Source organism: Pseudomonas sp. CFSAN084952, assembly GCF_009648855.1.
Taxonomy (GTDB): Bacteria; Pseudomonadota; Gammaproteobacteria; order Pseudomonadales; family Pseudomonadaceae; genus Aquipseudomonas; species Aquipseudomonas paracarnis.
In genome coordinates this window covers 5,675,343-5,729,769 of sequence record NZ_CP045767.1, presented here as the reverse complement: position 1 = coordinate 5,729,769, position 54,427 = coordinate 5,675,343, and the positions used below count along the sequence as shown (strand labels likewise).

Genomic DNA, 54,427 nt, shown 5'->3' with positions numbered 1-54,427 from the left:
CACCGACCATGATGGTGCTGAACGAGCCGGAGACCAGCTTGCATCCCGACCTGTTGCCGGCACTGGCCCGCTTGATTATCCAGGCGTCGAAGCAGTGCCAGGTATGGGTGGTGAGCCATGCCAGCCGCTTGATTGCGGCGTTGCAGCAGGATGAGGGGTGTAACTCGATTGTGTTGGAGAAGGTGTTGGGGGAAACGCGAATTGTGGGGCAAGGGATGCTGGATGGGCCGGCCTGGCATTGGCCGGAGTAGGCGGTGACTGCACTGGCCTCACCGGGGGCAAGCCCCCTCCCACATTTTGATGTGTGAATACATTCAAAGGTGGGAGCTGGCTTGCCTGCGATAGCTATCTCAGCCCTGCCACTTACCGCCTTCAACAATCACACTCTCAGGCTTGGTGTCATCGCTCAGCTCTTTACGCACATATTGGTCATAGAGCTTGAGCAGGAATTTCTCCTCCCCCAACTTCGCCAGCTCAGCGTTCACCCAGTCACGCAGCTCGATATTGCCCTTCTTCACCGCCGGGGCAATGGGTGCTTCATCACCGAGCTTCTCTTCCAGCACGCGGTAGCCAGGGTTCTGCTTGGCCCAACTGAACAGCACCAGGTTGTCTTGCGCATAGGCATCCCCACGGCCAGCCGACAGCGCCTGCAGCGACTCGGAGTTCTTCTCGAACTTGAGCAGCTTCCAGTCCGGATGGTTCTTGGTCAGCCAGATATCCGCCGTGGTGCCGGTGGTGACGATGGTCGTGCGGGTTGCCAGGTCATCCAGGCTTTTGACGGCGCTGTCATTCGGCACCAGAGCCTGCACCGCCACTTTCAGGTTGGGGTTGGTGAAGTCCACCGCGTCCTTGCGTTCAGGCGTCACGGTCATGTTGGCGAGAATCAGGTCGACCTTGTCGCTTTGCAGGAAGGGAATGCGGCTGGCCGGTTCCACGGCGACAAACTCCACCTTGTTTTCATCGCCCAGCAGGTCCTTGGCGAATTGCCGGCCGATGTCGGTATCGAAGCCGACATAACGACCCGCTTCGTCCACAAAGCCGAATGGCGGTTTATCGGTAAACACGCCGACAATCAGCTTGTCCCGCGCTTTGATTTTGTCGATGTAGCTCACAGCCGCAGGTTTTACCGGCTCTTCGGCCTTTTTATCGCAGCCGGCCAGCAAGGCGACGGCAAACAGTGGCAGCAGTAACTTTTTCATATCAGCTCCAGTTCCTTGATCTTTTTGGGCAGTGTTGAAACAAAGGAGAACTTCTCCAGGAACTGCTGCGCGCGTGCGGTCTGCGGGTTCGTAAAGAATGCCTCGGGGGTGTTGTGTTCGAGGATGCGACCGGCCTCCATGAACACCACGCGGTCGGCGACGGCGCGGGCGAAGGCCATTTCGTGGGTGACGATCAGCAGGGTCATGCCATCGCGGGCCAAGTCCTGGATCACTTCCAGCACTTCCTTGACCATCTCCGGGTCGAGGGCCGCGGTGACTTCGTCAAACAGCATGACCTGAGGGTTCATGCACAACGAGCGGACGATGGCGATGCGTTGTTGCTGGCCACCGGAAAGCTGGCGTGGGAAGGCGTCGCGCTTGTCGGCAAGGCCCACGCGCTCCAGCAATTTTTCCGCCTGCTCACGGGCTTCACGCGGGTCGCGCTTTTGCACTTTCAGCGGGCCGAGCAGGATGTTGTCGAGCACGCTCATGTGCGGGAACAGGTGGTAGCTCTGGAACACCATGCCAATGTCCTGGCGTACCTGGCGCCAGTCGGTGGTTTTATCCAGCAGCTCTTTGCCGGCAAAGCGCAGGCTGCCGCTGTGCGCGATTTCCAGCCCATTGAGGCAGCGCAACAAGGTGCTTTTGCCACAGCCGCTGGGGCCTAAGATCACCACCACTTCGCCGCGCTGCACGCTCAGGTCGATGCCCTTGAGCACCTGCGCCTCGCCGAAGAATTTGTTGAAACCCTGGAACTCGATCAATGCGCTCATGCTTGGGCCCAGCGCCGTTCCAGCAGCTTGGAGGCGGCCGACAACGGGTAGCAGATAAAGAAGAAAAACAGGAACAGCGCACCGTAGATCAATACCGACTCGTAGGTGCGCTCGATGATTTGCTGGCCGACCTTGATCACATCCACCACGCCGATCAGCACCGCCAGGGAGCTGGTCTTGATGATGCGCGTGTACACGTTGATGGTCGGCGGCGTCATGCGCCTGAGGGCCTGGGGCAGCAGTACGTAGCCGTACAACTGCGGGTCGGACAGGCCAATCGACAAGCCTGCTTCGCGTTGGCCACGGGGCAGCGAATGCAGCGCGCCACGCACCACTTCGCCCACCTCGCTGGCGCCCCACAACGACAGCACCAGCACCGCGCACCAGAAACTCGGGATGCTCAGGCCGAAGAAGATCGGCACGCCAAAAAACAGCAGGTACAACCACACCAGCACCGGAATGGCGCGGAACAGTTCCAGGTAGACCCGCAACACGCCGTTGATCGCCTTGTTATTCAAAGTGCGCAGCACGCCGTAGAGCACGCCGCCAACCGTGCTGAAGCCGATGCTCAAAAACGAAATTGACAGGGTTTGCGCAGCGCCCTTGCCCAGTTGCGGCAACGACACCCAGAGCAACTCAAGACCCGAACTGGCCATGCTGGAGCCTCCTTTCCAGGCGGCTGAGCAACAGCGACAACGGCAAGAACAACAGCACGCAAATCAGCGTCAGCACGGCGAGCATTTCGTAGGTTTTATAGTAGAGGGCGATATAGCTCTTGGTGGTATAGAGAATCTCCGGCACCGCCACCGCCGACACCACGGTGGTTTCCTTGAGTAGAAAAATGAAGTTGGCGAACAGCGCCGGCAGGCTGAGGATGCCGGCCTGGGGCAGGATCACATGGCGCAACAGTTGCCAGTCGGACAGGCCAATGGACTTGCCCGACTCGATTTGCGCTTGCGGCACCGCTTCCACGCCGGCGCGCAGCACCTCGGTGAGGTAGGCGCCGCCCAGAAAGGTCATGGTGATGATCGCCGCCCAGAACCCGGAAATATTGAAACCCAGGGCCGGCAGCGCGAAGTAGACGAAGAACAGTTGGATCAACAGCGGCGTGTTACGCGCCAGCTCCACATAGAGCGCCACCAGGCGCGACAGGTAAGGCGTACGAAACACCAGCAGCGCAGCGTTGATCAGCGCCACCAGCAAGGACGTGGCAATGGCGATCAGGCCGACTTGCAGCGTCACACCCACGGCCTTGAGAAACGCCGGCAGGGTGCTGAGGATAAAAGCGAAATCGAAGGTCATGTGCAGTCCATATCGCCGCATGGGTAATGCCGCGAGCGCAGTCCGTGCCGACGTGGATAACGTCAGCTAGCGCGAACTTTAAAGGTATAAAAATCAAAGTTTAAATACCGAAATAGCATATTGATATCACCCAAAAACCTAACCTCTGTGGGAACGAGCAAGCCAGCTCCCACAGTTTTGACTGTATTTCAGATAAAAAAACGCCGACGCTGTAGGAGCCGTCGCCGTTGAAACCTTGAAGGGGGTTTTGGCTTACATCAGAACGCTGGCACCACCGCGCCGTTGTACTTCTTCTCGATGAAAGCTTTGACTTCCGGGCTGGTCAGGGCCTTGGCCAACTTCTGGATAGCATCGCTGTCCTTGTTGTCCGGGCGCGCCACCAGGAAGTTCACGTACGGCGACTTGGCGTCTTCGATGATCAGCGCGTCTTTGGCCGGGTTCAGGCCAGCTTCCAGGGCGTAGTTGGTGTTGATCAGGTCGAGGTCAACCTGGTCCAGCACCCGTGGCAGCAGGGCCGATTCCAGCTCTTTGAACTTCAGGTTCTTCGGGTTGCTGGCGATGTCTTTCGGCGTGGCCAGGGCGTTTGTCGGGTCTTTGAGGGTGATCACACCAGCCTTTTGCAGCAACAACAAAGCGCGGCCGCTGTTGGAGCCTTCGTTCGGGATAGCCACGGTGGCGCCGTCTTTCAGATCTTCGATTTTCTTGATCTTTTTCGAATAGCCGCCGAAGGGTTCAACGTGCACGCCCACCACGGTAATCAGGTTGGTGCCCTTGCCCTTGTTGAAGTTTTCCAGGTACGGCAGGGTCTGGAAATAGTTGGCGTCCAAGCGTTTCTCAGCGACCTGCACGTTCGGCTGTACGTAGTCGGTAAAGACTTTGATCTGCAGGTCCACACCTTCCTTGGCCAGGGTCGGCTTGATCAGCTCGAGGATTTCGGCGTGCGGGATCGGCGTAGCGGCCACCACCAGTTTCTCGTTGGCCTGGGCAAAGCCAGCAGTCAGGGCAGCCGCCAGAGCGGTAAACAACAGAACCTTTTTCATGCAATGTCCTTCTAACGACCGTTTTTATGTGAGGTGCCAGCGAAGTGCTATCGCGGCGTGGAAGGGACAATACCTAGATTTTTTATTCCCGAACAATATCTTTTATTCACGTTGATATTCCATTTTATTCATACAGGAATTTACGCACCGATTCCGCCTCGGCCGGGCTGGCGCTGGCCAAAATTCGTCGTACTTGCTCCAGCGGTGAGCCTGCCGTCGGTAGGTTCAAATGTTCGGGCAAGATTTCATCGCCGCTGCTCACCAGCAAGGCAAAGTGAATAACGTTTTCCAATTCTCGCGTATTGCCCGGCCACGTGTGGTGTTCCAGCACCTGCTGGGCGGCGTCGCTGATCAGTGGCACCGGAAGGTCCAGGCGCTGGCTGTAGATGCCGAGGAAATATTCGGCCAGAGACAAGATATCCCCCACCCGCTCGCGCAACGCCGGCAGGTCCAACCGGCCCTCACTCAAATAATGGAACAGACGCTCATGAAACTTGCCCACGGCCACGGCCTGGGCCAGGTCGATGCTGGTCGCGGCCACTAGGCGCACATCCACCGGGCTGGGCTGGTGGGCACCGACGCGGGTGACTTCGTGGTTTTCCAGGGCCGCGAGCAATTTCACCTGGATCGGCAGCGGCAAGTCACCAATTTCATCCAGGTACAAGGTGCCGCCATTGGCCGAGCCAAACCAGCCCGCGCGGCTGCTCGCCGCGCCACTGTGACTGCCGGCGGCATAGCCAAACAACTCGGCATCCGCATAGGTGGGGCTGATGGCGCCACAGTTGACCGAGACAAACAGGCCTGTACGGTCACTGCCACGGTGGATGTGCCGCGCCAGCAACTCTTTACCGCTGCCGGTTTCTCCTCGAATCAATACGGGTAAGGCGCGCGGCGCAAGGCTTTCCAACTCTTCACGCAGTTGGCGTGAGCGTGGGTCGACGAACACCAGCGCCTTGGCGCGGATGCTCAACGGGCTTTTTTCAGCATCTGGAAAGGTCAGCAGCGGCTGGCCGAAGGTTTCATGCAGACTCATGGCAGGCTCCCGCCCCAATCCACACAGGGACGGGGCGTTGAAAAAATATTAGGCGCTGCGCCGAGCATGGTGCTCGAGGCGATGTTGCAGGCGATAGAGGTAAGCAAACCCTTGCTCCCAGCGGCGGTGGCCGGACTTCACATTGATATGCCCGGCGCCCGCCAATATGCCGGCTTCGGCGCCCCACTGACGCGCCAGTTCCAGAGCCCTGGGGGCGCTCACGGCGCTGTCGTTGTCGGAGCTGACCACCTGACTGGGAAATGGCAGCAGGTCAGTTGGAATAGGTGCGAAATTGCGCAGTGCAGGGGCACACGCAGGGCGCTCGACATCCGCCGGTGCCACCAGCAACGCGCCGCGTACCTGCCGCAAGAAGTGCACGGGGGCAGTGGCGGCCCAGTGGGCCACGGTGATGCAACCCAAGCTATGAGCGATCAGGATGACCGGCGTGCTGTCGGCAGCGATGGCCTCGGCCAGTGCGGCGACCCAATCCTCGCGACGCGGTGTCAGCCAATCGGCCTGTTCCACGCGGGCGCTGTTGGGCAGGCTGTTCTGCCAATGGGTTTGCCAATGATCTTCTGGCGATCCTTGCCAGCCCGGCACGATCAGATAACGAATCGACTCGCTGTGCATGGGTGTGCCCTCCTGCAGCGTTTAACGTTGCTGACCAGTATAGGGGCGACCCAACAATCAAATAAGGAATAAAAAGGAATTTATTAATAACCAAATTGCATTTTCGACATCAGGTCACGTTATCCTCATCCGAGGCGATCGCCGTCACTGAAGCCAGTCGCTGAGGCGGATAAACCCGCTCCTCAGCGACTGCAATCGACACCAGGTTTGTTTTACCAATCAGCGGGAATGATGCATAGACTGCTCTGAGCCAATGGAGACCCCGAACTTATGATTCATCGGCATGTAATAATCTCGCGCGCTCATATAGTTGGCGCCATAGTCCTTGGGAAGTAAAAGACAAGCGTTCAACAGTTCTGTCACCTCTTCAACTACCGCGAAAAACCCATACTCCTTTTTTGCCAATACATCCCCAAACATTTTCGGCCCGGTGATTTCAAAAATTTTCTTCTCGTATTCTTTATAAGCGTGCTGTTCGGCGGCTGTCGAACTGTCACTCAGGAAAGCACGATTACTTTTCAACCACTCCTCATTGGCCTTATAGCGCTCATAGGCCTCTTCCAGGATCTCATCCAGCAAAGGATTATCGGCATGACTGGCGAAATTACTGGTATTGAAACCACTGAAGTCTGCTGGTTCATAAGTCACTGGCGAATTCATCAGGATATCGTTCGGTGTGGCTTTCAACGTGACGTTTCCCACATTGAAAGTAAGTGTATCGTCCGCATCCAGATATATTCCACCGTACTTCTTAAGCAATGCAACGCGCATCACATCCGATGAGGCCGCTAGATTTTGCCCTTGGCCGGCACGAAAGTACTGATACATTTCCCCATACTTGCCAGCCTTCAGCTCCCTGAAAGCCTCATCTGCCTGCAAATCATGCACTTCCAGACCGCCTACTTTGTGATCCAATGCAGACTTTATCTTTTGAAAAACACTCGCATTATTGGCATCTACATGAACGATCGACTTATAGCCCGGACTTTTCCTGGAGTTCTCAACAATATTGTTGAGCAAGTTCTCTGGCATCTCATTGCCAGCCCAAAAATAGTGGATAACCTTGGGCACCTCAGTGGCGCCGGAGGGTAACGATGGCAGTCTCGGTAACTTCAATGTCTTATTTATCATTGAAGCCGGTGCATTTTTATTCCCTTCGATCGCTTCAGCTTTTGTACCACTCATCCAGTTTTCTTGGCCTTTACGCCAATAAAACACGTCATTCACTCGACCGTTTTCGCTGACCCCACGCCATAGGCGGGCCTCTACGTCATACGTCACTTTAGTGCCGTATCGATCGACGAAAATCATGTAGTCTTTCGAGACCATTTGATGGACATCGTCCATGGGGACTGTGAACGCCTCATGGAGTTTCGGGGGCGAAACAGGGCTCATCGGATAACCAATCTGCCCATTGATTCGCCGTGGCGGATTGAAGAATGGGCGCCCTTGTTCAGTCACTTGAGTAGAGGCCTGGGCTGCAGCATCCGCTCCGGCTGCGACGCCCCCGCTGGCAAACCTTTCTGTTATCACTTTCGCCAGCGGCGCCCCCGCATGAGTGGCTAACGGCGGAGCAGCGTTCAATACCCCAAAAACAATTCGGTCCGCACCGGTCGATTTTCCTTTGATGGCATCATCAATACCAATACCGGCCTCGGCGCCCCCGGCTGCCAGGAAGAAAACATCCAGGCCTATTGCGACTTCCGGCATGACCAGGGCCAGGGGCGTCATGAACATGGCGACTTTGGTGGCCTCTTCCACCCCTTCCAGCACTTTGTTCTTGGTGTAGTCCCCATCACTGACGATCGCATTATCCGCGTCCGAATAAGATCGGGCCTTTTGTCGAACCTTGACTGCTTCGAAAGGGTCGCCCTGCAGCTGATCCACTGTGATAAACCGATCCGGCACCCAGCCGTTGAGCCCTTTAAGGAAAGCATTACCCGACGCCTGCGCGTCCGACCAATTTCCCATCCCTTCCAGAGACTGACGTACACCGTCTGAAAACGACTTGTCAGCTTGATCCTTGAGAGAAAAGTGCGTCAGCAGCGATTCGCGCTTAACGGGGTCTGACGCCTGCCCCGCCAGCCACGTTTTCATTTGCTGCGGATTATCGAACCGATGAATGGGTGAGGAATTGCCAGGGATGTATAGCAACGTCAGCTGGGTTTTCCGATCGGTCACACACATCAAGTCGGTCGACTGCAAGCCGTTGATGCTCAGCAAGCCGATCTCCAGATTCGGATCCTTGACGGCAGGCTTGGTAAAATCCTGAACCGTCAGCTCGGACCAATCCTTTTGCGCAACCGCCCCCAACGCACGCTGAGCGAGTGCCGCCTCAACCGGTCCAAGTGTTCCTTCCAGACGCTGTAGATTGATCGCTTTAACAAAGGATATTTTACTCAACGATGCATACGAGGCGCTGTGTTTGTCCCAGAATCCATCAAGCGTATTCTTGTAAAGTTGGGTGCGGTCTGTATCCCAGACCAAGGCTTTGAAATCTTCAACCGGAATGGGCACCTCAGTGGCCGCACTGTAGAGCGCAGAGCCCGGAGAACTCGGTTCCCGGTAAATAGCTTGGCGACTGCCTGCTTCCTGCACCCAGCCGTCAATTTTGTTGTAAACATACACTGCCGGCGAAAAATACTTGGCGATTTTTCGAAACCAGCCCTCATTATCTTCAATCGTAACATCTTGCCTGTTTTTCAAAGCCGCCTGGGTCAGCGTTATTTTTTCCACAACATCCTTTTCGTCATCGCCATTATCCTTGAACGTCACCAGATACGTTTTATCAGGATCAACTTCAATGCCCCACTGTTGTTTTATCTTCGCGGACAAAATAGTGGCAATCTCTTTTTCAGGAGACATAAAATCAGACGCATGCGTACTGATATAAGCATCTATTACAGGATTTGGCTTCAATACCTTGGGCCCGGCATTGGGTGCGTTAATGTGCTGATAACCGGCGCGATTCAAAGATAAACTTTGCCCTAACGGATGCCGTGGGCCAGGCCTATCGGACGGCCCAGAAAAAGCGACAGGTTTTTTTTCATCGGGCTGAGAAACCGGTTGTTGCGGGCTGACGAATGTATCTACCAAACGAATCGGAAAACGTACCATTCTATAAATTCTCCATTTATCGAAACTTTCCATGCGCCAGCCAGAATAATCATACGGTCATGAATTGCACGCTCAGAAACATTTAAAAACGTGTGAATTCTTTTCCTTTACTAACGCTATACCCTTCCAATAAAAAAAGGGCCGCACCCTGCCAAGGAAACGGCCCAAAAACGTGTCGCGGCTCTTTGAAACTAACGTGCAGTAATCACCGACAATTTGGTAATGCCTGCGCGCTCGATCGACGCCATGGCTCGCGCCACTTCGCCGTAGTTCACTCCATCGTCGGCCTGCAATTGCACCCGCACGTCGGGGTCCTTGGCCTTGGCCGCCTGCAGGTTGAATTCCAACAGGTCCGGCTGGATTGCGTCCTTGTTGATAAACAGTTTGCCCGCGCCGTCGATGCTCACCACCAACGGGTCTTTCTGCTCAACCGGCGCTACGGCCTGGGTTTTGGGCAGGTTGATCGGGATGGAGTTGGTCAATAGCGGCGCGGTGACGATAAACACCACCAGCAGCACCAGCATCACATCCACCAGAGGCGTGACATTGATCTCGCTCAGCACCTCATCGCTGTCTTGCGTGGAGAAGGCCATTCAGGATGCCTCCTTCACTTTCTGCGGGCTGCCGGCGTTGACCTTGGCCAACGTCGGGTGCAGCAGCACGCGGAACGCGTTTTTCTGCGCCAGGCTGTAGAAGTCGTGGGCAAAGTCATCCAGGTCTGCCGCCGTCAGCTTCAGGCGACGCAGGAAGTAGTTGTAAACCAGCACCGCAGGCACCGCGACGGCGATCCCCACGCCGGTCGCCACCAGTGCCGCGCCGATGGGCCCCGCCACGGTTTCCAGGCTGGCGGACCCGGCAGCACTGATCCCCTTCAGCGCTTCCATGATCCCCCACACGGTGCCAAACAGGCCGATAAACGGCGAGGTGCTGCCGATACTGGCGACCACAGCCAGGCCGGTTTCCAGGGAGCGACGCTCACGCACGATTTGCTGGCGCAGGGCGCGTTCGAGGCGGTCCTGGTGATTGATCGCCTGGCTCAAATCCGCAGCGTGGGGGGTATCGCCCACCTGGATCGCGGCATAGCCGGCCTGGGCTACACGGGCGGCGGCGCCAGGCTGGGTTTCGGCGAGTTCGGCGGCCGAGTCGAGGCTCGATGCCGCCCAGAACTGTTTGTGAAACTTGCGATCCTGGGCCTTGAGGCGACCGAACTGCACGCCCTTGAGCAAGGCCAGGCCCCAGGTGGCGACCGAAAAGGCCACCAGCAGCCAGATCACCGCGCTTTCGATGGATTCAAGTGGAGATGCCAATGCCATGATGTTTTCCCTCTGCGCCGCTGAATAATTAATGAATCTTGAAATCGATGGGCACGCTCACCCAGCCGTTCTGGGCCACATCGCCCTGTTTGGCAGGCACGAAACTCCAGCGCTTCACCGCCGCCAATGCCGCGTCATCCAACTGCTGGCGACCACTGCTTTTTTGCACCTGGATCTCACCCGGTTTACCACTGGCCAGCACCTGCACCCGCAGCAACACCGTACCTTCCCAACCGCGACGCTGAGCCAGTGACGGGTATTCCGGCGCCGGGTTCTTCAGGTACGCGGCGTTGGCCGAAGCAGGCGTCACCGGCGCTGGCGCCGCGGGTGCGGGCGGTGCAGGTGGCGCTGGCGTCGGTGGTGCAGGTGGCTGCTCGACGGCCTTGGGGGCCGGCTTAGGCTCAGGTTTAGGCACGGGCTTGGGTTTGGGTTTCGCAACGGGTTTGGGCGGCGCCGGCTTGGCCGCCAACTCATCCACCACCGGCGGCGGTGGTTCGACCACAGGCGGTGGTGGCGGTACAGCCGGTGGCGGTTCAACCACCGGCGGCGCCGGCTGGAAAAATTCGATGGTCATCGGTGGAATTTCCGGCGGCACAATCGGCAGCACCGGCGTGGGTTTCTGGCTCACCCAATAGATCACTGCACCGTGCAGCGCCAACACCAGCAACCCGAGCAAAACCCCCTCGCGGCGGCTGGAAAAACGCTTCGGGGTCTTCTGCAGGCGCAATTGCCCCAACGGCGCGTGATGCGGCCGGCCAAGGTCGACCAACTCACCACTCGGTGCCGGGCGCCACTGCGCCTCGGGTGCACTGGCGGCGGTCTGGACATTGCCCATTGATTCACTCCCTACGGTTTTGAAAAACCGACGGGCCAGCGAAGGCCCGTCGTGGGCTGAATCATCGGGGCCAGACACTTATCTCTTAAAGTAATCTTTAAAGTTATACATAGAACAAAAACACATAAACAAAACAGCCGATCACGCCAAAGCCACGTGGCCCGTGGCCTGGCTTCAAGCCGTTGTCTTTCAATGCCTTAAAGGCATACAAAATATTCGGCAAAGGTATGGGCTCAGTGCGGGTTTCCACTGCACAAGGCCAGCAATTCACCCAGCAAACTCTGGCCCGCTGCGCCCAGACCACTGCGGCCATACAGGGCCAATCGCACGCCATGAACAGGCGGCAAGCCACTCTCTGGGCCGAGTATGCGATGGCCCGGTTGCAATACCCGTTCGGGCAATAAACTGATGCCCAAGCCTGCCGCCACCGCCGAGCACACACTGGCCAGGCTGGCGCTGGAATAGCCGATGCGCCAACGCCAGCCGGCCCGTTCCAGATGGTGCAGCATGTCGTTGCGATACAGGCCGCCTACGGGGAAAGCCACCAGCGGCAGCGGGTCGCGGCCCAGGGCCGGAGTGCTCAGGCTGTCGACCCAGTACAAGGGCTCCGGCCACGACGCCACACAGTCGTCGCTGTCGCCCATCTGCTTGACCAGCAACACATCGAACTCACCGCCCCGGTACTGGCGCTGCAATTCAGGGCCCAGCCCGCTGGTGACTTCCAGTCGCACCCGTGGATAAGCCACGACAAATGCCGAAAGCAGCGGCATCAGGCGCTCGGCGGCAAAGTCCTCCGGCACGCCGAGGCGCAACACGCCGTCGCTTTGCTGGTTGATCAGCACATCGGCGGCTTCTTCGTGCAGCGCGAGGATGCGGCGCGCATACGCGAGCAGGCGCTCACCCTCGGCGGTGGCCACTACCCGGCGCTGGTCGCGGTCGAGTAACTGACACGCCACTGCGTCTTCCAGGCGGCGGATTTGTTGGCTGACGGTGGACTGGGTCAAGTGCAGTCGCTCGGCGGCGCGGGTGAAATTGCCGCAGTCCACCACGGCGACAAAGCTGCGCAACAACACGGGATCGAACAACGTCATCACCATTGTGCTTGCCACTGATTGGCATGTTTATATTTAATTTCAGAATACCTTGCTGGCTGCCCATACTTCACACCTTTCATCGCATCCGGGGGCCTTGTATGACCAACGATCAAGCACACCTGCAACGCGCTATCGCCTTGGCCCGCGCCAACGTCGCCCAAGGTGGCCGCCCCTTCGGTGCTGTGCTGACGCGCAACGGTGAAGTGCTGGTGGAAGCCGCGAATGAGATACACCTGACCCAGGACCCCACCGCCCACGCTGAGCTGCTGGCGATCCGCGCAGCGAGCCGACAACTGGGTGCGCGCCTGGTGGGGTGCGTGATCTATGCCAGCGGACAGCCTTGCCCAATGTGCTTGAGCGCCCTGTACCTGTGCGGTGTAGAACGCGTAGTGTTTGCCGCCAGCAACGAAACAGCCGAGCCATTCGGCCTGTCGACGGCAGCCATCAGCCAGCAGGTTGGCTTGCCCATCGACGCGCAACGCCTGCCCATTCAGCACCTGCCCGACGCCGCAATGACTGCGCTGTATCACCAGTGGAAAACCCTGCATGACCCTGAATAAATCCCTCGCCGGCTGGGGCCTGCTGGTGGTGCTCGGCCTGAACCTGCGCCCCCTCCTCAGTTCCATCAGCCCGCTGCTCGGCGAGATTCGCCAGGCCACCGGCCTGAGCTTTCAGAGCAGCGCCCTGCTCACCAGCCTGCCGGTGATCTGCATGGGGTTGGTGGCACTGGTGGGCGTGCGCGTGGAGGCGCGCTTGGGCGAGCGTCGCGGCATCGCCCTGGGCTTGTTGATGATTTTGCTGGCGTGCCTGGCGCGCTGGCTGATGGGCCAGGCTTCGGCACTGCTGGTTACCGCGCTGCTCGGCGGTGCGGGCGTGGCGCTGATCCAGGCGCTGGTGCCGGCGATGATCAAGCGCGAATTCCGTCACCGCGTGCCGGTGGCGATGGGCGTGTATTCGGCCTCGCTGATGGCCGGTGGCGGCCTGGCGGCGCTGCTCAGTCCGGTGGTGGCCACGCATTTCCAGCAATGGCAAGCAGGCCTGGGTGTGTGGCTCTTGCCGGCGCTGGGGGCGTTGTTGCTGTGGGCCTGGCTGCCGCTGGGCGCGGCGCGAAACCCACAGCAGGCCCCTGCGTTCAAAGGGTTGCGTAACCGCCGCGCCTGGCTGCTGGCGCTGTATTTCGGCCTGGTCAACTGCGGCTACATGAGCATGGTCGCGTGGCTGCCCGCCTACTATCAGCAACTGGGTTGGGGCGTGCTGCCCAGCGGGTCATTGCTGGCGTTCATGACGATTTTTCAGGTGACGGCCGCTCTGTTGATGCCAGTGCTGGCGCAACGCGGTATCGACCGCCGCCCATTGCTCAGCATCAGCCTGCTGGCGCAAACCATCGGCTACCTGGGCCTGATCATTGCGCCGCAGGAATATCCCCACCTGTGGGTGGCCTTGTGCGGCTTCGGGTTAGGGGCGTGCTTTGCCCTGAGCTTGCTGCTGACCCTCGACCACCATCGCGACCCACGCCAAGCCGGGCAACTGGCGGCGTTCGTGCAAGGCGTGGGCTTTTTGATCAATGCGATTTCGCCGTGGCTGACCGGCTGGCTGCGCGAGCTTACCGGCAACTTTGTCAGTGCCTGGGTGGTGCTGACGGTGACGGTGGTGGCGATGCTGCTGGTGACGCGGGTGTTCAGCCCGGCCACCTATCGCACCGACCTAGAAGTCGTAGCGCCCAGTCACGCCTAGGGTGCGCGGCGTGCCCAACAGGCCCTCGTAACCGCCGTTACCACCGGTCCACAGGGTGGTGTAGTAGGTTTTGTCGAAGGCGTTTTTCAGCCACAGCGACACATCCCACTGCCCTTGGTCATAGTCGCCGCGCAAACCGGTAGACAGGTTGACCACCGCATACGCCGGGATCTGCCCGTAGTCGGAATCTTCCACCGTGCCCACCGCCTTGGAACGGAACGCGTAACTGGCGGTGACATAGGGTTCGAAGCCGTTCGCCAGGTTCCACTTGTACTCGCCGTTGGCGTTGGCGATCCACTTGGAGGCGCCCACTACCTGATGGCCGCTCAGGTCGCAGGATGCCGGCGCACCGGGACGCAGGCTGGTTTCCGGCGGGCACGGCGCATCCTTGTAAGACAGGTACGTCACGTCATTGAAGGAGCCGTTGATGTTCAGGGTCAGGCCCTTGATCGGCACCAAGGTGCTTTCCACCTCCACGCCTCGCGAGCGTACCGAGCCGGCGTTGGTCAGGTACTGAACGCGGTTGTCCTGGTCGTAGGCGTTGGTCTGGTAGCCGTTGACCTGGGTCCAGAACAGGTTGGCATTGAGCTGCAGGCGGCGGTCCCACAGCGTGCTCTTGAAGCCTAGCTCGGCGTTGTTGGCGCGCTCGGTGCCGATCAGCAACGAGTCGGCTCCGGCCGTCGGCGCAGACCCCACCGCCAGGTTCACACCGCCGGACTTCTCGCCGTGGGACAGCGTCGCGTAGCCCAGCAGGTTTTCATTGAAGTGATAACTGAGGTTGAGCAGCCCCGACGGCGTGGCGCTGTATTGCGACAGGTCGCCAGAGTCATAGGCCCCGGTACGCCCACGCCGCGCCGTGGCAGCAGCCCCGCTGACCGCCGCGCCACCGACGGGCGCATTGCGCGTGACCCAGGCGCTTTTCTCTTCGTAGGTGCCACGCAGGCCGGCGGTGAAATCCAGGCGTTCGGTCAGGTGCCAGGTGCCTTGGGCGAACAGCGCGAAGCTGTCGGTGCGGATATGCCCGTTGCCCACACTGCTCACGTTGCTCAACGCACCGGCAGGTGTGCCGTTCCAGATATCGGCCTTGGGCCCGTAGTAGGCAAAGGATTTGTTATCCAGGTCGGAGCCGAAGTAGTAGGCGCCCAGCACGTAATCGAAGAAACCACCGCTGGGCGACGCCAGGCGAAATTCCTGGGACCACTGCTTATCTTCCACCGAAACCCCGGCGTTATACGACGCCGGTACGTTGAGGCCATCATCGTTGCGCGGGGTGAAATTCCACCAGCGATAAGCACTCACCGAGGTCAGGGTGAAGTCGCTGGGCAGCGTCCAATTGGCTTCCAGCGACGTACCGCCCTGGAACACCGTGACGTGCTGGTCGTTGTCGAGGTTGACCTTGCGATGGGTGCCGTCCACCAAAGTTGCGCCCGCCGCGTTGGCCCGGGATTGATACAGGTTGGTGCCATTGATGGTCGGGCCGGTGCTGTACAGCACGCGGGTGCCGGCGCTGGAATCCTCTTCGTTGTAGTCGCCGATCCAGCGCAGGTTGAACGCTTCGTTGGGCTTGTACAGCAGTTGCCCGCGAAAGCCCTGGCGTGAACCGCCGTTCAGATCATGGCCGTCGTGTTCATTCTTGATGTCGCCGTCGCTGCGCGTGCGATAGGCCGAGAAACGCCCTGCCAAGTCCTCGGTGAGCGGGCCGGAAATCGTGCCCTTGGTCTGGAAATAACCGTCCTCGCCCAAGGAGGTTTCGATGCTGCGCTCGGGAGTAAAACTCGGCGCGCGCGTACTGATATTGATCACGCCAGCCGTGGTGTTCTTGCCGAACAACGTGCCCTGGGGGCCGCGCAAAACCTCAAGCTGCTCAATGTCCATCAGGTCGAACACCGCCATGCCCGGGCGCCCGAGGTAGACGTTGTCGATATACAGCCCCACGCTGCCTTCCAGGCCATCGCTGGCCGGGTTGTTGCCCAGGCCGCGGATCGACACGCTGGACTGGCGCGCATGCATATAGGCGACGTTGACGCTGGGCACCAGTTGCTGCAAATCCTGGATGCGGTACACCCGCTGGGTTTCCAGGGCCTGGCCGCCGAGCACGCTCATGGGCGTCGGCACAGCCTGGGCACTTTCGGTACGCCGCCGGGCAGTGACCGTGACAGTTTCCAGTTGGCCACTGGCGCTTTCGCCCTTGCCGGCAGGCGCGGGTGTTTCAGCGGCCTGGGCCGGCGACCAACTGCTGCTACCGGCCACTAGAACAGCCAGGGGCAAGGACTTGAACAGACTCATAAGCGGCTCCAAAACCCCGGAATACTCGTCGCCTCATATTCCTAAAGGTTATTTATTTATGTTTTTACGAACATTTACTGCATAAGAGATAGCCTTTATAAGGAGTCGACCTAATGCATAGCCAATGCATTTCCCGGATATTTTTGATGTGAAAAATGCATATCGACCTGCGCCAGCTTCGCCACTTCATCGCGCTCGCCGAACAGCGCAGTTTCGTCGCGGCAGCAACGGCGGTGAACCTGTCGCAGTCGGCGTTCAGCCGCAGCATCCAGGCCCTGGAACACAGTGCCGGCTGCCAACTGGTCGACCGTGGCCGCAAAGACCTGGCGCCCACCAAGCAAGGCCAGGTGCTGCTCGAACATGCACGGCGCCTGGTCAGCGGCGCACAACAACTGGCCAATGAAATCAGCCAGTTCAACGGCCTGGAAGCCGGTGAACTGCGTTTCGGTTGCGGCCCCGCGCCGGCAGCTGGGTTAGTCCCACGTGCCATCGGCAGTTTTATCGGGCGCTACCCCAAGGCCCGCGTGCAGTTCCAAGTGGATGACTGGCAAAGCCTGGGCAAGCGGCTGCTCAGCGAAGAGTTCGAATTCTTCGTCGCCGACACCCGCCACTTCGAAGCCAACCCCGACTACCACACCCACCGCCTGCGCCCGCGCCGTTGGCACTTCTGCTGCCGCGCCGGGCATCCCCTGGCCGCACGCAACAGCGTCAGCGCCGCCGAGCTGATGAGCTACCCGCTGGCAGTGACCATCCGCCCGCCGAACCTGCGCAAAGTCATCGTCGACCTCAGCGGCCGGCCGGATTACCAGCCCAATGTGGAATGCGAAAACGGCTACAGCCTCATGGGCGTGGTATTGCGCTCGGACGCCATCGGCATCGTCAGCGCCAACAGCGACGTGCTGCACATGGCGCGGGGCGAACTGGTGTGTTTGCAGATTGAGGGGTTGGACGAAAACCTGGAGGAGCGCTACACCCGCTACGGGATCGTCAGCCGTGCAGGGTATCGGTTGTCGCCGCTGGCGCAGGCGATGATTGAGCAGATCAAGGAGATTGACGAGAGGGACGAGGATGTTTATGCGTTGGAAAATATTGCGGTCTGACTAAGCGGTGAACAGCGGCCCGCAACGTCAGTGAAGTCATCGTTAGATAACAAAGATCACATACAAGAGGGTCTACCTTTTGACTCGCACGAGGAAGCGCGTTTGATGGACTGTATTTTTTGCAGTATTGCCCGCCGTACTGCACCCTGCCACCTCCTATGGGAAGACCAGACCCACATGGCCTTTCTCTCCATATTTCCCAACACCCCGGGGTTCAGTGTCGTTATCCCCAAAACCCATCACGGCAGCTATGCGTTTGCCGAACCGGACGCCGTGCTGTGTGACTTGGTCATCGCAGCCAAAAAGACGGCGAAGCTTTTGGACAAAGCACTAAAAGGTGTGGCTAGAACAGGCATGATTCTGGAGGGTTATGGCGTCGATCATCTGCACGCCAAATTATTCCCGATGCACGGGACCGGGGAAGATAGCGCCTTCAAAAAAATCAGTTCGACCCAGGACAAATATTTTGAGCGTTATGAAGGCTATGTCTCCTCCCATGACGCGGCCAGGGCAGATGATAAAGCGCTGGCAGGACTGGCCGCTCACATCAGGTCCTTCGCCGGGTAAGCCTGCTCCCCACAATTGGATCGCGGGTGTGCCAGGTAGATATGTATCTGCTGTCAGGCCGTCATCGCAGGCAAGCCAGCTCCCACAGGGGAATGCATTTCAACTGTGGGAGCTGGCTTGCCTGCGATGACGCCAGCAGCCACACCCATGCACTCAATGCATAGAACCCAGTCCCCAAATGCACTTGCCAGAGCGCCCCTCGAACGGCGAAAAACCCCACCTGTCCTCCGTTCGGTAAATTCCCATGTCTGACCCCAAACCCGTGCGCAACGTGCTCTACATCATGTGCGACCAACTGCGCCGCGACTACCTGTCCTGCTACGGCCATGCCCATTTGCACACGCCGAATATCGACCGCCTGGCCGCCGCCGGCGTGCGTTTCAGTCGGGCCTATACACAAGGCACCATCTGCGGCCCGTCGCGCATGTCGGCCTACACCGGGCGCTATGTCAGCAGCCATCAGGTGGCGTGGAATGCAGTGCCGCTGCCGCTCGAAGAACTGACAATCGGCGACTACCTGCGCCCCCACGGCATCCGCACCGCCTTGGTGGGCAAGACCCACGCCACGCCGAACCTTGAGGCCTTGCAGCGCCTGCAGATCGACCCCGACAGTGCCCAGGCCGAGCCGCTCAATGAGGTCGGCTTCGATGCGTATCTGCGTCACGACGGCATCTACCCCGACAGCCCGCTGTTCGAGGATAAGCGCGAGTCCGCGCCCTACACCCAATACTTGCGTGATCACGGCTACCACGGCAGCAACCCTTGGCACGAATGGGCCAACGCCGCCGAAGGTGAGAACGGCGAAGTGCTCAGCGGCTGGCATATGCGCAACGCCGGCAAACCCGCACGGGTGGCCGAAGAACATTCGGAGACCGTCTACACCACCGACCGCGCCATCGACTTTATCGACGAACAAGGTGAACAGCCCTGGTGCCTGCACCTGTCGTATATCAAGCCGCACTGGCCCTACATCGCGCCGGCGCCGTATCACGCGCTGTACGGTACCGAGCATGTGCAGGCGCCGATTCAACCTGAGCACACCAGCGATCACCCGGTGTACCAGGCATTTCGCCAACACCAGGAGAGCCAGAATTTTTCCCGTGACGAGGTGCGCCTCACGGTGATTCCGACCTACATGGGCCTGATCAAACAGATCGACGATCAACTCGGGCGGCTGTTTGATTTTCTGCAAAGCACTGGCCGTTGGGATGACACGCTGATCGTGTTCACCAGCGACCACGGCGACTTCCTCGGCGATCACTTCCTTGGCGAAAAAGAGTTTTTGCTGGAGCCTGCGGTGGGCATTCCGTTGATCGTGCGCGACCCGCGTGCCAGCGCCGATGTCAGCCGCGGCACCGTAGACGAGCGCCTGGTGGAAACCATCGACGCCCTGCCCACCTTCCTCGACGCCTTGGGCTTGCCCGCCGCCGACCATCGCCTGGAAGGCCGCTCATTGATTCCATTGCTGCAGGGCGAGCAACCCAGCTGGCGCCGCTACGCCATTGCCGAATACGACTACGCCTTCCAGGCCCCGGCTCGCGAGCGCCTGGAGCAACCGATCGACCGTTGCCGCATGACCATGGTGTGCAGCGAGCGCTGGAAGTACCTGGCCTACGACGGCTTTCGCCCGCAACTGTTCGACCTGGAAAACGACCCGCAAGAACTGCACGACCTGGGCAGCGATCCCGCCTATGCCGAGGTACGCGAGACGCACCTGGGTTATCTGTTCGACTGGCTGCGCGGGTTGAAGCGGCGCACCACCATCAGCCACACGGAGGTTGAGGTGCGCGGGCAATGGTTTCGTTATGGTGAGCCAGAGGCAGAGAAAGTGGTGAAGATCGGAGTCTGGTAAACACCACAAATCCAAATGTGGGAGCGGGCTTGCTCGCGAATGCAGTGGGTCAGTTGATGAATACGTCGACTGACACTGCGCGTTCGCGGGCAAGCCCGCTCCCACATTTTTTAATCTTCACTCAGATTAAAGACCTTTAGTGGTTTTGCTTGATTGCCCCTGCACCCCCACCGGCACATCCCCCTTGAGCGTAACCCGGCGCACGATGCGCTCCTGGGTGCCGTAGTCGTCCACCGCGTAATGCTGGGTGGCGCGGTTATCCCAGATCGCCACGTCACCGGTGTTCCAGCGCCAGCGTACGGTGTTTTCCAGGCGGGTGACGTGGCCTTGCAGCAGGTTGAACAACTGCGCCGACTCTGCCTGGGAGTAGCCTTTCAGGCGTTTGACGAAGTGCCCCAACAGCAGGGTTTTCTCACCGCTGACCGGGTGCACGCGCACCACCGGGTGTTCGGTTTCATACACTGTGGAGGTGAAGACCTTGCGGTATTCCTCCAGCTTCTCAACCGCCACATCGGGTTTGCGTGCGGCGTAATCGTATTCGTTGCTGTGCACCGCCCAGAGGTGGTCAGCCAATGCGCGCAGCTCCACGCTGAGGTCGTTGTAGGCAGCGGCTGTGTTGGCCCATACGGTATCGCCGCCGGAAGCAGGCGCCAGCACCGAACGCAGGATCGAGGCCTTAGGGTAGGCATCCACAAAGGTCACGTCGGTGTGCCAGGAATTGGCGCGCTGGCCACGGGTGCCATCCAACTCCATCAAGAACCGCGTGCCGTCCCGCACCGGCACCGTCGGGTGGGCAATCGGCTCGCCGAGCAGGTGAGCAAAGGCTTCCTGGCTCTGGTCATCAAGATGGGTTTGTTCGCGGAAGAAGATCACCTTGTACTGCACCAGCGCCTGCTGAATGGCCTCGACGGTGGCGGCATCCAGCTCACCGGACAATTTGATGCCACGGATTTCGGCGCCGATCCGCCCGGCTACCGGGTGAATATCGAGTGGTTGGGCGACGGATTGAACGGCTAATGCGGCGTTGCTCATTGTGATGACCCTCATGTGCCTGCGAAACGGTGGGGGGACGCTTCCAGCAACGCTCTATCCATATGCAATTTAGGTCTAGCAAATGAATGAATGCTTCGTTGACGGAATAAGAGCTTGCATTTAAAACCTCAGCTTGCTCGGTCGCAAATGCCTTCGACCTATTTTTAAAATGCCGGGAAAGCATATGGATCTTCGCCAACTGCGCTACTTCATCGCCCTCAACGAACACCGCAGTTTCGTGCGTGCCGCGGACGCTATGGGCATCACCCAACCAGCGTTCAGCCGCAGTATCCAGGGGCTGGAACAGGAGTTCGGTTGCGTGTTGGTAGACCGTGGCCACAAGGACTTGCGCCCCACGCCGGAAGGCCAGGTGGTGTTGCAGCACGCCCTGAGCCTGGTGCATGGTGCAGCGCTGCTGAGCAGTGAAGTGACGCGCATGACCAAGCTCGACGCCGGCGACCTGCGTTTCGGCTGCGGCCCGGCGCCAGCCGTGAAACTGGTGCCGGATGCGGTGGCGCGGTTTATCAACGCCCACCCGAAAATCCGTACCACGTTTCAGGTGGATAACTGGGAAACCCTCAGCCGCCGCCTGAGCCGTGAAGAGATTGAATTCTTTATCGCCGACATCCGCCAGTTCGAAGCCGACCCGAATTTCCAGACCCGCGCACTCACCCCCAAACGCGGGGTGTTTTTCTGCCGCCCTGGGCATCCTTTGCTGGCCAAGGACAGCCTGTCCACCAACGATATGTTCGACTACCCGCTGGCGGCGCCGCTGATCTCCCAAGGCATTCGCAAACTGCTGGCGAACCTGAGTGGGCGTATGGATTTTTCCCCGAGTATCCAGACCGAGCACTTCCCGGCGCTGGTGAGCATCGTGCTGCAAACCAATGCCATCGGCGTCGGCACTGAAGAAGCCTTTGCCGAGGACATCGCCAAGGGGGCGCTGGTGCTGCTGCACTGGCGCAACTTGCCGCAGCACATGGACACCCTGAGCGCACGCTGCGGGATCGTCAGCCGCACGGGGTCGCGGTTGTCGCCGGCGGCGAAGGCGATGATCGAGACCTTGGTGGAGGTGGATAGCCAGCAGGTCAGTGTGGCGGTTTGAAGGGCCTCATCGCAGGCAAGCCCGCTCCCACATTTGAGCGTTGAACACATTCAAGTGTGGGAGCTGGCTTGCCTGCGATAGCGATAGCCCAGGCACCGACAAGCTCAGAGCCCTGCCGCCACCAGCCCAGGCGCCACCCAATCACTCACCTGAAACGACTTGCGAATCAACTTCTCCCTGGACGCCAAGTCCACCGCATCCTGCAATTTGCCAAGGAACACCGGGTCCAGCGTGGAGGGGAAAACTTCGCTGAGTTTCTGGTCTTTCAAATCATTGGTGAGGATCACCGGCGGGTAACTGGCCAGCCCTGACACCAGTGCGATGTACGCCTGTTTGTTGTTGTCATCGGTCAACCACTGCACCGCTTGCTGCTGGGCCTTGAGCAACGTGGCCACGGCGTCTGGGTGTTCATCGACGAATTTGGAGCTGCCCACCAGCACGGCCTGGATGCTGCCGGCATCGCCCAGGTCCTTGGTGGTCAGCGGTATTTCTGCCAAACCTTTGGCCTGCAACGCCGTCAGGGTGGACCCGCCCCAGGTGGCGTCAATCTGCTTGGCGGCCAGGGCGGCAGCGGCCGCGTTGAAGTCCAGGTTGATCACCTTAAGGTCCTTCTCGCTCAAGCCCTGGCTGGCCAATGCGCTGTCGAACGACAACTGGCTGGCCGTGCCTCGGAACACCGCCACGCGCTTGCCCTTGAGGTCTTGCAAGGTCTTGATGCCGGAGCCCGGCACCACGCCGAGGTAGTGTTTCACTCCCCGTGCAGAGGCGCTGAGCAGCCGCGTGTCCAGGCCATTGGAGCGGCCGATGATCGCTGCCAGGTCGCCCAGATAGGCCAGGTCCACCTGGCCGTTGGCGAACGCTTCATTGATCACCGAGCCGGCGCCCTTGAAGTAATTCCATTGGATCTTGATGCCTTGGTCGGCAAAGGCTTTTTCAAAGATCTGCTGTTCACGCAACACGTCGGTGATGCCACCACCGCTGTGCTGGCTGCCGGCACTGAGGTCGGGCACCGCGATGCGGATTTCCTTGAGGTCGGCGGCATGCACCAACCCGGCCAGGGCGGTGCCGGCGAACAGGCTGATCAGACGTTTAAAGGGCAGTTTCATAAGCGCAGCTCCTGGTGGGCGACGGTCGCCTGGGGAGCAAAAAGTAGGCATAGACTGAACAAAACTTTAAATACTATAAATTCACAATTTAATAGCATTTAGAAATATGCAAGCTAACCCGCAGCCTCCAGAGGCATATGCATAAACAGCATCGAAAATATTCTTCGAATGCATTGGATGCGTGGCGGCGTGAGGCTTTAAATGACTTTTCTTATCTCACAATCATCTTGATCACGCTTTTGTAAGATCGAAATCACATAACGCATTCGGAGGTCTTCCATGGCCCGGATTTCACTTCTGAGCCTGCCGCTGGCGGCCCCGCCCAAAGACATCGCGCCGCGCTGGGCGCAGCTGGGCCAGCGTTTATTGCCGTGGCTGCTGCCGCTCACGCTGTTTGCCTTATGGTGGCTGGCCAGCCGCAATCATTGGATGAGCGAGCAGATTCTGCCCACCCCCGCCCTGGTGTGGAACAGCGCGGTGGAGTTGGCCGCTGGCGAGTTATGGAGCCATCTGGCGATCAGCTTGCAGCGCTTGTTCTGGGGCCTGCTGGCCGGTGTCAGTGCCGGCGCGATACTGGGCGCGTCCCTGGGTTTCAGTGCGCGCGCCGAGCGCTTGGTGTTCCCGACGTTCAGCGCGCTGGCGCAAGTGCCGACCCTCGCCTGGATCCCGCTGTTCATGGTGTTTTTCGGCATTGGCGAAACCCTCAAGCTGGTGGTGCTGGTCAAGGCCATCGTGGTGCCCGTGACCCTGCATACCCTGGTGGGCGTGCGCGACGCCCAGCCCAACCTGCGCGAAGCCGCCCGTGTACTGCGCCTGCCTGGCCACTTGCTGATCCGCCGCCTGGTCCTGCCCGCCGCACTGCCTGCGTTCATGGCCGGCGTACGCCTGGCCCTGGCCGCCGGCTGGACCTCCCTGCTGGCCGTGGAGCTGCTGGCCTCCAGCGAAGGCATCGGTTACCTGATGGTGTGGGCGCGCCAGTTGTTCATGCTCGATATCGTCTTCGTGTGCATCGTGGTCATTGGCGTGCTGGGTGTGGTGATGGACCGCGGCATCGGCTGGCTGGATCGCCAGTGGGTGCACTGGCCCCACCCCGCCACCGCGCAGATCCGCCGCGGGCCACGCTATGAAGGCTGGCAACGTCTGCAGCCCTGGTTGTTACCCTTGCTGTTGTTGGCGCTGTGGCAGGCAGCGTCGCAACAGGGCTGGGTAGACCCGAACATTCTGGTCAGCCCCTGGGCCGTGCTGCAAACCACCCTGGCCGGCGGGCTGGATGGCAGCCTGACCACCGCCCTGGGCAAAAGCCTGGGCCGGGCCCTGGGCGGCTTGTTGCTCGGCGGCAGCCTGGGCTTTGCCGTGGGCTTGTGGCTGGGGTTGTCGCGGCGCAGTGAACGACTGCTCGGCCCAACCTTGTCCGCGTTGCGCCAGATTGCCATTTTCGCCTGGGTGCCACTGTTGACCGCCTGGTTCGGCCTGGGTGAGTTGGCCAAGTGGGTGTTTATCGCCCTCGCCGCCTTCTTCCCGTTGTTTATTGCCACCCAGCGCAGCGTGCTCAACCTGTCACCCCAGCTGCGCGAAGCCGCGCAGGTGCTGCGGCTGAACCTCTGGCAACGCCTGCGCCGCCTGGTGCTGCCGGGTGCCGCGTCGGGGATTTTCGCCGGCCTGCGCCTGAGCCTGATCTACGCGTGGATGGGCACCCTCGGCGCCGAATATTTCATGCCCTCCAATGGCGGCATCGGCAGCCTGATGATCGGCGCCCAACAGCTGCTGCGCATGGACCTGATCATGAGCGGCATGCTGCTGGTCGGCCTCACCGGCGCCACCCTCAACCTGTTCGGCCAACGCCTCGAAACCCGCGCCACTCGCTGGAGACACGCATGAACGCACCAATTGTCAGCTTCAACCACGTGGGCAAGTCCTTCGACGTCGATGGCTTCGAACTGGAAGCCATCCGCGAATTCAACCTGGAGGTGGCCGAAGGGGAATTCGTCGCGATTGTCGGCGCCAGCGGTTGCGGCAAGTCCACCCTGCTGCGCCTGCTGGTGGGGCTCGATACGCAGTATCGCGGCGAGATCCAGGTGGATGGTAACGCCGTCAGCGGGATCGGCGGCGAACGCGGTATTGTGTTCCAGGAGCACCGCCTGTTCCCGTGGCTGACCGTGGCGCAAAACATCGGCCTGGGCCTGGTCAACGAGCCGCTGAGCGAAGCCGAACGCACGCGGCGCATCGGTGATTTTATCGAGTTGGTGGGCCTGACTGACTTCACCCGCGCCTATCCCCACCAACTCTCCGGCGGCATGGCGCAACGGGTGGCGATTGCCCGCGGCCTGGTGGCCAGCCCGCGCATCCTGTTGCTGGACGAACCCTTCGGCGCCCTCGACGCGCTGACCCGCCAGCAGATGCAGGATGAACTGTTGGCCATTCGCGCCCGCGCCAGAATCACCACGGTGCTGGTCACCCATGACGTGGAAGAGGCGATTTTCCTCGCCGACCGCGTGGTGGTGATGGAGCCCAGGCCCGGGCGCATCAAGCAAATAGTCGAGATCGCCCTGCCCCATCCACGCCAGCGCAGCAGCTTTGAATTCCACCAACTGCGCGAAGAACTGCTGCACGAACTGATCAGCGATGACCACTACCAACCACCCGTGCGCGAACAGATTCGCGATTTGCCCCTGGCGTTTATTGCCTGCTGAGGTGAGCTAAATCGCTGTGTGCCTGCTCACGTCGTTCGAAGCGGTTGGCGCGGGCAAAGGTGCCCAAATCATTGAAGCGCACACCCATCTCGGCCATCACCTTATGCGCCACCTTGGTGGTCATCTGGCGGATGTAGAACGGCTCTTTGACCACAAAGTGATGGATGCCATGGGTGCTGCCGAAATTGAAGCAGAATGCCTGCAACGGCCATAGCCACCAAGGGTTCAGCACTTGGGTTTGCTGAATCACATTGCCCAGTTCCACATCGCCGTAGTAATGCATGTTGGAGCTGACAAAGTGCAGGCAGAAGGTGCGCAACACGTTCGGGCCGATGATCACCACCGCAGCGATATCGATCACCTGCATCACCTGCATCACCTGCAAGGTACCGGCTGACCACTGAATGGGCGCGCCCATCAAACTGGCAATGCCATTGGCGGCATGAAAGCCCAGGAAGACGTACCACGCGCCCCAATGCAGCAAGGCCAGCGGTGCGTACACCAGCAGCACGCGCTTGAGGATGCTAGCCCTGTGCGGCCAGGTCTTGGCGCGCAACAGACGGATCAAGGCTGACATCATGTTGTCCCCCACCATCAGCAACCGCGCGATGCCCCAGGGTTCGCCATTGGTGATCGCGCGCTCTTCCATGTCGGCTTCGGTGCCCGAGACCTTGTGATGGTTGAGGTGCAGGTGCCGGCGTATCCATGGGTTGATGGTGCTTGGCCGCGCCAGCCATACCAGGCCCATCATCAGGTTGTGGGGCACGCGTTGCTTGCGAAAGTACATGCTGTGGATCAGGTCGTGTTCCAACTCATGAGTGAGCGAGGCGAAAAAGGCATTGAGCAGCAGACACACCCACCAGGCCATATGACCGCTGATATAAAGCGCTGCCGAGCCGAGCATGCCCAGCAGGACAAAGGCCAGGATGCCCGCGCCCAGCGCGTCCTGATGCAACAACCAGGGGTGCCGCTGGCGCAAGCGCACGCCTTCGGCCATCACGACCTCGCGGATATGCGCCGAACGCTGTTGCGCGTTCAACGGCTGGGGGCTTGCAGAAGTACCGTCCATGCTTCCATTCTCTTGTGAAGTGATGCCTGAATCCTGCACCTAACCCTAGCGCAGGACGCTAGCCGCGCACGCCAATCTGTTGACCACAAGCGCCAATTGCCATGACCGAACCCACTTCCCTCGCCAGCTGGACCCGTGCCCTGCGCAAGCAGCTCGACGCCCTGGGCCTCGACAGCGCCGCCCTGTGCGCCGAAGCCGGGCTGGACCCGCAGCAGATGGACGACCCCAACGCCCGCTATCGGTTGTCGGCCACCACGCGCCTATGGGCGCTGGCGGTACAGGCCAGTGGCGACCCGGCGATTGGGCTGCGGGTGTCGCGGTTTGTCAGCCCCACCACCTTTCATGCGCTGGGTTACGCATTGGTGGCCAGCGGCAGCTTGCGCGAGGTGTTCGAGCGCATCGTGCGCTATCACCAGGTGGTCAGTGATGCCCTGGACCTGGAGCTGAGCCGCCACGGCGACGTCTACCGTTTTCGCCTGCTCCAACCTCCAGGCAGCCCCGCGCCCGCGCCGGAAGCGATTGATGCCTTTGCGGCGATCTACGTACGCACCTGTCGCAACCGCCTGGGTCGCGACTATGCGCCGTTGGCCGTTTACCTGCGGCGCCCGGAACCCGCCGACCCCGAGCCGTGGCACAGGGTATTTCGCGCGCCGGTATGGTTTGCCGCCGACGAAGACCGCCTGGAATTCGCCGCCAGCGATTTCGACAGCCATCTGGACGACGCCAACCCGGAGCTGGCCGAACACAACGAAACCGTGCTCAAGCGCACCCTCGCCCAACTGCAACCGTTGACCTGGGAACGCAAGGTGCGCGCCGCCATCGAGACGCAATTGCCAGACGGCGAGCCAAGCGCCGAACGTATTGCCCAAGCGCTGCACTTGAGCCTGCGCAGCTTGCAGCGGCATCTGGCCGATGAAGGCTGTCGATTCGACGCCTTGCTCAATGAGTGCCGGCAAAACCTGGCGTTATTGCACCTGCGTGACCCGCAGTGCTCACTGGCCGAGATCAGCCATTTGCTGGGGTTTGCCGATACCAGCAGTTTCAATCGTGCGTTCAAGCGCTGGACGGGGATGACGCCGGGGCAGTTTCGGGGGGATTTGCAGTAGCCATCCAAGTACCCGCTGCCTCCCCCTAAGAACGACTACTGACCCGGGCCAAACCACCCGCTCACTTCACCGTAAATCTAATAACAGGTGTCCATTCGGAACGCACCCGATCATCTTGCTGCCAGCCGAAAACAGCGACCTCGCCAGGGTCCAGATAAGCGGTAAATTCCCATGAGCCATCGTCTTTGACTCTCACGCCGCCAAAGCTATCTCCATCTATCGGAGTACGTGTGAAGTAGACCCACCAACCTGGAAGACCAATTCCGTTGAATGTCACTGGAGTCGAGTAACTTGCTCCCGTCGTCGGTGCATTGACAACCGGTGCGCCTACTTGAAGATTTTGAGGTCCATTCGGTATCGGATGGGGCGCAACACTAGATTTTTCTGACATGAGCCTTAACTCCTTGATTGTCAGGATTGATAACGAAAGTCTGCTCCACCTTAAACATCGCATCTACTGTCAAAGTTGACAGGTACAAAACCCACTCAGCCAGTTTGATTACAAACCTGTCATCCAATTGTGCGGCTTTTGTCCGCGTCCGCTGGTTACCGTGTTGGCCTGCTTTCTGGAGCCCTCACTATGTACCGCACTGCCTTGTTCCTGAGCCTCGCCGTGGCCACCGTCGCCCAGGCGACGCCACAACTGCCCCGCCACGCCGAGCTGGATCTGCACGCCGCTCGCCAACTGGCCGACGCCAGCCTGGCCCACTGCACCGCGGCGCTGACCGTACTCGACCGCGGTGGCAACCTGTTGCTGGGCCTGCGCGCTGACGGTGTCGGCCCGCACAACAGCCTCGCCAGCCAACGCAAGGCGTACACGGCGCTGTCGACAAAAACCCCGACCCGGCTGTTTGCCGAACGGGCGCGTAATAACCCCGAGGCCGCCAACCTCAACAGCTTGCCCGAGCTGCTGTTGCTCGGCGGCGGCGTGCCGCTGTTTGCCGATGCCGAACTGGTCGGTGCGCTGGGCATCGCCGGTGCCGGTGGCGCCGCGCAGGATGAAGCCTGCGCCGTACTGGCCGCCGAGCAACTGGGCTTGAAAATCACCCCTTGATTCCACTTCCCTCAAAAGGACTTCGCGATGAAAACCTTGAGCATGACCCTTGCCGCACTGAGCCTGAGTGGCCTGTGCAACCTGGCCCTGGCCGACGGCAACCCCCTGAGCGTGCACGTACTCAACCTGGAAAACGGCCTGCCAAGCGCAGGTGTCAATGTCACCCTGGAACAGCACGTGGGCGATAAATGGCAGTCGCTGTCTGAAGGTGTGACCAACCAGCAAGGCCGCATCGCCGAGCTGTTCCCGGCCAACCGCAGCATGCAGCCGGGCGAGTACCGCGTGGTGTTCAAGACCGGCGATTACTACAAGAAGGCGAACCGCGAGACGTTCTTCCCCGAGGTGCCGGTGATTTTCCAGGTCAAGCAGGCCGACCAGCACTACCACATCCCGCTGCTGCTCAGCCCTTACGGCTTCTCCACCTATCGCGGTTCATAGGCCCGCGGCCAGCCGCAGCCCATTGAGGTCGCGTATCTCGATGGCGCCGTAACTCAAGCCGATAATGCCCTGTTGCTCCAGCGCCTTGAGCAGACTGTTGATGGTCTGGCGCGACAGGCCCAGCATTGCCGCCAGATCCTCCTGGGGCAGTTGCAGCACGCGGCGCGCCTGCTCAACTTCGCCGTAGCCTTGGGCGATCATCAGCAGCCGATGGGCCAGGCGCTTTGAAGCGGGCATCAGGCTCATGTGTTCGATATTGATCAACGACAGCCTCAGTTTATGGCTCATCAACAGTGCCATCTCCCGCCAGAACAGCGGATGCTGTTCGAGAATGCCGAGCATCGCCGCCTGCGGCACCTGCAGCAGTCTGCAAGCACCCGTGGCCAAGGCATCGTGGGTGCGCGGCAGGTTGTCGAACAGGCAGATCTCGCCGAACCAGTAGGGCGTTTCCACCAGGCTCAACACCGCTTCCTTGCCTTGGGCACTGACCGCACTGATGCGCACCGTGCCTTCCAGCACCGCATACACGCCGCACGGCGGGTCACCGCGCTTGAACAGGTACTGCCCCGCCGTCAGCACACGCAACCGCGCCGCCCCCAGCAGGCTACGCTGCAAGTCAGGCGGCAAATGGCTGAACCAATGACCGCGAGCCAATTGCGCGTGCCATGTCCCTGTGTCCATGCGAACTCCGAAGATTGTCGCCCAATTGACAGTTAGGCACCGACTGACAGGGCATGATCAAACATCCTACAGGAGGAACAACAATGAAAAGCCTCGTCGACCACCTCAGTCAATACGCCGCGTACCACCGCGACCCACGCAACATCGCCAGCCACTTCATCGGTATTCCGTTGATTGTGGTGGCGGTGGCCGTGCTGTTGTCGCGCCCCGAATGGTCGATGGGCGGGCTGTGGCTATCACCTGCGTTACTGCTGGCGTTGTTTTCGGCGTGGTTTTATCTGCGCCTGGAACTGGCCTTGGGCGTGTTGATGACGGTGCTGATGGGCTTGTCGGTGTGGGCCGGGCATGTGCTGGCGACGCAAAGCACGGCGGTGTGGCTGAGCAGCGGCGTGGGGATGTTTGTGGTGGGCTGGGTGATTCAGTTCGTCGGGCATTACTACGAAGGCAGGAAGCCTGCGTTTGTGGATGATGTGTCGGGGCTGATCGTAGGGCCGTTGTTTGTGGTGGCGGAGTTGGCGTTTTTGCTGGGGTTGCGGCAGGACCTCAAGCGCCAGATTGAAGAGCGCTCTGGGCCGGTGGGAGTACGCGGGAAAAACGCCACGGTCTAACAAGTACTGAACATCCAATGTGGGAGCCGGGCTTGCCCGCGATGGCGGTGGATCAGTTGGCATAACTGTCGACTGACACACCGCCATCGCGGGCAAGCCCGGCTCCCACAAGGGTTTTGCAGTGTTATTAGGCTTTTTGCCAGACCTTGGGTTTGAAGAACAGGGTCTCGCCCCGCGCCAACCCGGTGAGGCTGTCATGGTCTTTCACCACTTCGGCCTCGATCAACTCGCTTTGGCCTTCGACCTTCAAGGTCACGCGAGTAGTCGCGCCCAACGGCCGAATATCCCGCACTTGCGCCGCATGGTGATCTTCCAGTTCATGGCGTGACAACGACACTTCGTGGGGGCGGAACAGCAGGTGCTTGTCTTCGCCCAAATGCAGGCGGTTGGAGTCCCCCAGGAAGTGATAGACAAAGTCGCTGGCCGGGTTTTCGTAGACGTCGCCCGGTGAACCGATCTGCTCGATCACGCCCTTGTTCATCACCACGATACGGTCGGCGACTTCCATGGCCTCTTCCTGGTCGTGGGTCACGAAGACCGAGGTCAGGTTGATGTCCTCGTGCAGGCGCGCCAGCCAGCGGCGCAGTTCTTTACGCACCTTGGCATCAAGGGCGCCGAACGGCTCGTCGAGCAGCAGAACCTTGGGCTCCACCGCCAAGGCGCGGGCCAGGGCGATACGCTGGCGCTGGCCACCGGAAAGTTGTTCCGGGTAGCGGTCGGACAACCAATCGAGCTGCACCATGTTCAGCAGCTCGTGAACCTTGCTCGCGATCTGGCTTTCGGTGGGGCGTTGGTTTTTCGGTTTCATGCGCAGGCCGAAAGCGACGTTGTCGAACACGGTCATGTGGCGAAACAACGCGTAGTGCTGGAATACGAAGCCCACGTTGCGATCACGCACATCGTGGCCGGAAACGTCTTCGCCATGGAACACAATGCTGCCGGCATCCGGAGTTTCCAGGCCGGCAATGATGCGCAGCAACGTAGTCTTGCCACAGCCGGACGGGCCCAGCAACGCCACCAGCTCGCCACTCTGGATATCCAGGTTGATGCTGTCCAGGGCCTTGAAGGCGTTGAAGTTCTTGCTGACATTACGGACTTCGATCGACATGACTTATTCCTCACCCGCGCTGTTGCGCAGGCGGTTGATTCGGTTCTCGCTCCACTGCTTGAGCAGCAGGATGAAGAGCGCCAGGATCAGCAACAGGCTGGCCACCGCAAACGCGGCAACGTGGTTGTATTCGTTGTAGAGAATCTCGACATGCAGCGGCAGGGTGTTGGTGACGCCGCGAATGTGGCCGGACACCACCGACACCGCGCCGAACTCACCCATGGCCCGCGCCGTACACAGCACCACGCCGTAGATCAGGCCCCACTTGATGTTCGGCACGGTGACATGCCAGAACATCTGCCAGCCATTGGCGCCCAGCAGGCGCGCGGCTTCTTCTTCCTGGGTGCCCTGCTCCTGCATCAGCGGGATCAACTCACGGGCCACGAACGGCACGGTGACGAAGATGGTCGCCAGCACGATGCCCGGCAGGGCGAACACGATCTGGATGTCATGCTCTTGCAGCCACGGCCCGAAGAAGCCCTGGGCGCCGAACATCAACACGTACACCAGGCCGGCGATCACCGGCGAGACCGAGAACGGCAGGTCGATCAGCGTGACCAGGATGCTCTTGCCACGGAACGAGTACTTGCTCACGCACCAGGCGGCGCTGACGCCGAACACCAGGTTGAGCGGCACCGAAATCAGCACGGCGATCACCGTGAGTTTCAACGCCGACAGCGCGTCTGGCTCAAGGATTGCCGTGAAGAACGTGCCGAGGCCGTTCTTCAAGCCCTGGGACACCACCACCAGCAATGGCAGCAGCAGAAACAGGACGAATACCAGCCAGCCAAGGCCAATCAGGATACGTCGCGAGGTCGCACTGCCACGCCGGGCGGCGTTGGCCGAGGACGCGGCGGAAATAGACGATTGGGACATGTTCCGCGCCTCCTTATGGACGTTCGATGCGCCGCTGCAACAGGTTGATCAGCAGCAGCAAGACAAAGGACACCACCAGCATCAGCACACCAATGGAGGTGGCGCCGCGGTAGTCGTATTGGTCGAGCTTGACCATGATCAGCAATGGCAGGATTTCGGTTTTCATCGGCATGTTGCCAGCGATGAAGATCACCGAACCGTACTCACCCACGCCTCGGGCAAACGCCAGGGCGAAGCCGGTCAGCCAGGCGGGCAACAATGCCGGCACGAGGATGTAGCGGAACACCTGCAACGGCTTGGCGCCGAGGCAGGCGGCGGCCTCTTCGATTTCCCGGGGGATATCGGCCAGCACCGGCTGCACCGTGCGCACCACGAAGGGCAACGTGACGAAGGTCAGCGCCAGGGTGATACCCAGGGGGGTGTAGGCGATCTTGAAACCCAGGTCGGCGGCAAACTGGCCGACCAGGCCGTTGGGCGCGTACAGCGCCGTCAGCGCGATACCGGCGACGGCGGTGGGCAGGGCGAACGGCAGGTCGATCATCGCGTCGATGACCTTGCGCCCGGGGAAGGTGTAGCGCACCAGCACCCAGGCCAACAAAGTGCCAATCACACCGTTGATGAGTGCGGCGTACAGCGCGGTACTGAAGCTCAGCTTCAAGGCCGCCAGCACGCGAGGCGCGGAGATGATGTTCCAGAACTGATCCCAGGTGAGTTGAGCGGCGTGTACAAACATCGCCGCCAGGGGGATGAGTACGATCAGGCTGAGGTACACCACGGTGTAGCCCAGCGTCAGCCCGAAGCCGGGTATGACGGGGGAGATACGACGCGACATAAGAGTCCTTGGTTAAAGGGTAGAAACCACTGTAGGAGCGTGCGTTCTGTGGCAGCTGGCTTTTCTGTGGGAGCCGGGCTTGCCCGCGATGCAGGCACCTCGGTGTATCAGCCACACCATGGTGATGCTATCGCAGGCAAGCCAGCTCCCACACCAGCCCAGTCCCTACAGAAAGTCAGGCCCCTACAGGTACTTTGGCTTATTGCGCCGTGTAGATCTGGTCGAACACGCCACCGTCATTGAAGAATTTCGGTTGGGCAGTTTTCCAGCCGCCGAAGTCTTTGTCGATAGTCACCAGGTCCAGTTTCGGGAACTGCTGGGCGTATTTGGCGGCGACTTTTTCATCCCGTGGACGGTAGAAGTTCTTCGCCGCAATCTCCTGGCCCGCCGGGCTGTACAGGTGGTTGAGGTACGCGGTGGCGATCTCGGTGTTGCCCTTTTTCTCGGCGTTCTTGTCCACAACGGCCACAGGCGGTTCCGCCAGGATCGACAGGGAAGGCACGACGATGTCGAACTTGTCGGCGCCGCCGTCTTCCTTCAAGGCCAGGAACGCCTCGTTTTCCCACGCCAGCAGCACGTCACCCTGGCCGTTGTTGACGAAGGTAATGGTAGAACCGCGCGCGCCGGTGTCCAGTATCGGCACGTGCTTGAACAGCTCTTTGACGTATTCCTGGGCCTTGGCTTCGCTGCCGCCGGCCTTGAGGCCGTAGGCCCAGGCGGCGAGGAAGTTCCAGCGTGCACCGCCGGAGGTTTTCGGGTTGGGCGTGATCACCGACACGTCTTTCTTGATCAGGTCGCCCCAGTCCTTGATGCCTTTGGGGTTGCCCTTGCGCACCAGGAACACGATGGTGGAGGTGTATGGGGTGCTGGCGTCCGGCAGGCGGGTCTGCCAGTTCTCCGGCAGGGTCTTGCCCAGCTTGGCGACTTCATCAATGTCACCGGCCAGGGCCAGGGTCACTACGTCGGCGCGCAGGCCGTCAATCACTGCGCGTGCTTGCTTGCCCGAGCCACCGTGGGACTGCTGGATCTTGACGTTGTCGCCGGGGTGGGACTGTTTCCAGAAGCTGGTGAACTCAGCGTTGTAATCCTGGTACAGCTCACGGGTGGGGTCGTACGAGACGTTGAGCAACTCGTAGTCCTTGGCAACGGCGGAACCGGCAAACACGGCACTGGCCAATGCGGCCAAGGCATAACGGCGAATCGACGACATAGAAGCTCCTGAAATTCTTGAGTGTTGGCTTTTCTTGTAATTGCGGGTCTATCGCCGTTCTTGCTCAGCTCGGTTTGTTACCGGGGTTCTGCAGACGGAATTTTTCCTTGCGTTCGATCTGTACCACTTGGGCGTTGTGTACGGTGATTTCCACCGCGCCAAACCGCAGGTCGCGCAGGGCGCTCTGGATTTCACGCAAAATGGCTGCTTCGTCCTGGCCGTCAACGCTACGTAGAGATGCGCTCATGGTCTCGCTCCTGAAAATGAGTAGTGCCTGGCAGTGGCGGCACTGCTTGCGGCGTGAGGGCGATAGTAGATAAGCGCGGATATTCTTAAAAATACTATTTAAGAATGTTTATATAACCAGAAAGAATTTTCTGATAGGGCATGGGGTTGCAAGGGTTTCCACAGAAAAAACGCTCATGCACAGTCGCCGCAGAACCCTGTGGGAGCTGGCTTGCCTGCGAAAGCGGTGGTGCAGTAACACATGCAGCGACTGACACACCGCCTTCGCGGGCAAGCCCGGCTCCCACATTGACCGCGTCAGTCCTGGCGGATCAGAGGTGCTCGGGTCCAGTCGATTTCATCAGCCGGCATCGGCCGTCCAAACCAGTACCCCTGGCCCATGTCGCATTCCTGATCCAGTAGGAACCGCGCCTGTTCCACCTGCTCAATTCCTTCGGCGTGCACCTGCATGCCCATGCTTTTGGCCAGGGCGATCACCACGCGCACAATCGCCGCGTCGTCTTCGTCCCACGGCAAGCCCGCCACAAAGCCCTGGTCGATCTTGAGCTTCTGCACCGGCAGACGCTTGAGGCGCAGCAACGAGGAATAGCCGGTGCCAAAGTCGTCGATCGCCAGGCGCAGGCCCAGTTCGCGCAGGCGGTGCAGTTGCTCCAACGCGACTTCCGGGTCGTCCATCACGGCGCTCTCGGTGACTTCCAGCTCCAGGAAGGCCGGATCCAGCCCAGTGGTGTGCAGCACTTGGGCCACTTGCTCATACAGCTCGCGCCGGGCAAACAGGCGGCTGGAGACATTGATTGCGATAAAGCTCAGCGGCGCGCCGTCGGCCAGCCATTGGCACATCTGGCGGCAGGCCTGGTCCATCACCCACGCATCGATGTCGGCAATCAGCCCGGTGCGCTCGGCGATGGGGATGAACTCGCCCGGCGGTACCAGGCCGCGTTCCGGGTGCTGCCAGCGCACCAGTGCTTCAACGCCGACCAAGCGGCTGTCGTGCAGGTCGTGCACCGGCTGGTAATAGACGCGCAGCTCATGTTGATCGAGGGCGCGACGCAGCTCGCCAGCGATTTCCACCCGATGCTGGGCGTGGGCGGTCAGCTCTTCGGTATACAACGCGTAACCTTCGCGCCCAGCACTCTTGGCCTTGAACAACGCGGAATCGGCGTTACGCAGCAGTTGCTCGGCGCTCAGGGCGTCACTGGGGAACAGGCTGATACCGATACTGGCGCTGATAAACAGCTGGTTGCCGTCAAAAATGAACGGATCCTTCATGGCGTTGAGCATGCGCTGCGCCAAGGCCGCCGCTTGCACCACCTGCGGGCAGCTTTCGGCCAGCACGGCAAACTCGTCGCCTCCCAGGCGCGCCAGGGTAACCCCCGGCCCAAACAGGCCGCTGAGGCGTTCGGCCACCAACTTGAGCAACTGATCGCCAACGTTATGGCCGAGGCTGTCGTTGATGATCTTGAAGTGATCCAAGTCCATCAACAGCAGAGCGCAGCCTCGCTTGTGCACCTGCGCGGAAGCCAGGGCCTGCTCGGCGCGATCGGTGAACAGCAGGCGATTGGGCAGGTCGGTGAGCGGGTCATGGTGTGCCAGGTGCGCCAATTCGTGCTCGGAGTCCTTGATGGCGCTGATGTCCGAAAACACCGCCACGTAGTGGCTGACCTGGCCCTGGTCATCGTGAATCACGCGGATGGTTTGCCACTGGGGGTAAACCTCGCCGCTTTTACGTCGGTTCCAGATTTCGCCGCTCCATTCGCCGGTGCTTTCCAGGGCCTGGAACATCTGCTGGTAGAAATGCGCCGAGTGGCGCCCGGACTTGAACAGGCTTGGCCGTTGGCCCATGACCTCTTCGCACTGATAGCCGGTGATCTCCATGAACGCGCGGTTGACGTGCACGATCAGCCCCTGGGTATCGGTGACCAGCACCCCTTCGCGGGTGCAATCGAACACCGCAGCGGCCTGACGCAGGCGCTCGCGGTTCTCTTTCAGGGGTTGTTGCAACGCATGGGCACGGGCAAAACGCCAGCCTATCCAGTAAATGAGCAAGGCGCTGAGGCTGACCCACACATAACCGCGCGCTTGCAGCCAGCGTCCCTGCTCCAAGGGTTCATCGATAAAGTTGATTAATAGGTAATGGCTGAGCTGGAGCCAAAGGATGGAAACCAGCAGGTACACCAACCCCGCACGTAGGGCACCTCGGTATGAAAACAGCATATGCTTAGTAATCCTTACTAAATAACCAGAATCGCCCTACAAAGGATCAGGATTATAGAGGAGGAAACACTTTGTAAGTCTTATCTGAAACGGTGACTGGTTTTATCTGCAAAGGAAGTGATAATGCGGGTGCTGTTTTTTTCTTTATCTGAGGGCCATACAGCCTATGTGGTACAACGGTTTTCTTGATCTGTCCGCCTGGCAACTGGTGGCAGTCACGCTGTTGATGACCCACGTGACCATTATTGGGGTCACTGTCTATCTGCACCGTTATTCGGCCCATCGCTCGCTCGAGCTCAATGCCGGCCTTAAACACTTCTTCCGCTTCTGGCTGTGGCTGACCACGGCGCAGAACACTCGCGAGTGGACCGCCATCCACCGCAAGCACCACGCCAAATGCGAAACCGTCGATGACCCGCACAGCCCGGTGATCAAGGGCTTGTCCACCGTGCTGCGCAAAGGTGCCGAGCTGTACCGCGCCGAGGCGGAAAACCCCGAGACCCTGCGTATCTACGGCAAAAACTGCCCGGACGACTGGATCGAACGCAATCTCTACACGCGCTACCCGCTGTTGGGCGTGGCGCTCATGGGCGTGATCGACCTGCTGCTGTTCGGCACCATCGGTATCACTATCTGGGCGATCCAGATGATGTGGATCCCGTTCTGGGCCGCCGGCGTGATCAACGGCCTGGGGCATGCCGTGGGCTATCGCAACTTCGAATGCCGTGACGCCGCCACCAACCTGGTGCCGTGGGGCATCATCGTCGGCGGCGAAGAGCTGCACAACAACCACCACACCTACCCTAACTCGGCCAAGCTGTCGGTGAAGAAGTGGGAGTTCGACCTGGGCTGGGCCTGGATTAAGGTGTTCAGCTTCCTGCGCCTGGCCAAGGTGCAGCGTGTAGCGCCCATCGCCCACCGCGTCGAAGGCAAGGGCAGCCTGGACATGGACACCGCCATGGCGATCCTCAACAACCGCTTCCAGATCATGGCCCAATACCGCAAGTTGGTGATTGGCCCGCTGGTCAAGCAGGAGCTGGAGAAGGTCGATCATTCGGTACGCCACCAGTTCCACCGCGCCAAGCGCCTGCTGTCGCGGGAAACCAGCTTGCTGGAAGACCGCCATCACCTGCGCATCCAGAGCATGCTGGAACACAGCCATGCCCTGACCGTGATCTACGAAAAGCGCCTGGCGCTGCAGCAGATCTGGCTCAAGACCAGTTCCAACGGCCACGACATGCTGGCGGCGATCAAGGAATGGGTGCATGAAGCCGAGGCCAGTGGCATCCAATCCCTGCGCGATTTTGCCCACCAGTTGAAGACTTACTCGTTGCGTCCTACAGCAGCGTGAGGGCGCCGTGGGAGGGTTCGCCCTCCCACGCACTGGCTTTTTGGCGTCATTTTCCGGGCACCGTCAATCCACGCCGTTCACGGAACTTCACCGCAATTCCCCTCTCTCAAAGAACACTTCGCCATCATGGTGACCCCTTGTAGTGACCGCTTTTGCACCTGCGGCGCGCCCAGAGAGAGTTGTACCGATGGTTCACGAAAAGCCCAGCCTGCCCGATGTGCCCACCGCAGAGCCGCCGCGCCCGGCCGCGGCGGCGACCCTGTTGGCGCTTATGCATGCTCAAGGTGAAGTCGAGCGGCTGAGTGAGCGTGAGCAACTGCTCAGTTCCCTGCTGGTCAGCGTGAACGCCGTGCTGTGGGCCATCGATTGGGAAACACGCCGTGTGCTGTATGTGAGCCCGGCGTACGAGCGCCTGTTTGGCCGCTCCGCCGGCCTGCTGCTGGCCGACCACCGTGAATGGCGCAACAGCGTCCACCCCGAAGACCTCGACTACGCCGAACACAGCCTGGCCCGTGTGCTGGAACAGGGCGCCGTGGAGGACCGCGAGTACCGCATCATCACCGCTGACGGGCAGATCCGCTGGTTGAGCGACAAGTGCTACATCAACCAGCAGGTGGTGCCCGGTGAAGCGCTGATCGTGGTGGGCATCGCCGAAGACATCACCGAAAAGAAGCAACTTGAGCTGGAACTGCATCGCCTCGCCACCACCGACGTACTGACCCAAAGCAGCAACCGCCGACACTTCTTCGAACTCGCCAACCAGGCCTTCGACAATGCCTGCGCGCAGGGCACGCCGCTGGCGTTCCTGTTGCTAGACATCGATGATTTCAAAGACATCAACGACACCTATGGCCACCTGGAGGGCGACCAGGTGCTGCGGCGCATCGCCGAGAGCGGTCGCGGGGTATTGCGCCGTGGCGACCTGTTCGGACGCGTTGGCGGCGAAGAATTTGCTGCTGTGCTGCCGGGTTGCCCACCGGAGATGGCCCTGCAGGTTGCCGAGCGGTTGGGCAAGGAAATCCAGGCATTGGTGTTCAGCTACGAAGGGCATGAATTCAATGTGACCGTCAGCCAAGGCCTGGCCGGCCTGCGCGAAGATGACTCCACCCTCGACAGCCTGTTTGCGCGAGCGGATGCGGCGATGTACGAGGCCAAGCGCCAGGGCAAGAACCGCGTTATCGCCGGTTAACACCGACCCACTGTGGGAGCTGGCTTGCCTGCGATGGCGTCTTGACTGACCCACCGCTATCGCAGGCAAGCCAGCTCCCACAGTGGGTCGGTGTGTGTTTCAGGTTTTGCGCACTCGGGTCAGTTCCGGCAAGCCGACCTTGAGCAGCCGCGCGGTCTTGCTGCCCGCCAGTTCTTCCAGCCCTTCGTGCTCGGTCAGCCGCGCCATTTGCACCGCCAGGTTCACCACCAGGGCTTCGCGCGAATACACCCCGCCTTCAAGTGAATAGATCCCCGCGATCAACTGCCGCAACTCCAGCGGCAAGCGCCAACGCGTGCGCAACGCCGAACCGTAGGCGGCGCCAAAGGCGTCAAGGGATTCGCCTATGGCTTCGTCATCCAGGGCACCGCCGCCCTGGCGCCAGTCTTCCAGGCAACGCAACAAAGCCAAGTCGCCCAAGCGATGCAGGATGCAGGCGCTGTAGCAACGCTCGTGATCGAGCTCCAGCATGCGCGCCAGGCGCCGGGCGTAGTCGGCGCTGTCCTGGGACAGTTGCCAGTGCCGCTCGGCGTAGGCCACCAGCCCAGGGTCGCCCAACACCACGTTGTGCTTGAGCGCCAGGCCCAGGATGAGATTCATGCTCTGGCCGGGCACCAACTTATGCAGGGCCTCTGACAGGGTCTGCACCGGCGTGCCGTGGTAGCCGGCGCTGTTGGCGGCGGCGATGAGTACGGCGGTGATTTGCGGGTCGCTGTGCACCTGGTCTTCCAACTGCTTGAGGTCCAGGCCTTCGGGGCCGAGGCTGTGTTGCACGGCGGCTTTCACATCCACGCGCAACGGCGCGCCATCGCAGACCTCGCGGCGCCGCTCAAGGAAGGCGGGCAAGGTCATGCCCGGCGCCAGCGGTGGGATTTCGCAGTACACGCTTTCGCCTTCGTTGAGCAGCAGGTCTTGCAGGCGCTGGGTCAGGCTTTCCATGTTCAGCGGGCGGGTGAGGTAGGCGGTGGGCGCCAGGGGCAAGGCTTCGCGCACGCTGGCACTGTCGTTGCGACTGCTCAGCAAGATAAACGGCAGCGAACGGCGTTTCTGGCGCACGCTGCGCAGCAGGCTCAGGCCATCCACGCCCGGCAGCTCCCAATCGGCCAAGATCAGGTCATAGGTTTTTTCGCCCAACAGCGTGGCGGCGTGTTGCCCATCGGCGCACACATCCAGCCGTGCGTCACAGCGCACATTCAACAGCACTTGCTTGAGCAGGTCCCGCGACCAAGGGTCTGCTTCGGCGATTAACACTCGGGGTACAGCGGGTAAATCAACAGCAGTCATCCAGCACGCTCCATCGGCAATGCTTGCACCTTAGACAATGCAGGCGCGTGCGTACAATGAAGCAGGCACAAAAAAACCGCCGAAGCGGTTTTTTTGTACGGGCTGTAACCTGTGGCGAGGGAGCTTGCTCCCGCTGGACTGCGCAGCAGTCCCAAATCAAAGAGCGGGGCCGCTTCGCGCCCCAGCGGGAGCAAGCTCCCTCGCCACAGTGACTAAGGTTGGTCAGAGTTCGGAGAAGCACTCTTCGATGATCGCCAGGCCCTTGTCCAACTGCTCGTCCGGCGAGGTGAGGGGCACCAGCACGCGCAATACGTTGCCGTAGGTACCGCAGGACAGCAGGATCAGCCCCTTGTCACGTGCCTTGGCCACCACGGAGGCAACGGCGGCAGCGTTTGGCTTGTGGGTGTCGCCGTCTTCGAACAGCTCGACCGCGATCATCGCGCCCAAGGCACGCACTTCGCCGATCACCGGGTACTTGGCCTGAATGGCCTTGAGGCCAGTCACCAGGCGCTCGCCCACGGCCTTGCAGCGGTCCAGCAGGTGCTCTTCTTCGAACACTTCCATCACGGCCAGGGCCGCGGCGCAGGCAATCGGGCTACCGGCATAGGTGCCGCCCAAGCCGCCTGGAGCGATGGCGTCCATGTACTCGGCCTTGCCGCACACACCGGCCAGCGGGAAGCCGCCCGCGATGGATTTGGCGAAGGTGGTCAGGTCGGCGGCAACGCCCATCTGTTCCATGGCGAAGAAGGTACCGGTACGCCCGGCACCGGTTTGCACTTCGTCGGCGATCAGCAGGATGCCGTGCTTGTCGCACAGTTCGCGCAGGCGCTTCATGAAGGCTTTTGGCGCGACGTAGAAACCGCCTTCGCCCTGTACCGGCTCGATGATGATGGCGGCGATATCACGCGGCTCGGCATCGTTCTTGAAGATGCGCTCGATGCTGGCGATGGAGTCGTCGACGCTCACACCGTGCAGTTCGTTGGGGTACAGCGCACGGAACACGCCGCCCGGCATCAGGCCCATGCCGGCCGAGTAAGGCACGACCTTACCGGTAAGGCCCAGGGTCATCATGGTGCGGCCGTGGTAAGCGCCGGTGAAGGCGATCACACCGGCACGGCCGGTGGCGGCGCGGGCGATTTTCACGGCGTTCTCCACCGCTTCGGAACCGGTGGTGACCAGCAGGGTTTTCTTGGCGAAATCACCTGGCACCTTGGCGGCGACTTTTTCGCACACTTCTACGTAGGGCTCGTAGGCCAATACCTGGAAGCAGGTGTGGGTCAGCTTGTTGAGTTGCTCGGTCACGGCCGCGATGATTTTCGGGTGTACGTGGCCGGTGTTCAGTACGGCGATACCGCCGGCGAAGTCGATGAACTCGCGACCTTCAACGTCGGTCACGGTGGCGTTCTTCGCAGAGTCGGCGAAGATCGGGTGAATCTGGCCAACACCGCGCGGTACAGCGGCTTCGCGGCGTTTCATCAGGGATGCGTTGGTCTTGCTCATAAAGTCCTCATTCGCCGCTCATCGGGCGGCGTGGCTCAAGGAATACGTGGCGGGGAGGCAACTACGGCAGCATGCGATGATCGACTGCCACAGCTTTCCCGGCCACTGCGAATAACGGTGTGAAACACGCAAAGGGGCAGCGCTCTCGTGCCCTCTGCGTTTGCTGCAATCCCGTGCCTTAGATGCCCAGGCAGAGGTATTTGATTTCCAGGTAGTCCTCGATCCCGTACTTGGAGCCTTCACGGCCCAGGCCCGAGGCCTTGATGCCGCCGAACGGCGCCACTTCGTTGGAGATCAACCCGGTGTTGACGCCGACCATACCGTATTCCAGGGCCTCGGCCACACGGAACACCCGGCCCAGGTCGCGGGCGTAGAAGTAGGAGGCCAGGCCGAACTCGGTGTCGTTGGACATGGCGATCACTTCGGCTTCGTCTTTGAAGCGGAACAGTGGCGCCAGCGGGCCGAAGGTTTCTTCCTTGGCCACGGCGGCGTTTTTCGGCACGTCAACCAGGATGGTCGGTTCGAAGAAGTTGCCTTCCATCACCTTGCCACCGGCCAACAGCTTGGCGCCTTTGCTCAGGGCATCAGCGATATGTTCCTGCACCTTGGCCACGGCTTTTTCGTCGATCAGCGGGCCGGTGGTGGTGCCGTCTTCCAGGCCGTTACCGATCTTCAGTTTGGTCACCGCCACCTTGAGCTTTTCAGCGAAGGCGTCGTACACCGAATCCTGGATGTACAGGCGGTTGGCGCAGACGCAGGTCTGGCCGTTGTTGCGGTACTTGGAGATGATCGCGCCTTCGACGGCCTTATCCAGGTCGGCGTCGTCGAACACGATGAACGGTGCGTTACCGCCCAGCTCCAGGGAGACTTTCTTGATGTCCTTGGCGCATTCGGCCATCAGCTGGCGACCAATTTCGGTCGAGCCGGTGAAGGACAATTTACGCACGATGGGGTTGCTGGTCAGCTCGCCGCCGATGTCGCCAGCACTGCCGGTGACCACACTGAGCACGCCTTTGGGGATACCGGCGCGGTGCGCCAGCTCAACCAGGGCCAGGGCCGAAAACGGGGTTTGCGAGGCCGGCTTGATCACCATGGTGCAACCGGCGGCCAGGGCCGGGCCGGCTTTGCGGGTGATCATCGCCGCAGGGAAGTTCCACGGGGTGATGGCTGCGGTCACGCCGATGGGCTGCTTGATCACGATCAGGCGCTTGTCGGGCTGGTGGCCGGGGATCACGTCGCCATAGATGCGCTTGGCTTCTTCAGCGAACCACTCGATAAACGAGGCGGCGTAGACGATTTCGCCCTTGGCTTCGGCCAGCGGCTTGCCTTGTTCGAGGGTCATCAGGCGGCCGAGGTCGTCCTGGTTTTCGATCAGCAGTTCGAACCAGCGGCGCAGCTTGTTGGCGCGCTCCTTGGCAGTGAGTGCACGCCAGGCTGGCAGGGCCTTGTCGGCGGCTTCGATGGCGCGGCGGGTTTCCGCGGCGCCCATCTTCGGCACGGTGCCGAGAATCTCGCCCGTGGCCGGGTTGTTGACCTTGATGGTTTGACCATTGTCCGCATCGACCCAAGCGCCATCGATAAAGGCTTGCTGGCGGAACAACTGGGTGTCTTTAAGCTGCATGTCGGCTTTCCTTAACAGCACCGCGCGCACGCGGAGCGAATTAGAGTTGTTGAAAGGCGCCTTGTGGGCTGCCGTCAGGGAAATCAGCCCCAGCGCGCAGAAAAAATGAAAGAGCGCACGGGAGACAGAGCGTTTGAAATCTCAAACGAATCCTAGGATCAATGGGGGTACAGGGCAATAGGATGTTCGAAAAAAAGAACGAATATGGCGCATCCGATTCATCTTTCGGATCAAACGCACACACGACAACAGCCCCGGAGCCTTGTGGGCGCCGGGGCTGTTGGGGGCCTTGCAGCTTAAGGTTGGAACGACTTGAGCACGGCCAGCAGGCTGGTCAAGTTGTCGGCCACGCCGCCCTGGGCGACTTTCTCGGTGGCGGCGGCGCCAGCGGTGGTGTCGACGCTGTAGATCTGCATCACGCCCTGGTTGGTAGCCGCCTGAGCCAGGGTGTTTTGTTGCTGTTGGGCCGAGACCGAGTTCTGGAACAGAATCGCCGTGGCCTGGCCCATGGATTGGTAAATAGTGCTCATGGCCATCGCGGGTGATTCGGCAACCACCTTGACGTTGGTCTGGGTGACGGCATCGGTGATTTGCGGGCTGACTGTACTCATGGTTGAAACTCCTGGGTTGAGAAAGAACAACATCCGTTATTGCTCAGTGCTTAAGGCTGGAACGACTTGAGCACGGTCAACAGGCTGGTGAGGTTATCCGACACGCCGCCCTGGGCGACTTTCTCGGTGGCCGCCGCACCTGCGGTGGTATCGACGCTGTAGATCTGCATCACGCCCTGGTTGGTGGCCGCCTGGGCCAGGGTGTTTTGCTGCTGCTGGGCCGACACCGCGTTCTGGAACAGAATCGCCGTGGCCTGCGCCATGGATTGATAGATAGTGCTCATCGCCATCGCAGGCGATTCGGCCACCACTTTGACGTTGGTCTGGGTGACCGCGTCGGTAATTTGCTCGTTGACTAATGGCATGATCAATTTCCTTATTTAGTACACGGTGCATTCCGTGTTCATCAATGAACGTTGCGAAACAGGCGCTGTGAAACCTGGTTTAGGGTTTCGCTGCGGGGCCCAGCGCCGCTTCAATCTGGGCGATCAACCCTTGGATCAGTGCCTGCACTTCCTTGCGTTGCGCGTCCTGGTCCGAGGCCGCGCCGTTCAGCATTTGGCGTAGCGCCGCTTCACGCTGCTGGGCAGCCGTCTTGAGCGCTTGTTCGTTGGCCTTCGATTGCTCAAGCACCTGGGTGGCACGCTTGAGGGTTTCGTCGACGATGGCCTGGGGCGTGCCGGCGAATACCTGCGGGTTGCGCAGCATCGCTTCGAGCCGCTGGCGGTCGTCGGTGGACAGGACCGAGGGTTGCATATCGAGCTCCTTAGGGGCTGCCTTGGCGGCGACACGCCCGCTAAAGCCGCACCTCAACGTTGTCCTGCCAGAAACCGGCAAAGTAAAAATGCGGCGACGAATCACAGAAGGTCGCCAACTCCGCAGGCGTTATGGCGCTGGGCTGGTTGGGAAAAATGGCCGGCGGAGGCGGCAGCAGATTGGCCTCGTTGTAGAGGTTGCCGACCTCATAGCAGTTGGCCGCGAACTGCGAACAAAAGGACCCGCTGCCGATGTCGATGGACTCGTTGATCCGCGTCACCAGGCTGGTATCGGAAGTCCAGCGCCGAAAGGCTGAAATCATCGCGTTCCACACGCTGTAGCGGCCCCGGATATCACCACCGATCTTGTCGAAGTAGAACTGCTTGGCAGCCACCGTCGCTGCCTCGCCCAGTTCGGTATCCACGCAGGAAAACACCATCGCCGAGCGTGGCGGTTTTTCCAGGCTCAGGTCGGTCAGGGCCAGGCCACTGCCGACACTTTCGATCACCAGGGTGTCGCTCACCGCAATCGCCGGGTGAACCACATTCAAGTAGGTCGTGTCCTGCGAGAACACCTTGGCCTTGACCAGTTGACCGGCTTTGATAAACGCCCGCGTTGCGCTGTCGTCATCTTGTTTGACAGAAAAAATAATATCTCCAGGCTGCATGATGTCCCTCCTCACTCAAGAAAAGTTGCTTTCAAGTTGCTGTTGCACCGCCCCAGCAGAACGCTGGAGCGCTGTGCTCGGTTCAGGCCGCTGGCGCGGCCCGGTTGGCCAGGGTGTCGGCGTACTTGGCGATGCTCTGGTCGATCTTGTCGATGGCCACGCTGGCGGCTTCGGCCTCCATCGCACCGGCAGCGGCAGCCACGGCGGCAGCGGCGCCCACCAGCAGGTCGGTGGCCAGGGCGCCCAAGGCATCTTCGGCAGCGGCCGGCAGGTTGTCCTTGACGATGTTCTCGGTCATTTGCTGGAGCAGCACGGCCTGGGCCGCCAGGGCGATCTTGCTGACCCCATCGAAGTACCCCGCCGCCGCTTGCGCCACCAGCCCGGCCGCCTGGCTGATCATCATGTCGGCCGGCACCGCGATCTGCGCCGGCGCATAGGCAAAGTTCTGCGAATTGGTGAACTGCACCGCCTGCACGATCTGGCTATTGAGCGCCGCCGTGCTGTCGGATGACGGTGCGCTCACCTGATTGAGCAAGTGCTCGTTCATGCGCGCCATGATCGAGCGCGAGGCCGGTGCGGCGGGTACCGGCGCCGGTGGATCGGCGGCGGGCGTTGCTTGGGCGGCGGTGGGTTTCTTTCTGCTGAACCACGACATAATCGATCTCCCGAGGCCTCAGCCCTTCTCGCCAATCTGCATAATCAGCGCCACGGCCTTGGAGATCACCGCGTTGGAAATCTGGTTCATCGCCTGCTGGCTGTTGACCGCGTTCTGCAACGACAGGCCCGCCGCGCTGCTGGCCACCTGGTACAGCGACGCGATGGCCTGGGCCGGCGCCTCTGCCACCACCTTGACGTTGGTTTGAGTGACCGCGTCGGTGATCTGGCTGTTGACCTCTGTCATACATCTCTCCTTGATGGCATTCACCCAGGTTTGGGTGTGGATAGCGGCGGCGTGCTGCGCTCATACCACTAGAACGCCCCACGCCAACGTTTGTGAATCACCTTCAGCGCAAGGCACTGCGCAGCAGTTGCACACGCTTGCGCACCAGCGGCAGCTTCACGTGCAGCTCGGCGGCAATTTGCGGGTAAGGCAGGTCATCGACGAAACGCATCTCGAACAAGCGCTGCTGCAACAGCGGTAACCGTGCGACGTGCGCCTCGATCTGCTCCAGGCGCTCATAACATTCCACCCGCTCCAGTACCGAGGCGCAGGGCGCGGCGAGTGCGGCCAGGTGATCGTGTTCAAGGTCCACCGAATCATCGAACAGCCGCCCCTCGCGCTTGCTGCGTCGCAAGCTGTCGAGAAACACATGATCGAGCACCAGAAACAGAAACCCCTCAGGGTCGCGAATGCGCTCGGGCGAGCGCCGAAAAAACAACAGGGCCTTGATCGCCGTGGCCGCCAACCACTCCTGGCCCTGATCCAGATTGCCCTTGGCCCGCCGCAACGCCCGGCGCCTGAGCTCGCCGTGCACAGCGCGCCAACTCGCTTCGAACAAACGGTCATCGGCGGCCCATTGATCCTTGCACTGAACAGTCATCCCCATCGCCAGCACTCCTGTGCATCCTTGATGAAGGGCCAGTCTGCGAGGGCTCGACGGGGGTACGCTGTTACCTGGGGAACACCACCACAACTAATTCAGCGCAAAAGCCTTGCGCCGCAACTGCTCGACATCATTGATCACCATGCGCTCCAGACCGCCGCTGATCACCCCACTGCGCCGCCACACTTGCAGCTGCACATTCAGCTTGGGCCGACTGGTGTTCAGCATCGACGCCAACACCCCCTGGCTTGCGGGCAACGACACACTGGGCAAAGCCAACGCCAGGTCGATCTCACCCAGGTTGGCCAACAAAAACCGCGCCAACCGCGACTCCAGCCGATGCAGACACACCAACTCCAGCAACTCGATGGCGTGCAGCAACCTCAGCATCATCAGCATCAACAAACGCCGCAGAAAAACCGGCTCCTCAAACAACACAGCAAAATGCCGGCTACCCAACTGCAACAACCGTGTGGGGCCACTGGCGAAGGTGGAAGACTCGCGCCCATGATCCTTGATCAACGCCGTCTCCCCCACCACCTGCCCCGCCCCGGTACTGCCGATAATCTGCTCGCGCCCATCCGGCCCATGCACCACCGAATAAATCCGACCCTCCACCACCAGCGCAATGAATTCGAGGGTGTCATCCTTGAAATACAACAGCTCACGATCATCCAGCGTGCGCTCCACCATATGGGTGGCGACGTAGCGCAAGAGATGCTCCGGCATACCTCGAAACAAATCGGAGCGAGCCAGCAGGGTTTGTCTGAGCGGGAGATCGAGCATCACGGTTCCTTTGGAATGCATGCGTTCACCTGAGGAATTGCGGCGTGGAAGCGGGTTAAAGCCACAAGAGCAAAGCAAACAAAGGGACGTGCGGCGCGTGGAGTTGTGAATGAGGGTGGCGATTAGCCATTTTTTGTCGGAAATGGACGACAGGGGGCGGGGAAAACGCTGGAATGGACGCATCAGGTCGACATGGGTATGATGTCGCCCGCACAAGCATCCGTAGCTCAGCTGGATAGAGTACTGCCCTCCGAAGGCAGGGGTCGTGGGTTCGAATCCCGCCGGGTGCACCATATAGCTGTTTAGACCTGTCTCAGACAGTCTACGAATCACCTCAAGAAGCCCGCCTAGTGCGGGCTTTCTTGTTTCTGGCTATCTCTCCTTGGCTCTCCCTATATCTTCCCTTCGTGTACCCGTTCATGTATCTTTTAAAATAATTGAAACTGAGGGGTACAAGAAACATGAAGCGCAGCGAGATAAAACGCCGCCCTTTAGCCGACACCGTGCTAGCCACCCTGGAGCCAGAAGCCAAGGAATACCGGGAGCTGGACGGCAACGCTCTGTATCTGCGAGTGCGCCCAGACGGTAACAAGTCTTGGCAATTGCGCTACAAGAAGCCAGACGGCAAGTGGTCATGGCTTGGCTTGGGCGGCTATGGCACGGGCGCCCACCAGCTATCCGGCTCACAGGCCCGACAGAAAGCGGCTGTGCTGAGAGAGGACGCCGCCAAGGGCGGAGACCCCCTTGCCACCAAGCGAGCCAGAAAGACCGCAGAGGCTGAAGCCTCTAGCCAGACCTTCGAAGCGCTAGCGCGGGAATGGTACGCGTCCAAGCGCTTGAGCTGGACAGCCGGTACCGCCGTGCGAATGATTGGCGCGCTCGAACTCCACGTCTTCCCGGTATTCGGTAAGCGTATCTATCGTGAGATCCTGCCCATGGAGTGGATGGAGTTCCTGCGCTCCATGGAACAGAAGGGCATCATTGAACAGACCAGCCGCGTACGCGGCATGTGCCGGGAGATTTACGACCTGGCCCGAGTAACCGGCCGAGCCACTCACAACCCGCTGGAGGGGCTGCATAAATTCCTGCTGACCAAGCCTGCCGAGAACTATGCCCATGTATCCCCCGATGAGCTTCCCGCTCTCTTGCGCGCGATCAGGGCATACGGCACCGCTGACGTGAGGATAGGATTGCACCTGCTTTCCATGCTCGCCTGTCGACCGTCTGAACTGCGCGAAGCGCGATGGTCGGAATTCGATCTAAATAAAGCTCTGTGGTCGATCCCAGCCGAGCGCATGAAACGCCGACGCGAACACCTAGTGCCGCTGCCAATCCAGGCAGTCGAGCTACTGCGAAATCTGCAGGTAATCACTGGTGCCTACTCGATGTTGTTCCCTGGTCGGAGCGACACCACCAAGCCCCGCAGCAACACGGTCTTTCTGATGGCTCTACGTCGTCTCGGCTATGAAGGCCGCCAGACCGGGCACGGTTTCCGTCATATCGCCTCGACGATTCTGAACGAGCACGGGTTTGACGAAAACCACATCGAGGCGCAGCTATCGCATATCAAGCAAGGCATAGCGGGTGTTTACAACAAAGCCCAGTATCTGGCCCAGCGTGCCACCATGATGCAATGGTATGCCGACCATCTAGACACCTTGGCCAAGGGTAACGTCGTGGCGATCAAGCGGGCCTGACGCTGACCTTCCAATGCGCACACAGACAGATATAGACTGAATGCCATTACTGTTTGTATAAACAGTTTCTTCTTTTCACGCGAAAACATACCTAAACCAGCAATCGAAGAGGCCCTCTGAGCACTTTTAAGCTGTGATAGGAGTGTTAGGGGCCTGCAGATGCTCGACTTTGATGACCTTGAGGATTTCACGCCTTCGGAACGGCTCCCCAACCTAGACCACTGGAAGGCCGTTATGGAGTTCTCCGTAGAGCAAGCCGCTCTGCTGTCGGCGATGATTGATCCTTTTGACTGTGAAAATCTCATCCTGGCAAAGAAACAAAACCACGCTCGCTGGAAAAAAGCACACGGTCATGCGTTGGGAATTGTCTCAGCAATACGTCAAGGGTTGATCTCACCAGTCGTATGCATGGGCTATGTGGAAGAGGAAGTGAGCGATTGGAACGGCAATCCTTCGCTTGAACGCAATCTAAGAGTAGTCCGCCCTACGCAGCGCGAGGCTGAAATTAGCATGGCGGACACCATCATCACTCGAGCATCGCTTCTCGCTTGGATTACCACCGCTAATGTCCAAGTTACTCGTCCTCCACGGCCTGTAGAAAAGCAGTTAGTCGAACGGATGCCAAAGGCTTCGGCGCCAATTGTGCAGCCGCCTCCAACATTGGCCCTACCAAACTACAGTCACAAATCAGAAGGGCTGGAATTTGTGGAAGAGGCCATAAAACACTTTTGGTCGACCTACGACGAAGAAGATCCCAGCACCGCACCCCGTCGTGACGAGATCATTGAGTATCTGAAAGGAAGAGGTGCATCAGGCCGTGAATCGGAAGCGGTCGACTTAATCCTGAGACCCAAAAACATGCGAACTGCTCACCTCAAAAACCGTAAGGTGCCCACCCGAGCGGACGAGTAAAAACAAGGCTTACAGCCAAGGTGCCCACTCGGTATAACGCCCCAGTGGAGCCCTTACTCCCGCTCTCGTGTGCCCGGTGCCGTACACCCTAGAGGCTTGATTAACACCCGTCGCGTACCGCCAACCTGTTTCCCGTATTCATCAACAACGGGAAACAAATATGACCAACATCACCTCGACCTCAGCCTCAGATACAAGCGCACGCCCATTCTGTGATCCAGCTACCACCCTCATCCGCATTCCGGAAATGGAAGCCATTACCGGCTATAAGCGACCGACGATTTATAAGCGCCTTAAGGATGACCCGACCTTTCCAAAACCGGTGCCGTTGAGCAACAGCAAAGCGCGCGGCGCACCTGTGGCATGGGTGCTTGCTGAAGTTCAAACATGGGTGCGTCAGCGCATCGCATTGCGCGAGGTAGCCGCCTAATGAACAAAAAAAAGGCCGACCAACAGGCCAGCCACAAAAATACTCGCGTCGAGAATACCAGCGGAACCGCGCAACGCGCTCGCCTTTTGGAGCGCCTGCAAGCTGGCCCGATTGATACCTTCACCGCCATCCGCGAACTAAATATCGTCCGCCCTGGTGCGCGCATTAATGAACTGCGCGGCCTGGGCCACAAGATCCTGACCCACCGCCTCACCCTGACCGACGATCAAGGGCGCACTCACCAGGGCATGGCGCTCTACTACCTCAGCACCAACCCGCCGGCGCAGGTGACAGCATGAATGCAATCACGCTGAACCACACCAGGAACGAGCCGCGCGTGGATAGCCGCCAGCTCGCGAAGCAACTGGGAACCATGCACAAAAACCCAATGGCGCTGATCGAACGCTACCTGCCGAAGTTTGAAGAGTTCGGGGTTGTTCCGTTTCAAACGGAGAAACCCTTGGCTGGAACTGCTGGTGGTAGGCCGGAGCGCTTCGCCCTGCTGAACGAAGATCAAGCGTTCTTCCTGCTGTCGTTGTCCCGCAATACCGACCGCGTTGTGGAACTGAAAGCGAGCCTCATCATGGCGTTCCGCGAAGCTCGGTATGGACACGCCTGCCAGACGCTGGAGGCCCGCAAAAAGGAAGCCAGCAACAGCGGTCGCCGGCTGGCGCACTGGCGCTACGACAAACTAGGCGTGTACGCGCACGTCGCCCATCTGAGGGAGCAACTGAGGCTGCCACTCGATTCGGAGGACTTCCGCCCATGACAGCTATGCTCATGATCAGCGATAAACGGTCGATAAGTTTTGTTGCAAGCAATCGCGCTCGTCGGTATGGTTTGCCCGTCGCTGCAAATTCAGCGATCGGGCTTGGCCGCTCGAGGAACGTTAGGCGCAATAGCGCCCCCATTACGATTGCTGGCGCTTTTTTTGTGCCCGCAGTTACGTGTTATGGCGGGTTGCGTGGGGACACCTTCGGGTGTGCCGGGTTCCTAACGTCCCGGTCGGCCAACCCCGCGCAACCTGCCACCCTAATTCGCTTGGCCGCGAACGGTGGCAGTTCCTCAACGTTAGGAGCTACACCGATGCCTACCCTAAGTCCGTCCGCGATTCGCGCCTTTGCTCACCGCCGCATGGCCCTGAGCGCCCTCCGCGCAAACTCATCACTTTCCGTTCGCCTCGCCCGTTACAACTCCCACATAGCCATCGCACGTACCCTGGAGTCTGCCGGCGGTGCGCAATGAATACTCCCGCCCGCACCATCCAAGAAGTCGCCCACGACGCGCTTGAGGATCTCGAAAGCGCCCAGATTGCTCTACGCAGGGTTGAGGCCGTTCTCTACGCCGCGCTAGCAGACAAGGGCACCAGTCAGCACGTCCGCAACCTGGTAGATGTCGCGTGGAACCTAGCCGCTGACGGTGCCAACACCGCCGACTGCAACCGCGAGGCAATTTCCGCCGCTCTGCCCGGACGCGCTTGCCTGGGCGCCGGGGGTGACCTATGAGCCGCTCCTACAAGGAAATAGCCGAGACCGGCGTGCAGGATCTGTATGAAGTGACAAGCGCGTTCGAAAGCGTGCGCGCAATTTTCACGCTGATGCTCGATACCTTCCCCGAAGACAGTACGCCGCACGCGTTCGCGCAGCTTGGCACCTTAGAGATAAACGACTGGACCACCAAGGTTTACCAGTGGTGCGAGTGCATGGAAAACGAGCTGGATGATGCGAACGCCGAGGCGAACACGACAGCGCCATTGCCGCATTACCTGCTAGACCAGCGCAGCAACGATGCGGCCGAGGCGATTTCTGCCGAACGCACACACGCTACCCGGTGGTGGACGCACTTGAATGAGATCCGACGCCGCAAGCAGCTGCCAGAGTGGGTAGCGGCGGGCATCGGCACGCATGATGAACACGATCTGATGCTGGAAAGCCGGAAGGCCGTCAATCAAGCCCTATTCGGATCGGACGACCTGGGCGGCGCTCAGCAATACCGCGAGGTCGCCCTATGAGCCAACACATGCGTTCACATTCGATCCTTTTTATCAGCCCCACATTTTGTCCACCGCGTACTCACGCGAACCGCCGACGCACTGACCTAAGAGGTTAAGCATGAAAATTCAAAACGGCGCATCTGCGTCGACGGGATCGGCTTGCCTGAAAAAAGCCGCCGAACTGTTTTACGTCACGCACCCGAAGGTGCCCAAGGCATTGCTGGGACCGTTCTTGACCGAGGCCGACGCCGAGTGCGGGCGCGTAGTTATGCGTAGTGCTGGCGCCCAAGTGACGGCCTGCCTGGTTGATTCAATCGACGACTTTACCCGCTGGCACGGTGTGAACAACGGTCAAGTTTGCCGGGCCTTTGCTGGCGCTGATCGCCGGGAGGTCAGCCATGGGTGACGTGACCCCAATCAAGCGCAAGGGCAGTGGCGGCCCACCCGCTGTTGGCGCTCATATCGACAGCGCCAGCTATGTGCTGCTGGTGGAAACACTGGTTGGCTTCTTGGAACTGCGCATTTCGGAAGGCGACCAAGGCCGCCAATGCGATGAGTTGGAGCGCCTGACTCAGAACCTGGAGAACTTGGCCAAGCGGTTTACCCCGCCGAAGGGGGCCGCATGACGGACGCAACGATCCTATTCCGCGATGCGCTCCAGGCCGTCTATGGCCCTCTCGACTGGCTACCAGAGCCCGACGGTGCAATCCACCGGTTCCGTGTGCCGGAGGATAAGCCCGGCTCGCTCAACGGCTGGTATGTGCTGTACCTGGACGGCATTGCATCCGGCGCGTTCGGCAGTTGGAAAGCCGGTGGCG

Annotated in this window: 60 protein-coding genes and 1 tRNA gene (2 of these 61 only partly in view); 26 read left to right on the top strand and 35 right to left on the bottom strand. The window is 60.2% G+C overall.

Going from position 1 to position 54,427, the window contains the following annotated elements; translation table 11 throughout:
* Window positions 1–251: the 3' end of an AAA family ATPase gene (locus tag GH769_RS26125; protein WP_032901767.1), read on the top strand. The gene continues 910 nt to the left of window position 1, outside the view; the window shows 251 of its 1,161 coding nt (coding positions 911–1,161); the start codon falls outside the window, past its left edge; its stop codon occupies window positions 249–251.
* A gap of 99 nt (window positions 252–350) precedes the next feature.
* Here GH769_RS26125 and GH769_RS26120 read toward each other — a convergent pair whose 3' ends face one another.
* From GH769_RS26120 to GH769_RS26065, 12 genes are all read right to left on the bottom strand, one after another.
* A complete protein-coding gene (locus tag GH769_RS26120) occupies window positions 351–1,199 on the bottom strand; it encodes a transporter substrate-binding domain-containing protein (protein WP_014716447.1) in 849 nt (282 codons plus the stop codon).
* Window positions 1,196–1,972 carry an amino acid ABC transporter ATP-binding protein gene (locus tag GH769_RS26115; RefSeq protein WP_014716446.1) on the bottom strand — a complete coding sequence of 259 codons (777 nt, stop codon included), beginning with the start codon at window positions 1,970–1,972 and terminating at the stop codon, window positions 1,196–1,198. The genes GH769_RS26120 and GH769_RS26115 overlap by 4 nt, the downstream gene beginning before the upstream one ends.
* Window positions 1,969–2,628: an amino acid ABC transporter permease gene (locus GH769_RS26110; RefSeq protein WP_020302224.1), complete on the bottom strand. Its 660-nt coding sequence runs from the start codon at window positions 2,626–2,628 to the stop codon at window positions 1,969–1,971. Before GH769_RS26110 ends, GH769_RS26115 begins: the two co-directional genes overlap by 4 nt.
* A complete protein-coding gene (locus GH769_RS26105) occupies window positions 2,609–3,274 on the bottom strand; it encodes an amino acid ABC transporter permease (protein ID WP_014716444.1) in 666 nt (221 codons plus the stop codon). Before GH769_RS26105 ends, GH769_RS26110 begins: the two co-directional genes overlap by 20 nt.
* 257 nt (window positions 3,275–3,531) lie before the next feature.
* Complete coding sequence (locus GH769_RS26100) at window positions 3,532–4,314, bottom strand: MetQ/NlpA family ABC transporter substrate-binding protein (protein ID WP_003187613.1); 783 nt, start codon at window positions 4,312–4,314, stop codon at window positions 3,532–3,534.
* Window positions 4,315–4,438: 124 nt separating this feature from the next.
* On the bottom strand, window positions 4,439–5,347 hold the full coding sequence (locus GH769_RS26095; protein ID WP_000052072.1) for a sigma 54-interacting transcriptional regulator: 909 nt from the start codon (window positions 5,345–5,347) through the stop codon (window positions 4,439–4,441).
* A 48-nt stretch (window positions 5,348–5,395) separates the two neighbouring features.
* Window positions 5,396–5,977: an alpha/beta hydrolase gene (locus tag GH769_RS26090; RefSeq protein ID WP_014716442.1), complete on the bottom strand. Its 582-nt coding sequence runs from the start codon at window positions 5,975–5,977 to the stop codon at window positions 5,396–5,398.
* Window positions 5,978–6,196: 219 nt separating this feature from the next.
* Entirely contained in the window at window positions 6,197–9,094 is a 2,898-nt protein-coding gene (locus tag GH769_RS26085; protein ID WP_116600492.1) for a glycosyltransferase family 32 protein, read from the bottom strand.
* Between the two features lie 191 nt (window positions 9,095–9,285).
* Window positions 9,286–9,687 (bottom strand): biopolymer transporter ExbD, encoded by a 402-nt coding sequence (locus GH769_RS26080; protein ID WP_014716440.1) that lies wholly within the window; start codon window positions 9,685–9,687, stop codon window positions 9,286–9,288.
* A complete protein-coding gene (locus tag GH769_RS26075; protein ID WP_032901765.1) occupies window positions 9,688–10,407 on the bottom strand; it encodes a MotA/TolQ/ExbB proton channel family protein in 720 nt (239 codons plus the stop codon).
* Between the two features lie 28 nt (window positions 10,408–10,435).
* Window positions 10,436–11,242 (bottom strand): energy transducer TonB, encoded by an 807-nt coding sequence (locus GH769_RS26070; protein ID WP_032901764.1) that lies wholly within the window; start codon window positions 11,240–11,242, stop codon window positions 10,436–10,438.
* Between the two features lie 233 nt (window positions 11,243–11,475).
* Window positions 11,476–12,327, bottom strand: a complete 852-nt coding sequence (locus tag GH769_RS26065; RefSeq protein ID WP_005783745.1) for a LysR family transcriptional regulator — start codon at window positions 12,325–12,327, stop codon at window positions 11,476–11,478.
* A gap of 107 nt (window positions 12,328–12,434) precedes the next feature.
* Between GH769_RS26065 and GH769_RS26060 the strand changes: the two genes are divergently transcribed.
* Both GH769_RS26060 and GH769_RS26055 read left to right on the top strand, forming a co-directional pair.
* Entirely contained in the window at window positions 12,435–12,896 is a 462-nt protein-coding gene (locus tag GH769_RS26060) for a nucleoside deaminase (protein WP_020302220.1), read from the top strand.
* The gene (locus GH769_RS26055; RefSeq protein ID WP_032901763.1) at window positions 12,883–14,070 is read left to right on the top strand and encodes a CynX/NimT family MFS transporter; all 1,188 of its coding nucleotides are present in this window, start codon (window positions 12,883–12,885) and stop codon (window positions 14,068–14,070) included. Before GH769_RS26060 ends, GH769_RS26055 begins: the two co-directional genes overlap by 14 nt.
* Here the strand turns inward: GH769_RS26055 and GH769_RS26050 are convergent.
* Window positions 14,041–16,356 carry a TonB-dependent receptor gene (locus tag GH769_RS26050; RefSeq protein ID WP_032901762.1) on the bottom strand — a complete coding sequence of 772 codons (2,316 nt, stop codon included), beginning with the start codon at window positions 16,354–16,356 and terminating at the stop codon, window positions 14,041–14,043. The genes GH769_RS26055 and GH769_RS26050 overlap by 30 nt on opposite strands.
* Window positions 16,357–16,511: 155 nt before the next feature.
* Here GH769_RS26050 and GH769_RS26045 point away from each other — a divergent pair, with 155 nt between their 5' ends.
* From GH769_RS26045 to GH769_RS26035, 3 genes are all read left to right on the top strand, one after another.
* Window positions 16,512–17,456, top strand: coding sequence for a LysR family transcriptional regulator (locus GH769_RS26045; protein WP_032901761.1), 945 nt, complete (start codon window positions 16,512–16,514; stop codon window positions 17,454–17,456).
* Window positions 17,457–17,561: 105 nt separating this feature from the next.
* Window positions 17,562–18,023 (top strand): HIT family protein, encoded by a 462-nt coding sequence (locus GH769_RS26040; RefSeq protein WP_019819891.1) that lies wholly within the window; start codon window positions 17,562–17,564, stop codon window positions 18,021–18,023.
* A gap of 244 nt (window positions 18,024–18,267) precedes the next feature.
* Window positions 18,268–19,875 carry an alkaline phosphatase family protein gene (locus GH769_RS26035; protein WP_032901760.1) on the top strand — a complete coding sequence of 536 codons (1,608 nt, stop codon included), beginning with the start codon at window positions 18,268–18,270 and terminating at the stop codon, window positions 19,873–19,875.
* A gap of 126 nt (window positions 19,876–20,001) precedes the next feature.
* Here the strand turns inward: GH769_RS26035 and GH769_RS26030 are convergent, their stop codons facing one another.
* Window positions 20,002–20,907 carry a TauD/TfdA family dioxygenase gene (locus tag GH769_RS26030; RefSeq protein ID WP_019819893.1) on the bottom strand — a complete coding sequence of 302 codons (906 nt, stop codon included), beginning with the start codon at window positions 20,905–20,907 and terminating at the stop codon, window positions 20,002–20,004.
* 184 nt (window positions 20,908–21,091) lie between these two features.
* Between GH769_RS26030 and GH769_RS26025 the strand changes: the two genes are divergently transcribed.
* Complete coding sequence (locus GH769_RS26025) at window positions 21,092–22,012, top strand: LysR family transcriptional regulator (RefSeq protein ID WP_019819896.1); 921 nt, start codon at window positions 21,092–21,094, stop codon at window positions 22,010–22,012.
* 104 nt (window positions 22,013–22,116) lie between these two features.
* Here the strand turns inward: GH769_RS26025 and GH769_RS26020 are convergent, their stop codons facing one another.
* Complete coding sequence (locus tag GH769_RS26020) at window positions 22,117–23,118, bottom strand: ABC transporter substrate-binding protein (RefSeq protein WP_153649928.1); 1,002 nt, start codon at window positions 23,116–23,118, stop codon at window positions 22,117–22,119.
* Window positions 23,119–23,397: 279 nt separating this feature from the next.
* Here GH769_RS26020 and GH769_RS26015 point away from each other — a divergent pair, with 279 nt between their 5' ends.
* A complete protein-coding gene (locus GH769_RS26015; RefSeq protein WP_032901758.1) occupies window positions 23,398–24,996 on the top strand; it encodes an ABC transporter permease in 1,599 nt (532 codons plus the stop codon).
* On the top strand, window positions 24,993–25,808 hold the full coding sequence (locus tag GH769_RS26010; RefSeq protein WP_020302213.1) for an ABC transporter ATP-binding protein: 816 nt from the start codon (window positions 24,993–24,995) through the stop codon (window positions 25,806–25,808). The genes GH769_RS26015 and GH769_RS26010 overlap by 4 nt, the downstream gene beginning before the upstream one ends.
* Here GH769_RS26010 and GH769_RS26005 read toward each other — a convergent pair.
* Window positions 25,795–26,877, bottom strand: a complete 1,083-nt coding sequence (locus GH769_RS26005; protein WP_153649927.1) for a fatty acid desaturase — start codon at window positions 26,875–26,877, stop codon at window positions 25,795–25,797. The two genes, GH769_RS26010 and GH769_RS26005, sit on opposite strands and share 14 nt — an antisense overlap.
* Before the next feature lie 101 nt (window positions 26,878–26,978).
* Here GH769_RS26005 and GH769_RS26000 point away from each other — a divergent pair, with 101 nt between their 5' ends.
* A complete protein-coding gene (locus tag GH769_RS26000; protein WP_032901755.1) occupies window positions 26,979–27,983 on the top strand; it encodes an AraC family transcriptional regulator in 1,005 nt (334 codons plus the stop codon).
* Between the two features lie 61 nt (window positions 27,984–28,044).
* On the opposite strand, the gene GH769_RS25995 is transcribed toward GH769_RS26000, so the two are convergent.
* On the bottom strand, window positions 28,045–28,374 hold the full coding sequence (locus tag GH769_RS25995) for a hypothetical protein (protein ID WP_133244168.1): 330 nt from the start codon (window positions 28,372–28,374) through the stop codon (window positions 28,045–28,047).
* Between the two features lie 189 nt (window positions 28,375–28,563).
* On the opposite strand from GH769_RS25995, the gene GH769_RS25990 reads away from it, so the two are divergent.
* Together GH769_RS25990 and uraH are read left to right on the top strand one after the other, a co-directional pair.
* Window positions 28,564–29,037, top strand: a complete 474-nt coding sequence (locus GH769_RS25990) for a heme-binding protein (RefSeq protein WP_032901754.1) — start codon at window positions 28,564–28,566, stop codon at window positions 29,035–29,037.
* 27 nt (window positions 29,038–29,064) lie between these two features.
* Window positions 29,065–29,475, top strand: coding sequence for a hydroxyisourate hydrolase (gene uraH / locus GH769_RS25985; RefSeq protein WP_014716425.1), 411 nt, complete (start codon window positions 29,065–29,067; stop codon window positions 29,473–29,475).
* On the opposite strand, the gene GH769_RS25980 is transcribed toward uraH, so the two are convergent.
* Window positions 29,470–30,156, bottom strand: a complete 687-nt coding sequence (locus tag GH769_RS25980) for a Crp/Fnr family transcriptional regulator (RefSeq protein ID WP_032901753.1) — start codon at window positions 30,154–30,156, stop codon at window positions 29,470–29,472. The two genes, uraH and GH769_RS25980, sit on opposite strands and share 6 nt — an antisense overlap.
* A gap of 83 nt (window positions 30,157–30,239) precedes the next feature.
* On the opposite strand from GH769_RS25980, the gene GH769_RS25975 reads away from it, so the two are divergent.
* A complete protein-coding gene (locus GH769_RS25975; protein ID WP_032901752.1) occupies window positions 30,240–30,764 on the top strand; it encodes a DUF962 domain-containing protein in 525 nt (174 codons plus the stop codon).
* A 127-nt stretch (window positions 30,765–30,891) separates the two neighbouring features.
* Here the strand turns inward: GH769_RS25975 and GH769_RS25970 are convergent, their stop codons facing one another.
* The 6 genes from GH769_RS25970 to dibA all read right to left on the bottom strand — a co-directional run bounded on the left by GH769_RS25970 (window position 30,892) and on the right by dibA (window position 37,250).
* Window positions 30,892–31,872: a sulfate/molybdate ABC transporter ATP-binding protein gene (locus tag GH769_RS25970; RefSeq protein WP_014716422.1), complete on the bottom strand. Its 981-nt coding sequence runs from the start codon at window positions 31,870–31,872 to the stop codon at window positions 30,892–30,894.
* Between the two features lie 3 nt (window positions 31,873–31,875).
* Window positions 31,876–32,748, bottom strand: a complete 873-nt coding sequence (gene cysW, locus GH769_RS25965; protein WP_014716421.1) for a sulfate ABC transporter permease subunit CysW — start codon at window positions 32,746–32,748, stop codon at window positions 31,876–31,878.
* Between the two features lie 13 nt (window positions 32,749–32,761).
* The gene (gene cysT / locus GH769_RS25960; protein WP_003187564.1) at window positions 32,762–33,580 is read right to left on the bottom strand and encodes a sulfate ABC transporter permease subunit CysT; all 819 of its coding nucleotides are present in this window, start codon (window positions 33,578–33,580) and stop codon (window positions 32,762–32,764) included.
* Window positions 33,581–33,779: 199 nt separating this feature from the next.
* Window positions 33,780–34,790 carry a sulfate ABC transporter substrate-binding protein gene (locus GH769_RS25955; RefSeq protein ID WP_014716420.1) on the bottom strand — a complete coding sequence of 337 codons (1,011 nt, stop codon included), beginning with the start codon at window positions 34,788–34,790 and terminating at the stop codon, window positions 33,780–33,782.
* A 64-nt stretch (window positions 34,791–34,854) separates the two neighbouring features.
* Complete coding sequence (gene oscA / locus GH769_RS25950; RefSeq protein WP_003170956.1) at window positions 34,855–35,037, bottom strand: sulfur starvation response protein OscA; 183 nt, start codon at window positions 35,035–35,037, stop codon at window positions 34,855–34,857.
* Window positions 35,038–35,333: 296 nt separating this feature from the next.
* On the bottom strand, window positions 35,334–37,250 hold the full coding sequence (gene dibA / locus GH769_RS25945; RefSeq protein ID WP_020302207.1) for a phosphodiesterase DibA: 1,917 nt from the start codon (window positions 37,248–37,250) through the stop codon (window positions 35,334–35,336).
* 166 nt (window positions 37,251–37,416) lie between these two features.
* On the opposite strand from dibA, the gene desA reads away from it, so the two are divergent.
* Window positions 37,417–38,601 (top strand): delta-9 fatty acid desaturase DesA, encoded by a 1,185-nt coding sequence (gene desA, locus GH769_RS25940; protein WP_003187559.1) that lies wholly within the window; start codon window positions 37,417–37,419, stop codon window positions 38,599–38,601.
* Between the two features lie 187 nt (window positions 38,602–38,788).
* A complete protein-coding gene (locus GH769_RS25935) occupies window positions 38,789–39,790 on the top strand; it encodes a sensor domain-containing diguanylate cyclase (RefSeq protein WP_032894198.1) in 1,002 nt (333 codons plus the stop codon).
* A 99-nt stretch (window positions 39,791–39,889) separates the two neighbouring features.
* Here the strand turns inward: GH769_RS25935 and GH769_RS25930 are convergent, their stop codons facing one another.
* From GH769_RS25930 to GH769_RS25880, 11 genes are all read right to left on the bottom strand, one after another.
* On the bottom strand, window positions 39,890–41,092 hold the full coding sequence (locus tag GH769_RS25930; RefSeq protein WP_032901751.1) for an HDOD domain-containing protein: 1,203 nt from the start codon (window positions 41,090–41,092) through the stop codon (window positions 39,890–39,892).
* 222 nt (window positions 41,093–41,314) lie between these two features.
* On the bottom strand, window positions 41,315–42,592 hold the full coding sequence (gene gabT, locus GH769_RS25925) for a 4-aminobutyrate--2-oxoglutarate transaminase (RefSeq protein ID WP_014716416.1): 1,278 nt from the start codon (window positions 42,590–42,592) through the stop codon (window positions 41,315–41,317).
* A 178-nt stretch (window positions 42,593–42,770) separates the two neighbouring features.
* Complete coding sequence (gene gabD, locus GH769_RS25920; RefSeq protein WP_003187552.1) at window positions 42,771–44,213, bottom strand: NADP-dependent succinate-semialdehyde dehydrogenase; 1,443 nt, start codon at window positions 44,211–44,213, stop codon at window positions 42,771–42,773.
* A 296-nt stretch (window positions 44,214–44,509) separates the two neighbouring features.
* A complete protein-coding gene (locus tag GH769_RS25915; RefSeq protein ID WP_003187551.1) occupies window positions 44,510–44,824 on the bottom strand; it encodes a RebB family R body protein in 315 nt (104 codons plus the stop codon).
* 50 nt (window positions 44,825–44,874) lie between these two features.
* Complete coding sequence (locus tag GH769_RS25910) at window positions 44,875–45,189, bottom strand: RebB family R body protein (RefSeq protein ID WP_003187550.1); 315 nt, start codon at window positions 45,187–45,189, stop codon at window positions 44,875–44,877.
* Between the two features lie 79 nt (window positions 45,190–45,268).
* Entirely contained in the window at window positions 45,269–45,580 is a 312-nt protein-coding gene (locus GH769_RS25905; RefSeq protein ID WP_014716415.1) for a hypothetical protein, read from the bottom strand.
* A 40-nt stretch (window positions 45,581–45,620) separates the two neighbouring features.
* Window positions 45,621–46,247 carry a hypothetical protein gene (locus GH769_RS25900; protein ID WP_014716414.1) on the bottom strand — a complete coding sequence of 209 codons (627 nt, stop codon included), beginning with the start codon at window positions 46,245–46,247 and terminating at the stop codon, window positions 45,621–45,623.
* 82 nt (window positions 46,248–46,329) lie between these two features.
* Entirely contained in the window at window positions 46,330–46,902 is a 573-nt protein-coding gene (locus GH769_RS25895) for a hypothetical protein (RefSeq protein ID WP_032901750.1), read from the bottom strand.
* A gap of 18 nt (window positions 46,903–46,920) precedes the next feature.
* The gene (locus GH769_RS25890) at window positions 46,921–47,148 is read right to left on the bottom strand and encodes a RebB family R body protein (protein WP_003187543.1); all 228 of its coding nucleotides are present in this window, start codon (window positions 47,146–47,148) and stop codon (window positions 46,921–46,923) included.
* 103 nt (window positions 47,149–47,251) lie between these two features.
* On the bottom strand, window positions 47,252–47,794 hold the full coding sequence (locus tag GH769_RS25885; RefSeq protein WP_108538447.1) for an RNA polymerase sigma factor: 543 nt from the start codon (window positions 47,792–47,794) through the stop codon (window positions 47,252–47,254).
* An 87-nt stretch (window positions 47,795–47,881) separates the two neighbouring features.
* Window positions 47,882–48,598: a Crp/Fnr family transcriptional regulator gene (locus GH769_RS25880; protein WP_032901748.1), complete on the bottom strand. Its 717-nt coding sequence runs from the start codon at window positions 48,596–48,598 to the stop codon at window positions 47,882–47,884.
* A 195-nt stretch (window positions 48,599–48,793) separates the two neighbouring features.
* Between GH769_RS25880 and GH769_RS25875 the strand changes: the two genes are divergently transcribed.
* The 11 genes from GH769_RS25875 to GH769_RS25825 all read left to right on the top strand — a co-directional run.
* Window positions 48,794–48,870 (top strand) — tRNA-Arg (locus GH769_RS25875).
* Window positions 48,871–49,038: 168 nt separating this feature from the next.
* A complete protein-coding gene (locus GH769_RS25870; RefSeq protein WP_153649926.1) occupies window positions 49,039–50,274 on the top strand; it encodes a tyrosine-type recombinase/integrase in 1,236 nt (411 codons plus the stop codon).
* Between the two features lie 159 nt (window positions 50,275–50,433).
* Window positions 50,434–51,186, top strand: coding sequence for a hypothetical protein (locus tag GH769_RS25865; protein ID WP_010214186.1), 753 nt, complete (start codon window positions 50,434–50,436; stop codon window positions 51,184–51,186).
* A gap of 160 nt (window positions 51,187–51,346) precedes the next feature.
* Window positions 51,347–51,616, top strand: a complete 270-nt coding sequence (locus GH769_RS25860; protein WP_094774316.1) for an AlpA family transcriptional regulator — start codon at window positions 51,347–51,349, stop codon at window positions 51,614–51,616.
* Window positions 51,616–51,915, top strand: coding sequence for a helix-turn-helix domain-containing protein (locus tag GH769_RS25855; RefSeq protein ID WP_092278013.1), 300 nt, complete (start codon window positions 51,616–51,618; stop codon window positions 51,913–51,915). The genes GH769_RS25860 and GH769_RS25855 overlap by 1 nt, the downstream gene beginning before the upstream one ends.
* Window positions 51,912–52,385, top strand: coding sequence for a Rha family transcriptional regulator (locus GH769_RS25850; protein ID WP_153649925.1), 474 nt, complete (start codon window positions 51,912–51,914; stop codon window positions 52,383–52,385). Before GH769_RS25855 ends, GH769_RS25850 begins: the two co-directional genes overlap by 4 nt.
* A gap of 472 nt (window positions 52,386–52,857) precedes the next feature.
* Window positions 52,858–53,121: a hypothetical protein gene (locus tag GH769_RS25845; RefSeq protein WP_153649924.1), complete on the top strand. Its 264-nt coding sequence runs from the start codon at window positions 52,858–52,860 to the stop codon at window positions 53,119–53,121.
* Window positions 53,118–53,627, top strand: a complete 510-nt coding sequence (locus tag GH769_RS25840) for a hypothetical protein (RefSeq protein WP_153649923.1) — start codon at window positions 53,118–53,120, stop codon at window positions 53,625–53,627. Before GH769_RS25845 ends, GH769_RS25840 begins: the two co-directional genes overlap by 4 nt.
* A 100-nt stretch (window positions 53,628–53,727) precedes the next feature.
* Window positions 53,728–54,015, top strand: a complete 288-nt coding sequence (locus tag GH769_RS25835; protein ID WP_153649922.1) for a hypothetical protein — start codon at window positions 53,728–53,730, stop codon at window positions 54,013–54,015.
* Window positions 54,008–54,235 carry a hypothetical protein gene (locus tag GH769_RS25830; RefSeq protein ID WP_153649921.1) on the top strand — a complete coding sequence of 76 codons (228 nt, stop codon included), beginning with the start codon at window positions 54,008–54,010 and terminating at the stop codon, window positions 54,233–54,235. The genes GH769_RS25835 and GH769_RS25830 overlap by 8 nt, the downstream gene beginning before the upstream one ends.
* A protein-coding gene (locus GH769_RS25825) for a toprim domain-containing protein (RefSeq protein ID WP_153649920.1) crosses the window boundary here: on the top strand, window positions 54,232–54,427 show its 5' end (the start). It continues 686 nt past the right edge of the window; the window shows 196 of its 882 coding nt (coding positions 1–196); the start codon lies at window positions 54,232–54,234; the stop codon falls past the right edge of the window. Before GH769_RS25830 ends, GH769_RS25825 begins: the two co-directional genes overlap by 4 nt.

What these genes read in the sequence shown, in the direction of transcription:
- GH769_RS26010 (WP_020302213.1), top strand. Translation starts at nt 24,993, where the DNA reads ATGAACGCACCAATTGTCAGCTTCAACCACGTGGGCAAGTCCTTCGAC.
- GH769_RS25845 (WP_153649924.1), top strand. Translation starts at nt 52,858, where the DNA reads ATGAATACTCCCGCCCGCACCATCCAAGAAGTCGCCCACGACGCGCTT.
- GH769_RS25870 (WP_153649926.1), top strand. Translation starts at nt 49,039, where the DNA reads ATGAAGCGCAGCGAGATAAAACGCCGCCCTTTAGCCGACACCGTGCTA.
- GH769_RS26055 (WP_032901763.1), top strand. Translation starts at nt 12,883, where the DNA reads ATGACCCTGAATAAATCCCTCGCCGGCTGGGGCCTGCTGGTGGTGCTC.
- GH769_RS25830 (WP_153649921.1), top strand. Translation starts at nt 54,008, where the DNA reads ATGGGTGACGTGACCCCAATCAAGCGCAAGGGCAGTGGCGGCCCACCC.
- GH769_RS25900 (WP_014716414.1), bottom strand. Translation starts at nt 46,247, where the DNA reads ATGCAGCCTGGAGATATTATTTTTTCTGTCAAACAAGATGACGACAGC.
- GH769_RS25935 (WP_032894198.1), top strand. Translation starts at nt 38,789, where the DNA reads ATGGTTCACGAAAAGCCCAGCCTGCCCGATGTGCCCACCGCAGAGCCG.
- gabD (WP_003187552.1), bottom strand. Translation starts at nt 44,213, where the DNA reads ATGCAGCTTAAAGACACCCAGTTGTTCCGCCAGCAAGCCTTTATCGAT.
- dibA (WP_020302207.1), bottom strand. Translation starts at nt 37,250, where the DNA reads ATGCTGTTTTCATACCGAGGTGCCCTACGTGCGGGGTTGGTGTACCTG.
- GH769_RS26045 (WP_032901761.1), top strand. Translation starts at nt 16,512, where the DNA reads ATGCATATCGACCTGCGCCAGCTTCGCCACTTCATCGCGCTCGCCGAA.
- GH769_RS25865 (WP_010214186.1), top strand. Translation starts at nt 50,434, where the DNA reads ATGCTCGACTTTGATGACCTTGAGGATTTCACGCCTTCGGAACGGCTC.
- GH769_RS25895 (WP_032901750.1), bottom strand. Translation starts at nt 46,902, where the DNA reads ATGTCGTGGTTCAGCAGAAAGAAACCCACCGCCGCCCAAGCAACGCCC.
- GH769_RS26005 (WP_153649927.1), bottom strand. Translation starts at nt 26,877, where the DNA reads ATGGACGGTACTTCTGCAAGCCCCCAGCCGTTGAACGCGCAACAGCGT.
- GH769_RS26075 (WP_032901765.1), bottom strand. Translation starts at nt 10,407, where the DNA reads ATGGCATTGGCATCTCCACTTGAATCCATCGAAAGCGCGGTGATCTGG.
- GH769_RS26050 (WP_032901762.1), bottom strand. Translation starts at nt 16,356, where the DNA reads ATGAGTCTGTTCAAGTCCTTGCCCCTGGCTGTTCTAGTGGCCGGTAGC.
- desA (WP_003187559.1), top strand. Translation starts at nt 37,417, where the DNA reads ATGTGGTACAACGGTTTTCTTGATCTGTCCGCCTGGCAACTGGTGGCA.
- GH769_RS25995 (WP_133244168.1), bottom strand. Translation starts at nt 28,374, where the DNA reads ATGTCAGAAAAATCTAGTGTTGCGCCCCATCCGATACCGAATGGACCT.
- GH769_RS26025 (WP_019819896.1), top strand. Translation starts at nt 21,092, where the DNA reads ATGGATCTTCGCCAACTGCGCTACTTCATCGCCCTCAACGAACACCGC.
- GH769_RS25990 (WP_032901754.1), top strand. Translation starts at nt 28,564, where the DNA reads ATGTACCGCACTGCCTTGTTCCTGAGCCTCGCCGTGGCCACCGTCGCC.
- GH769_RS26115 (WP_014716446.1), bottom strand. Translation starts at nt 1,972, where the DNA reads ATGAGCGCATTGATCGAGTTCCAGGGTTTCAACAAATTCTTCGGCGAG.
- GH769_RS25860 (WP_094774316.1), top strand. Translation starts at nt 51,347, where the DNA reads ATGACCAACATCACCTCGACCTCAGCCTCAGATACAAGCGCACGCCCA.
- cysW (WP_014716421.1), bottom strand. Translation starts at nt 32,748, where the DNA reads ATGTCCCAATCGTCTATTTCCGCCGCGTCCTCGGCCAACGCCGCCCGG.
- oscA (WP_003170956.1), bottom strand. Translation starts at nt 35,037, where the DNA reads ATGAGCGCATCTCTACGTAGCGTTGACGGCCAGGACGAAGCAGCCATT.
- GH769_RS26120 (WP_014716447.1), bottom strand. Translation starts at nt 1,199, where the DNA reads ATGAAAAAGTTACTGCTGCCACTGTTTGCCGTCGCCTTGCTGGCCGGC.
- GH769_RS26090 (WP_014716442.1), bottom strand. Translation starts at nt 5,977, where the DNA reads ATGCACAGCGAGTCGATTCGTTATCTGATCGTGCCGGGCTGGCAAGGA.
- GH769_RS26040 (WP_019819891.1), top strand. Translation starts at nt 17,562, where the DNA reads ATGGACTGTATTTTTTGCAGTATTGCCCGCCGTACTGCACCCTGCCAC.
- GH769_RS26015 (WP_032901758.1), top strand. Translation starts at nt 23,398, where the DNA reads ATGGCCCGGATTTCACTTCTGAGCCTGCCGCTGGCGGCCCCGCCCAAA.
- GH769_RS25970 (WP_014716422.1), bottom strand. Translation starts at nt 31,872, where the DNA reads ATGTCGATCGAAGTCCGTAATGTCAGCAAGAACTTCAACGCCTTCAAG.
- GH769_RS25880 (WP_032901748.1), bottom strand. Translation starts at nt 48,598, where the DNA reads ATGCATTCCAAAGGAACCGTGATGCTCGATCTCCCGCTCAGACAAACC.
- cysT (WP_003187564.1), bottom strand. Translation starts at nt 33,580, where the DNA reads ATGTCGCGTCGTATCTCCCCCGTCATACCCGGCTTCGGGCTGACGCTG.
- GH769_RS25975 (WP_032901752.1), top strand. Translation starts at nt 30,240, where the DNA reads ATGAAAAGCCTCGTCGACCACCTCAGTCAATACGCCGCGTACCACCGC.
- GH769_RS25955 (WP_014716420.1), bottom strand. Translation starts at nt 34,790, where the DNA reads ATGTCGTCGATTCGCCGTTATGCCTTGGCCGCATTGGCCAGTGCCGTG.
- GH769_RS26085 (WP_116600492.1), bottom strand. Translation starts at nt 9,094, where the DNA reads ATGGTACGTTTTCCGATTCGTTTGGTAGATACATTCGTCAGCCCGCAA.
- GH769_RS25915 (WP_003187551.1), bottom strand. Translation starts at nt 44,824, where the DNA reads ATGAGTACAGTCAGCCCGCAAATCACCGATGCCGTCACCCAGACCAAC.
- GH769_RS26035 (WP_032901760.1), top strand. Translation starts at nt 18,268, where the DNA reads ATGTCTGACCCCAAACCCGTGCGCAACGTGCTCTACATCATGTGCGAC.
- GH769_RS25835 (WP_153649922.1), top strand. Translation starts at nt 53,728, where the DNA reads ATGAAAATTCAAAACGGCGCATCTGCGTCGACGGGATCGGCTTGCCTG.
- GH769_RS25855 (WP_092278013.1), top strand. Translation starts at nt 51,616, where the DNA reads ATGAACAAAAAAAAGGCCGACCAACAGGCCAGCCACAAAAATACTCGC.
- GH769_RS26070 (WP_032901764.1), bottom strand. Translation starts at nt 11,242, where the DNA reads ATGGGCAATGTCCAGACCGCCGCCAGTGCACCCGAGGCGCAGTGGCGC.
- GH769_RS25885 (WP_108538447.1), bottom strand. Translation starts at nt 47,794, where the DNA reads ATGGGGATGACTGTTCAGTGCAAGGATCAATGGGCCGCCGATGACCGT.
- GH769_RS25930 (WP_032901751.1), bottom strand. Translation starts at nt 41,092, where the DNA reads ATGACTGCTGTTGATTTACCCGCTGTACCCCGAGTGTTAATCGCCGAA.
- uraH (WP_014716425.1), top strand. Translation starts at nt 29,065, where the DNA reads ATGAAAACCTTGAGCATGACCCTTGCCGCACTGAGCCTGAGTGGCCTG.
- GH769_RS25905 (WP_014716415.1), bottom strand. Translation starts at nt 45,580, where the DNA reads ATGCAACCCTCGGTCCTGTCCACCGACGACCGCCAGCGGCTCGAAGCG.
- GH769_RS25840 (WP_153649923.1), top strand. Translation starts at nt 53,118, where the DNA reads ATGAGCCGCTCCTACAAGGAAATAGCCGAGACCGGCGTGCAGGATCTG.
- GH769_RS25850 (WP_153649925.1), top strand. Translation starts at nt 51,912, where the DNA reads ATGAATGCAATCACGCTGAACCACACCAGGAACGAGCCGCGCGTGGAT.
- GH769_RS26100 (WP_003187613.1), bottom strand. Translation starts at nt 4,314, where the DNA reads ATGAAAAAGGTTCTGTTGTTTACCGCTCTGGCGGCTGCCCTGACTGCT.
- GH769_RS26105 (WP_014716444.1), bottom strand. Translation starts at nt 3,274, where the DNA reads ATGACCTTCGATTTCGCTTTTATCCTCAGCACCCTGCCGGCGTTTCTC.
- GH769_RS25910 (WP_003187550.1), bottom strand. Translation starts at nt 45,189, where the DNA reads ATGCCATTAGTCAACGAGCAAATTACCGACGCGGTCACCCAGACCAAC.
- GH769_RS25980 (WP_032901753.1), bottom strand. Translation starts at nt 30,156, where the DNA reads ATGGACACAGGGACATGGCACGCGCAATTGGCTCGCGGTCATTGGTTC.
- gabT (WP_014716416.1), bottom strand. Translation starts at nt 42,592, where the DNA reads ATGAGCAAGACCAACGCATCCCTGATGAAACGCCGCGAAGCCGCTGTA.
- GH769_RS26030 (WP_019819893.1), bottom strand. Translation starts at nt 20,907, where the DNA reads ATGAGCAACGCCGCATTAGCCGTTCAATCCGTCGCCCAACCACTCGAT.
- GH769_RS26080 (WP_014716440.1), bottom strand. Translation starts at nt 9,687, where the DNA reads ATGGCCTTCTCCACGCAAGACAGCGATGAGGTGCTGAGCGAGATCAAT.
- GH769_RS26000 (WP_032901755.1), top strand. Translation starts at nt 26,979, where the DNA reads ATGACCGAACCCACTTCCCTCGCCAGCTGGACCCGTGCCCTGCGCAAG.
- GH769_RS26020 (WP_153649928.1), bottom strand. Translation starts at nt 23,118, where the DNA reads ATGAAACTGCCCTTTAAACGTCTGATCAGCCTGTTCGCCGGCACCGCC.
- GH769_RS25890 (WP_003187543.1), bottom strand. Translation starts at nt 47,148, where the DNA reads ATGACAGAGGTCAACAGCCAGATCACCGACGCGGTCACTCAAACCAAC.
- GH769_RS26110 (WP_020302224.1), bottom strand. Translation starts at nt 2,628, where the DNA reads ATGGCCAGTTCGGGTCTTGAGTTGCTCTGGGTGTCGTTGCCGCAACTG.
- GH769_RS26095 (WP_000052072.1), bottom strand. Translation starts at nt 5,347, where the DNA reads ATGAGTCTGCATGAAACCTTCGGCCAGCCGCTGCTGACCTTTCCAGAT.
- GH769_RS26060 (WP_020302220.1), top strand. Translation starts at nt 12,435, where the DNA reads ATGACCAACGATCAAGCACACCTGCAACGCGCTATCGCCTTGGCCCGC.